This window comes from Companilactobacillus baiquanensis, from assembly GCF_003946605.1.
GTDB lineage: Bacteria > Bacillota > Bacilli > Lactobacillales > Lactobacillaceae > Companilactobacillus > Companilactobacillus baiquanensis.
Genome location: NZ_RHOQ01000003.1, coordinates 1 through 57,671 on the forward strand (window position 1 = coordinate 1; position 57,671 = coordinate 57,671).

Annotated in this window: 53 protein-coding genes (1 of these 53 running past the window's edge); 43 read left to right on the forward strand and 10 right to left on the reverse strand. The window is 35.3% G+C overall.

Translation table 11 applies throughout. The features are described 5' to 3' along the window. Nucleotides 1-147 precede the first annotated feature (147 nt). Genes tnpA through EKM77_RS05670 form a run of 3 tightly spaced genes read left to right on the forward strand, consistent with a single transcriptional unit; the run spans nt 148 to nt 2,583 of the window. Complete coding sequence (tnpA, locus tag EKM77_RS05660; RefSeq protein ID WP_125593092.1) at nt 148-615, forward strand: IS200/IS605 family transposase; 468 nt, start codon at nt 148-150, stop codon at nt 613-615. A gap of 59 nt (nt 616-674) precedes the next feature. Then, on the forward strand, nt 675-1,160 hold the full coding sequence (locus EKM77_RS05665; protein WP_125593093.1) for a PH domain-containing protein: 486 nt from the start codon (nt 675-677) through the stop codon (nt 1,158-1,160). Next, nucleotides 1,150-2,583, forward strand: coding sequence for a PH domain-containing protein (locus EKM77_RS05670; RefSeq protein ID WP_125593094.1), 1,434 nt, complete (start codon nt 1,150-1,152; stop codon nt 2,581-2,583). Before EKM77_RS05665 ends, EKM77_RS05670 begins: the two co-directional genes overlap by 11 nt. 168 nt (nt 2,584-2,751) lie before the next feature. Here EKM77_RS05670 and EKM77_RS05675 read toward each other — a convergent pair whose 3' ends face one another. Together EKM77_RS05675 and EKM77_RS05680 are read right to left on the reverse strand one after the other, a co-directional pair. Next, the gene (locus EKM77_RS05675) at nt 2,752-4,035 is read right to left on the reverse strand and encodes an O-acetylhomoserine aminocarboxypropyltransferase/cysteine synthase family protein (RefSeq protein ID WP_125593095.1); all 1,284 of its coding nucleotides are present in this window, start codon (nt 4,033-4,035) and stop codon (nt 2,752-2,754) included. A 518-nt stretch (nt 4,036-4,553) separates the two neighbouring features. Beyond that, nucleotides 4,554-5,498, reverse strand: a complete 945-nt coding sequence (locus tag EKM77_RS05680; protein WP_125593096.1) for a Dyp-type peroxidase — start codon at nt 5,496-5,498, stop codon at nt 4,554-4,556. Between the two features lie 163 nt (nt 5,499-5,661). Between EKM77_RS05680 and EKM77_RS05685 the strand changes: the two genes are divergently transcribed. The 7 genes from EKM77_RS05685 (at nt 5,662) to EKM77_RS11065 (ending at nt 12,642) form a co-directional block, all read left to right on the forward strand. Beyond that, complete coding sequence (locus EKM77_RS05685) at nt 5,662-6,648, forward strand: choloylglycine hydrolase family protein (protein WP_125593097.1); 987 nt, start codon at nt 5,662-5,664, stop codon at nt 6,646-6,648. A 107-nt stretch (nt 6,649-6,755) separates the two neighbouring features. Further along, entirely contained in the window at nt 6,756-7,484 is a 729-nt protein-coding gene (locus EKM77_RS05690) for a GntR family transcriptional regulator (RefSeq protein WP_125593098.1), read from the forward strand. Between the two features lie 101 nt (nt 7,485-7,585). Then, nucleotides 7,586-9,943 (forward strand): phosphoketolase family protein, encoded by a 2,358-nt coding sequence (locus tag EKM77_RS05695; RefSeq protein WP_125593099.1) that lies wholly within the window; start codon nt 7,586-7,588, stop codon nt 9,941-9,943. Nucleotides 9,944-10,265: 322 nt separating this feature from the next. Continuing rightward, nucleotides 10,266-10,454, forward strand: a complete 189-nt coding sequence (locus tag EKM77_RS05700) for a hypothetical protein (protein WP_125593100.1) — start codon at nt 10,266-10,268, stop codon at nt 10,452-10,454. Between the two features lie 97 nt (nt 10,455-10,551). Then, entirely contained in the window at nt 10,552-10,854 is a 303-nt protein-coding gene (locus EKM77_RS05705; protein WP_125593101.1) for a hypothetical protein, read from the forward strand. Nucleotides 10,855-10,986: 132 nt separating this feature from the next. Next, the gene (locus EKM77_RS05710) at nt 10,987-12,057 is read left to right on the forward strand and encodes a hypothetical protein (RefSeq protein WP_125593102.1); all 1,071 of its coding nucleotides are present in this window, start codon (nt 10,987-10,989) and stop codon (nt 12,055-12,057) included. 30 nt (nt 12,058-12,087) lie between these two features. After that, a complete protein-coding gene (locus EKM77_RS11065; protein ID WP_225425204.1) occupies nt 12,088-12,642 on the forward strand; it encodes an SLAP domain-containing protein in 555 nt (184 codons plus the stop codon). A 428-nt stretch (nt 12,643-13,070) separates the two neighbouring features. Here EKM77_RS11065 and EKM77_RS05720 read toward each other — a convergent pair whose 3' ends face one another. Next, a complete protein-coding gene (locus EKM77_RS05720; RefSeq protein WP_125593103.1) occupies nt 13,071-13,871 on the reverse strand; it encodes a tyrosine-protein phosphatase in 801 nt (266 codons plus the stop codon). Nucleotides 13,872-13,932: 61 nt separating this feature from the next. Between EKM77_RS05720 and EKM77_RS05725 the strand changes: the two genes are divergently transcribed. The 19 genes from EKM77_RS05725 (at nt 13,933) to EKM77_RS05815 (ending at nt 34,509) form a co-directional block, all read left to right on the forward strand. Next, nucleotides 13,933-15,054 (forward strand): glycerate kinase, encoded by a 1,122-nt coding sequence (locus EKM77_RS05725; RefSeq protein WP_125593104.1) that lies wholly within the window; start codon nt 13,933-13,935, stop codon nt 15,052-15,054. Between the two features lie 80 nt (nt 15,055-15,134). Next, a complete protein-coding gene (locus EKM77_RS05730; RefSeq protein ID WP_125593105.1) occupies nt 15,135-15,608 on the forward strand; it encodes a universal stress protein in 474 nt (157 codons plus the stop codon). A 69-nt stretch (nt 15,609-15,677) separates the two neighbouring features. Next, a complete protein-coding gene (locus EKM77_RS05735) occupies nt 15,678-16,223 on the forward strand; it encodes a DNA-3-methyladenine glycosylase I (protein WP_125593106.1) in 546 nt (181 codons plus the stop codon). Between the two features lie 46 nt (nt 16,224-16,269). After that, the gene (locus EKM77_RS05740) at nt 16,270-16,758 is read left to right on the forward strand and encodes a hypothetical protein (protein WP_125593107.1); all 489 of its coding nucleotides are present in this window, start codon (nt 16,270-16,272) and stop codon (nt 16,756-16,758) included. Nucleotides 16,759-16,761: 3 nt separating this feature from the next. Further along, the gene (locus EKM77_RS05745; RefSeq protein WP_125593108.1) at nt 16,762-17,586 is read left to right on the forward strand and encodes an ABC transporter ATP-binding protein; all 825 of its coding nucleotides are present in this window, start codon (nt 16,762-16,764) and stop codon (nt 17,584-17,586) included. Then, entirely contained in the window at nt 17,576-18,226 is a 651-nt protein-coding gene (locus EKM77_RS05750) for a hypothetical protein (protein ID WP_125593109.1), read from the forward strand. Before EKM77_RS05745 ends, EKM77_RS05750 begins: the two co-directional genes overlap by 11 nt. 65 nt (nt 18,227-18,291) lie before the next feature. Beyond that, on the forward strand, nt 18,292-18,816 hold the full coding sequence (locus tag EKM77_RS05755) for a GNAT family N-acetyltransferase (protein WP_125593110.1): 525 nt from the start codon (nt 18,292-18,294) through the stop codon (nt 18,814-18,816). A 100-nt stretch (nt 18,817-18,916) separates the two neighbouring features. Continuing rightward, the gene (locus EKM77_RS05760) at nt 18,917-20,086 is read left to right on the forward strand and encodes a metallophosphoesterase family protein (RefSeq protein WP_125593111.1); all 1,170 of its coding nucleotides are present in this window, start codon (nt 18,917-18,919) and stop codon (nt 20,084-20,086) included. An 11-nt stretch (nt 20,087-20,097) separates the two neighbouring features. Further along, nucleotides 20,098-21,993, forward strand: coding sequence for an asparagine synthase (glutamine-hydrolyzing) (gene asnB / locus EKM77_RS05765; RefSeq protein WP_125593112.1), 1,896 nt, complete (start codon nt 20,098-20,100; stop codon nt 21,991-21,993). 327 nt (nt 21,994-22,320) lie between these two features. Further along, nucleotides 22,321-23,541 (forward strand): carboxylate--amine ligase, encoded by a 1,221-nt coding sequence (locus EKM77_RS05770; RefSeq protein WP_125593379.1) that lies wholly within the window; start codon nt 22,321-22,323, stop codon nt 23,539-23,541. A gap of 20 nt (nt 23,542-23,561) precedes the next feature. After that, nucleotides 23,562-24,026 carry a universal stress protein gene (locus EKM77_RS05775; RefSeq protein ID WP_125593113.1) on the forward strand — a complete coding sequence of 155 codons (465 nt, stop codon included), beginning with the start codon at nt 23,562-23,564 and terminating at the stop codon, nt 24,024-24,026. A gap of 641 nt (nt 24,027-24,667) precedes the next feature. After that, on the forward strand, nt 24,668-26,611 hold the full coding sequence (locus EKM77_RS05780) for a M13 family metallopeptidase (protein ID WP_125593114.1): 1,944 nt from the start codon (nt 24,668-24,670) through the stop codon (nt 26,609-26,611). A gap of 628 nt (nt 26,612-27,239) precedes the next feature. Further along, the gene (locus EKM77_RS05785) at nt 27,240-28,499 is read left to right on the forward strand and encodes an MFS transporter (protein WP_125593115.1); all 1,260 of its coding nucleotides are present in this window, start codon (nt 27,240-27,242) and stop codon (nt 28,497-28,499) included. Between the two features lie 84 nt (nt 28,500-28,583). Beyond that, nucleotides 28,584-29,285: an ABC transporter ATP-binding protein gene (locus EKM77_RS05790; RefSeq protein WP_125593116.1), complete on the forward strand. Its 702-nt coding sequence runs from the start codon at nt 28,584-28,586 to the stop codon at nt 29,283-29,285. Between the two features lie 9 nt (nt 29,286-29,294). Next, nucleotides 29,295-31,856 carry an ABC transporter permease gene (locus tag EKM77_RS05795; RefSeq protein WP_125593117.1) on the forward strand — a complete coding sequence of 854 codons (2,562 nt, stop codon included), beginning with the start codon at nt 29,295-29,297 and terminating at the stop codon, nt 31,854-31,856. A gap of 12 nt (nt 31,857-31,868) precedes the next feature. Next, a complete protein-coding gene (locus tag EKM77_RS05800) occupies nt 31,869-32,570 on the forward strand; it encodes an SDR family oxidoreductase (protein WP_125593118.1) in 702 nt (233 codons plus the stop codon). Nucleotides 32,571-32,616: 46 nt separating this feature from the next. Continuing rightward, entirely contained in the window at nt 32,617-33,051 is a 435-nt protein-coding gene (locus EKM77_RS05805) for a MerR family transcriptional regulator (RefSeq protein WP_125593119.1), read from the forward strand. 288 nt (nt 33,052-33,339) lie between these two features. Then, complete coding sequence (locus tag EKM77_RS05810) at nt 33,340-33,756, forward strand: cupin domain-containing protein (protein WP_125593120.1); 417 nt, start codon at nt 33,340-33,342, stop codon at nt 33,754-33,756. 9 nt (nt 33,757-33,765) lie between these two features. Then, complete coding sequence (locus EKM77_RS05815; RefSeq protein WP_125593121.1) at nt 33,766-34,509, forward strand: SDR family oxidoreductase; 744 nt, start codon at nt 33,766-33,768, stop codon at nt 34,507-34,509. Between the two features lie 272 nt (nt 34,510-34,781). Here EKM77_RS05815 and EKM77_RS05820 read toward each other — a convergent pair whose 3' ends face one another. Continuing rightward, nucleotides 34,782-35,699 carry a DMT family transporter gene (locus EKM77_RS05820; protein WP_125593122.1) on the reverse strand — a complete coding sequence of 306 codons (918 nt, stop codon included), beginning with the start codon at nt 35,697-35,699 and terminating at the stop codon, nt 34,782-34,784. A gap of 99 nt (nt 35,700-35,798) precedes the next feature. On the opposite strand from EKM77_RS05820, the gene EKM77_RS05825 reads away from it, so the two are divergent. Beyond that, nucleotides 35,799-36,695: an ABC transporter ATP-binding protein gene (locus EKM77_RS05825; protein WP_125593123.1), complete on the forward strand. Its 897-nt coding sequence runs from the start codon at nt 35,799-35,801 to the stop codon at nt 36,693-36,695. Beyond that, entirely contained in the window at nt 36,688-37,911 is a 1,224-nt protein-coding gene (locus EKM77_RS05830; protein WP_125593124.1) for an ABC transporter permease, read from the forward strand. Before EKM77_RS05825 ends, EKM77_RS05830 begins: the two co-directional genes overlap by 8 nt. A 269-nt stretch (nt 37,912-38,180) precedes the next feature. Here the strand turns inward: EKM77_RS05830 and EKM77_RS05835 are convergent, their stop codons facing one another. Beyond that, nucleotides 38,181-38,900: an MIP/aquaporin family protein gene (locus EKM77_RS05835; RefSeq protein WP_125593125.1), complete on the reverse strand. Its 720-nt coding sequence runs from the start codon at nt 38,898-38,900 to the stop codon at nt 38,181-38,183. A gap of 312 nt (nt 38,901-39,212) precedes the next feature. On the opposite strand from EKM77_RS05835, the gene EKM77_RS05840 reads away from it, so the two are divergent. Then, nucleotides 39,213-40,157, forward strand: a complete 945-nt coding sequence (locus EKM77_RS05840) for a D-2-hydroxyacid dehydrogenase (RefSeq protein ID WP_125593126.1) — start codon at nt 39,213-39,215, stop codon at nt 40,155-40,157. Between the two features lie 474 nt (nt 40,158-40,631). Beyond that, on the forward strand, nt 40,632-41,036 hold the full coding sequence (locus EKM77_RS05845) for a hypothetical protein (RefSeq protein WP_125593127.1): 405 nt from the start codon (nt 40,632-40,634) through the stop codon (nt 41,034-41,036). Here EKM77_RS05845 and EKM77_RS05850 read toward each other — a convergent pair whose 3' ends face one another. Continuing rightward, complete coding sequence (locus EKM77_RS05850) at nt 41,037-41,294, reverse strand: hypothetical protein (RefSeq protein WP_125593128.1); 258 nt, start codon at nt 41,292-41,294, stop codon at nt 41,037-41,039. Between the two features lie 4 nt (nt 41,295-41,298). Beyond that, nucleotides 41,299-41,919, reverse strand: a complete 621-nt coding sequence (locus tag EKM77_RS05855; RefSeq protein ID WP_125593129.1) for a histidine phosphatase family protein — start codon at nt 41,917-41,919, stop codon at nt 41,299-41,301. Nucleotides 41,920-42,192: 273 nt separating this feature from the next. On the opposite strand from EKM77_RS05855, the gene serC reads away from it, so the two are divergent. The 7 genes from serC to EKM77_RS05890 all read left to right on the forward strand — a co-directional run bounded on the left by serC (nt 42,193) and on the right by EKM77_RS05890 (nt 51,119). Then, entirely contained in the window at nt 42,193-43,266 is a 1,074-nt protein-coding gene (gene serC / locus EKM77_RS05860) for a 3-phosphoserine/phosphohydroxythreonine transaminase (RefSeq protein WP_125593130.1), read from the forward strand. Next, nucleotides 43,266-44,423, forward strand: a complete 1,158-nt coding sequence (locus tag EKM77_RS05865) for a phosphoglycerate dehydrogenase (RefSeq protein ID WP_125593131.1) — start codon at nt 43,266-43,268, stop codon at nt 44,421-44,423. The genes serC and EKM77_RS05865 overlap by 1 nt, the downstream gene beginning before the upstream one ends. A 57-nt stretch (nt 44,424-44,480) precedes the next feature. Beyond that, nucleotides 44,481-44,762, forward strand: a complete 282-nt coding sequence (locus EKM77_RS05870) for a LysR family transcriptional regulator (RefSeq protein ID WP_125593132.1) — start codon at nt 44,481-44,483, stop codon at nt 44,760-44,762. Between the two features lie 199 nt (nt 44,763-44,961). Beyond that, the gene (locus tag EKM77_RS05875; protein ID WP_125593133.1) at nt 44,962-46,050 is read left to right on the forward strand and encodes a carbamoyl phosphate synthase small subunit; all 1,089 of its coding nucleotides are present in this window, start codon (nt 44,962-44,964) and stop codon (nt 46,048-46,050) included. Further along, nucleotides 46,043-49,195 carry a carbamoyl-phosphate synthase large subunit gene (carB, locus tag EKM77_RS05880; RefSeq protein WP_125593134.1) on the forward strand — a complete coding sequence of 1,051 codons (3,153 nt, stop codon included), beginning with the start codon at nt 46,043-46,045 and terminating at the stop codon, nt 49,193-49,195. Before EKM77_RS05875 ends, carB begins: the two co-directional genes overlap by 8 nt. Nucleotides 49,196-49,810: 615 nt before the next feature. Further along, complete coding sequence (locus EKM77_RS05885; RefSeq protein ID WP_125593135.1) at nt 49,811-50,065, forward strand: hypothetical protein; 255 nt, start codon at nt 49,811-49,813, stop codon at nt 50,063-50,065. A 301-nt stretch (nt 50,066-50,366) separates the two neighbouring features. Next, on the forward strand, nt 50,367-51,119 hold the full coding sequence (locus tag EKM77_RS05890; RefSeq protein WP_125593136.1) for an alpha/beta fold hydrolase: 753 nt from the start codon (nt 50,367-50,369) through the stop codon (nt 51,117-51,119). A gap of 517 nt (nt 51,120-51,636) precedes the next feature. Here the strand turns inward: EKM77_RS05890 and EKM77_RS05895 are convergent. Beyond that, nucleotides 51,637-53,091, reverse strand: coding sequence for an o-succinylbenzoate--CoA ligase (locus tag EKM77_RS05895; protein WP_125593137.1), 1,455 nt, complete (start codon nt 53,089-53,091; stop codon nt 51,637-51,639). Nucleotides 53,092-53,106: 15 nt separating this feature from the next. After that, nucleotides 53,107-53,922, reverse strand: coding sequence for a 1,4-dihydroxy-2-naphthoyl-CoA synthase (menB, locus tag EKM77_RS05900; protein ID WP_377728804.1), 816 nt, complete (start codon nt 53,920-53,922; stop codon nt 53,107-53,109). A gap of 25 nt (nt 53,923-53,947) precedes the next feature. Between menB and EKM77_RS05905 the strand changes: the two genes are divergently transcribed. After that, nucleotides 53,948-54,322, forward strand: a complete 375-nt coding sequence (locus EKM77_RS05905) for a PaaI family thioesterase (protein ID WP_125593138.1) — start codon at nt 53,948-53,950, stop codon at nt 54,320-54,322. Here EKM77_RS05905 and EKM77_RS05910 read toward each other — a convergent pair. Continuing rightward, on the reverse strand, nt 54,319-54,840 hold the full coding sequence (locus EKM77_RS05910; protein ID WP_125593139.1) for a DUF308 domain-containing protein: 522 nt from the start codon (nt 54,838-54,840) through the stop codon (nt 54,319-54,321). The two genes, EKM77_RS05905 and EKM77_RS05910, sit on opposite strands and share 4 nt — an antisense overlap. Nucleotides 54,841-55,153: 313 nt before the next feature. Between EKM77_RS05910 and EKM77_RS05915 the strand changes: the two genes are divergently transcribed. After that, nucleotides 55,154-56,611, forward strand: a complete 1,458-nt coding sequence (locus tag EKM77_RS05915; protein ID WP_125593140.1) for an APC family permease — start codon at nt 55,154-55,156, stop codon at nt 56,609-56,611. A 345-nt stretch (nt 56,612-56,956) separates the two neighbouring features. After that, nucleotides 56,957-57,671: the 5' portion of an ATP-binding protein gene (locus EKM77_RS05920; protein ID WP_164507728.1), read on the forward strand. It continues 620 nt past the right edge of the window; 715 of the gene's 1,335 nt are visible here — the first part of the coding sequence; its start codon is at nt 56,957-56,959; its stop codon lies off the right edge, out of view.

Consider the following 57,671-nt stretch of genomic DNA (forward strand, 5'->3'; position numbering starts at 1 on the left):
CTAAGTTTTACACCGTAATGATATGGAAGCTGTGACATGGTCTTACTCAATTAGTATCACCACCTTTAATGTGATAAATTATTTTATCATATAAGTCATTACAATCGGATTATAATGACTATAAGTCAATCGTTAGGGAGGTAACATATGAGTAAGAAAAATGACCACATAGATGGTGCAATTTATGAACGTAACTATGTCTATAATTTTCATTACCATTTAATCTGGGTAACAAACTATCGGAATCCAGCTTTTACAACGCCAAAATTGATCTCAGATATGAAAACAAATTTGACTAGAATCGCAAATCTAAACGAAGTTACAATTGAAAGCATGGAAGTCATGCCTGATCACATTCATATGTTGATAAGCTTCAAGCCCAAATACGCTCCTACTAATATCGTAAAAGCGTTTAAGGGTGCTTCTGCTCGAATGTTTTTCGAGCAACATCCCGAAATAAAGCAACAAGAATTCTGGGGTGGCCATTTATGGTCACATAGTTATTACATGAGTACCTTAGGAAATATGAGCAAAGAAATAGTAGAAAACTATATCCAAAGCCAGAATAAAAATGACTTACGGCGTAGGCATAAAGGCATTCATCAACCTGATTAAAATCAGGAGATTTCTGCCATAATGTTTATTAAAACACAAATTAATATAAGGGGATCTATATGGATAAGGTAGAAAAATTACCCAGTGAAATAAAAACTATTTGGAAAATAAATGCTTTTTTTGATTTCTTCATCTTTTTAATTATTTTTATCGTACTTTTGTTTTTACCGATGCTTTTTCCGACAGTAGCAGGTGGATTCTTTAAAGTAAGTCAAATTGTCGTTGGTATTTTAGCGGTACTTGTTTTGGTGTCGGAGTTAGTGTTGATTACTTATCGTTGGAATTTTTGGACATATTATATAGATGAACGACAAGTTGAGTTGCATAAGGGCTTCTTCTTTAGAAAACAAGTCATTATTCCAATTGCTAGAGTTCAAAATGTTACTTTGAAGCAGGGACCGATTCTTAGAATTAAAGATCTGCAAAAAATAATTATCGTAACGGCCGCCGGTCAAAGTGAGATTGAAGGCATTAAGTCTACACAAGCCGAAGAACTTAAAGAGATTATTATGAAGTTGGCGCAGGAGGCAAAAAATGATATCTAAACCAAGACGATTACATCCGGCCGCAATCATCTTTTATCTCTATAAGGAATTTAAATCAATAATCGTGTCTTTAGCAATTCTCTTTTTAGCAATTTTTCGTAATTCGTTAATGAAAATAGTTATAGCTATATCTGTGACGGCTGTAATAGTTATTATTTACTGTTTATTGAAATACTTTACTTTCAGCTATCAGCTTCTCGAGCATGAGATACTTGTTAAAAGTGGCGTTTTCGTTAAGAAAGTTAATCATGTTCCGTACGATAGGATTCAAAATATAACTACCAATCAATGGTTCTTCCTGAAACCATTTGGATTAGAAGAATTAGAAATAGAAACCGCGGGGCATTCTGAAGGCCCAGAAGTAAGTTTGGCAGCAGTATCTGTTAAACTAAAAAACGAACTAAATATGTATCGTAAACATGTTAATACGGAAGATATATCCAAAAATGTTTCACGGGAAACTTTTTTGGGAGAATCTTATTCAATAACTTGGAAAGAGTTGTTGAAATTTTCTTTAACCTCTCCAGCATTTTTATCAGGTTTATTAGTAGTTTTGGCGATTTATGGAAAGATCCAAAATGGTATCAGCAAACAGGTCTATAAATTGGCCGCTGACGAAATGCAGCATTTAGGTATCTTTCTTATGATTTTGGGACTAGTAATAGTTCTATTGATCTTTTACGTTATTTCGGTCTTTGTTTTAATTGCAAAGTATTATCATTTTAATTTGGTTAAAGATAATGATCAGTTTCAGATGAAATATGGACTGTTTAAAACTAAAAGAACAACTATTTCAATGAATCGTGTTCAAGCCGTGGTTATTAAACAGACATTATTACGTAGATTTTTAAAAATAGCATCGGTTAAATTGGTTATTATTTCTAATTCTAAAAAAGAAGATACAGAAAAAGATATTATCATCATGCCGGTTATTGAAATGGCTGAATTGGATAAATTCTTGCAGCAATTTTTCCCGCATATTCCGGTAGAAAAAGTGAAGACTTATTCAGCATCTAAAAAAACCTACTATTATGATTTGCGCAATGCCATTATCATTGGTGCTATTGCAGATATTATTTTTGCAATTTTTACTTTTAAAATAGTTTGGTTGTGGATAGCATTTATAGTTTTGACAATAGTCTTTGTCGTTATACCAGCATATTTAAAAGCCAAACGAACGACAATAAGTGTATTGGATGACAATTTTTTGTATTTGAAGAATAACAAATTATTTACTAAGAATATTTACTACATACCTAAAAGTAGCATTCAATTAGTAGAAAGACGCCAAAGCATTTGGCTAAAAAGGAAGCTTTTCGCACATTTGAAAATAAGCTGTCGTTCAGGAGTCGGTGAACGTATTATTATCGTAAAATATTTACCAGTGAAATTGATTGATGAAGTTGTTAGGTGGTATAAGTAGAGTGCAAAAAAGCATGGTTTTTTATGCAATATACGGAAACGTGCAAAAAAACATAACTTTTTCCGCTTAAAACAAATAAGGGACGAAATCCGATTGGATTCCGTCCCTTATTTGCCTTAATGCTCGAAAGTTGCCCATGTTTTTTTGCACTCTTTTTTGCACTATTTTCTAATCACTAACTTTATCCAATCCTTGTTTAAGATCAGCTATCAAATCGTCAGCGTTTTCGATACCGATCGAAATTCTGATCAAATCTGGAGTGATACCTGTTGCTAGTAATTCTTGTTCATTTAATTGTGCATGTGTTGTTGAAGCTGGGTGAATGATCAATGACTTGGCATCACCAACGTTTGCTAGTAATGAGAAGATGTTTAGATTAGAAATTAATTCTTTACCAGCTTTTTCGCCACCAGTTAAACCAATTGTAAAGATCGAGCCAACTCCTTTGGAGAAATCTCTTTTAGCTAAATCATAGTAAGGGCTGTCTTCTTGTTCAGGATACTTTATCCAAGCAACTTTAGGTGAATCTTGAAGGAACTTGATAACTTTACGAGTATTCGCAACGTGACGTTCGATTCTTAATGATAATGTTTCCAGACCTTCAATTAGTAAGAATGAGTTAAATGGACTAATAGCGCCACCAACATCACGTAATACTTCTGAACGGACCTTAGTTGTAAATGCTCCACCTTTCAAATCAGCGAAGACTAAGCCATTATATTGTGGGTTCGGTGTTACAAATTCAGGGTAACGGTCAGATTTTCTATAATCAAATTTACCATTTTCAGCAATGACACCACCCATGCTAGTTCCATGCCCACCGATAAATTTAGTAGCTGATTCAACAACGATATCTGCACCTAGATCAAGTGGTTTATAAAGATAAGGTGAAGCAAATGTGTTATCGACGATCAATAGCAAACCGTGTTTATGAGCAATTTCGGCAATGGCAGGTAGGTCAGCTAAATTAATATCAGGATTACCAATACTTTCAAGATAAAGTGCTTTGGTATGTTCGTTGATTTCTTTTTCAAAATTTTCCGGATCATCGGAATTAACAAAATGAGTTTTAATACCTAATTTTGGAAAAGTTACATTGAATAAATTATAAGTCCCGCCATAAAGGGTACTTGCTGAAACAATTTCATCACCAGCACCTGCAATATTCTCAATTGCGGCCGAGATTGCAGCTGCACCAGTTGCCAAGGCAACACCGGAAGTTCCACCTTCTAGTTGAGCTACTCTTTTTTCTAGAACATCAGTAGTGGGATTTGTTAAACGTGTATAAATATTACCGGGATCTTTTAAAGCAAAACGGTCGGCTGCTTGTTGTGGATCTTTGAAAACGTATGAAGTTGTTTGATAAATAGGAACAGCACGTGCTCCAGTTTCATCAACAGTTTGTCCTGCATGTACTTGTAATGTCTCAAATTTATAATCTTGTTCACTCATAATTGTAATTCCTCCGAAATTTTTATAATTTTTAATATTTTTAATTTTTAATTATCTTGGATGATTTTTCTGTCAAAGCCGCCTAGTCGCAACTGCGGCATTCGAAAACCACTCTTGAATTTATAGTTAGAAAATTTATTTCTGAAATTATTCGACATCCAAATCACCTCCGTTTATTAATAAAAGTATAAAAAAAGTCCCCATGCTGACTAATGTCAACATGGGGACGATGTGGTCGTGGTACCACCCCAATTCGTAGATAAATCTACCTCAACAACTCATTACAAAATAATAAGTTCGGGATGATATCGCATCCTTGCGTACCTTCGGCTTGCACCTAAGTAAGACTCCAAGCTCATCTTCAATCAATTTTTCGCTCCGCCTTTTCACCATCTGACGGTCACTTTTCAAAACTACTAGTTGATCTACTCTTCTCTTCAACATCTAAATTAAATTTTCTTTAATGAAATTAATGATTAGTATAGTCGTTGAATTTAAAAAGTCAAGCCCAGTTAAAATTAATATTCACCTTCGACAATTTTATCCAAGGTATCTTTTGAAGGGATGAAGAATAAGTTACCAGTTATCGGAGTACTGAAATCTAGTAGACGATCACTCTTGGTAAACATATTTGTCAGCATTCGATTAGTGATAGCGAAGTCTTTTGAATAACCAATGAAATAAGTTCCAGTTATATCTTTAGCTGGATCAGAATATGGAACATTCATTCTAACGATTTTATGCTCAACACCGCCTTCTTCGTCTTTAGAAGCGATATTGTGGGCGTTTGGAAGTTTTTCATCATCATCTAATTCTCGGTCGGAAAATTTGTGACGGCCAATAGCTTTTTCTTGATCTTCAGTTTTGAGACTATTCCAAGCTTCCATATTGTGAGTATATTTTTGAGCAAAGGCATATGAACCATTAACAAATTCGGGATCTTGTTGTTCATCGATCAAAGTATAATCCATTGATTCAATACCAGCAGGATTTTCCGTTCCATCAATAAATCCGACGATAGCACGTCCTTCGAAATAGCGGAAACCGTGAGTTTCATCTTCAACAGTTGTAATAGGACGTAAAATGCCCATGAATTGATCGATGATCTCGTAACAAACTGACATTTTGGAAGCACGTACGTGAATAAATAAATCTCCAGGTGTGGAAACGGCAGTATATTTTGGACCTTTGATTTCTTTGAAAGGTGCTAGTTCTTTAGGTTTTGGTGCATTTGGAAATAGGTAATCCCAGGCGTCTGATCCAAATCCCCAAGCTACATGGGCTTGAGCCTCGGGATCACGGATGCGCATACTATTTAAGATTGAATTAGACATATCAGAAAATTCTGCAATAGCATCTTTTTCCTCACTTTGATTCTCACGTTTCAGCATAAGTGTTGTAAAAATAACACTTTCGCCAGCATCTTTATAGACGTCTTGAGCTCTCTTAATATCGATAGTCATTTGCTTACCTCCAAGGCTTATTTAACCAAATAATAACATAAGGGCAAGTAAGATAATGGTTTAAAAATCTGAAATTTAAATTATTGATTTTGTTACTAATTTAGGATAATAATTAACCAATGAATAAATTGATTAATAATTGTCCCGAAAGGAAGCAGTAATAATGTGCACAAGTATAAGCTATGAAGCTTTAGATGGAGCTAAATTTTTATCAAGAACGATGGATTTTGCATTTGAATTGAATGGAGTACCAACATTTCTACCTAGAGAATATGAATGGATCTCATCATTTGATAAGAATGCTTACAAGACTAACTATGCCATTTTAGGTACTGGTGCTAAATATGGAAATAATTATATGGTAGCTGATGGAACTAACGAATATGGACTGGCCGCAGCTGAATTGTACTTCGCCAATAAAGCCGAATATGACCACGAACCAACTGAAGGTGCTATTAATCTAGTATCTGAAGAATTTCTTTTATGGGCTTTAGGAAATAATAAATCAGTTGCTGAACTAAGAGAGAATCTAAAGAATGTACATATTATTGAATCTAATAACGGCGTTATGGGTGAAAATCAACCGCTGCATTGGATATTTAGTGATTTGACTGGTGTCTCTTATGTGATCGAACCTGAAGGAGACGGCCTTGTTTTACAAGAAGATAAGGTGGGCGTTATGACCAATACTCCAGATTATAAGTGGCATGAAACCAATCTTTCTAATTATTTAGGCGCACAAACAACTAGTTTCGGCAGTAAAAAATTTGGTGATCTAGAAGTAACACCATTAGGTTCAAACGGAACTTTCCGTCTTCCTGGAGGATATACAGCAGTGGACCGTTTTGTTAGAACTGCCTTTAATCGCGAAGTTACTCAAACAGCAGCTGATTCAACTCAAGCGGTCAATACGATCATGCATATTTTAGATAGTGTTGTTGTACCAAAAGGCGTTAACATGAAGCCAGATGGTCCAAACTACACGCAGTATCAAGCAATATTTGATATGACAAATAGGATCATGTATTACATTCCTTATGAAAATAGAACTATTTTTAAAGTAAAAATGACAGATGAATTGATCTCCGCCCAAAAAACTCCTAAAGAATTTCCTGTGACGATGACTCAAGAATTTAAAGAATTGAACTAGGGATCAATCTTACGATATCTGGTATGTAAACCATCTTTTAATTGAGATATAATGAATATAAATGATAACTACCTTATATAAAATTGGTTCGTTCCAAAGGAGATAATATGGCAGATTTAGTTTATCAAAGAGTTATAAACTCATTAAGAGAAAAAATAGATTCCAATTCGTATCCAGATATGCGCTTGCCAGATGAACGCTCGCTGGCTGAACAATACGACGTCAGCAGAAGCTCTATAAAACGGGCTTTAAGCAACATGTCAGAGCAAGGAATAATTTTTAAAAAACGTGGTTCAGGTACTTTTATCAATCCATTATATTTAAAACAAGATTCATATTTTAACTATAGTGGTAGTAATTTAGGCATTACTGACAGTTTCAAACTTAACGGGCAAAAGCCTGGGATCAAGGTTTTGAATTTTGATGTCATTAGACCTAATAAAGATATGCAGGATAACTTATTTTTAAAATCCAGTGAATTCGTTTATTCATTTAAAAGACTGCGTTTACTAGACGATAAACCGTTTATGATCGAAACAGGTTATATTCCAATAAAGCTGGCTCCTGAATTGACCGATCAAGTTGCATCAGAATCGATTTTTAATTATGTAGAAACCGAATTAGGCAAAGAAGTTAATAAAACCTATTTAGCAATTTCCGCCGCACCTTCAGACGAAGAGGGGCAGGAGTTATTGAAATTAAAGGAAAATGAACCTTTAGGGATCATGGAAGGTATCTTTTTCTTAAATGATGGAACTCCATTTGAATTCTCAACTATGAAGCTGCATTACAAATATTTTAAATATGATTCATTTGTTGACCTAGATGACAAATAAAGTATGTTTTCATTATTGGGACGTACCAATTAGCTAAATGGTTGACTTTAATTTTAATACTAGTTATCATATACATGTAAAAACCTAAGGAGTGTGCCGTTATGACAGATTATTCATCAAAAGAATATTTAAACTTAGTCGACAAATATTGGCGTGCAGCAAACTACGTTTCTGTTGGTCAATTATATTTAAAAGATAACCCATTACTAAAACGTGCTCTTAAACCTGAAGACGTTAAAGTACATCCAATTGGACATTGGGGAACTATTGCTGGTCAAAACTTTATTTATGCTCATTTAAACCGTGTTATCAATGAATACGGCGTAAACATGTTCTATATCGAAGGACCAGGTCATGGTGGTCAAGTTATGGTTTCTAACTCATATCTTGACGGAAGCTATACAGAGACTTATCCAGAGATAACTCAAGACGAAAAGGGCATGCAAAAACTCTTTAAACAATTTTCATTCCCAGGTGGAGTTGCTTCTCATGCCGCTCCAGAAACACCAGGTTCAATGCATGAAGGTGGAGAACTTGGATATTCATTGTCACACGGTGTCGGTGCTATCTTAGATAACCCTGATCAAATTGCCGCTGTTGTAATTGGTGATGGTGAATCAGAAACTGGTCCTTTGGCTGGCTCATGGTTCTCAAATGTTTTCATTAACCCAGTAAATGATGGTGCAGTTTTACCTATCGTTAACTTAAATGGTTTCAAAATTTCTAATCCAACAATTCTTTCGCGTAAAAATGATGAAGAGTTGAGAGAATATTATAGTGGTATGGGTTGGGAACCTTTATTTGTTGAAGGTGATGATCCTGCTGAAATGCATCCAGCTATGGCAAAAACAATGGATGTTGCTATTGAAAGAATCAAAGATATTCAAAAAGAAGCTAGAAAACATCCAGCTTCAGAAGCAACAATGCCAAGATGGCCAATGATCATCTTGCGTGCACCTAAGGGCTGGACTGGTCCTAAAGAGTGGGACGGCGAACCAATTGAAGGTTCATTTAGAGCCCATCAAATTCCAATTCCTGTAGATCAAAATGATATGCAACATGCCGATGCTTTAGTAGATTGGCTAAAATCATACAAACCTGAGGAATTATTTAACGAAGATGGTAGCTTGAAGTCTGAAATTGCTGAATTGGCACCAAAGGGCAACAAGAGAATGGCAATGAACCCTATCGTTAACGGTGGTGTTGATCCTAAACCTCTTAAATTACCAGACTATAAGAACTACGCTTTGAACTTTGACAAACCAGGTGAAAAGACAGCTCAAGATATGATTGAATTAGGTAAATATCTTAAAGATGTTATTTTGAATAATCCAGATAACTTTAGATTATTTGGACCTGATGAAACAATGTCTAATCGTTTGAATCACATCTTTGAAGCTTCATCTCGTCAATGGATGGAAAAAGTTAAAGAACCAAATGATCAATATGAAGCACCAGTTGGTCGTATTATTGATTCTCAACTATCAGAACACCAAGCTGAAGGCTTCCTTGAAGGCTATGCATTAACTGGACGTCATGGTATTTTCGCCAGTTACGAGGCTTTCTTGAGAGTTGTTGACTCAATGCTTACACAACACTTCAAGTGGTTAAGAAAAGCTAACGAATTGTCATGGAGAAAGAAGTACCCATCACTAAACGTTATTGCTACATCAACTGCTTTCCAACAAGATCACAACGGTTATACTCACCAAGATCCAGGTGTCATCACTCACTTAGCTGAAAAGAAACCTGAATATATTCGTGAATATTTCCCAGCTGACACAAACTCATTGCTTGCTGTTATGCCAAAGATTCTTAATGATGAAGAAAAGATCAATTTATTGGTTACTTCAAAACATCCACGTCCACAATTCTATTCAATTGAAGAAGGACAAGAATTAGCTGATAAGGGACTTAAAGTTATTGATTGGGCATCAAATGACAATGGCGAACCTGATATTGTTATTGCTGCTGCTGGTACAGAACCTAACCTTGAAGCTCTTGCCGCAATTAGTATCTTGCGTAAGGAGATCCCAGATCTTAAGATCAGATTTGTTAATGTTGTTGATCTATTGAAGTTGAGATCACCAGAAGTTGATCCTCGTGGATTATCTGATGAAGAGTTCAATAATATCTTTACAGAAGACAAACCAGTATTGTTCGCTTTCCATGGTTTTGAAGACATCATTAAAGATATCTTCTTTGATCGTGACAATCACAATTTATTTGTTCATGGCTACCGTGAAAATGGTGACATTACTACACCATTCGATATGCGTGTTGTTAATGAATTGGATCGTTTCCACTTGGCAGAAGAAGTTGCTACCGCTGTTTATGGTGACAAAGCTGATAAATTTGCTGATGAAATGGAAGCTGAAATTGATAAACATAATAAATTTATCCGTGAATATGGTACAGACCTTCCAGAAGTAGAAAACTGGAAATGGGATGTAAAATAAATTAACAAAAAAGTCATTTGACGTAAGGTCAGTTGGCTTTTTTTGTTGGATTTAAATAATGAACCAAAAATTAATTATTTAAACCATTTCTAATAAAATATTTAGAAAATATCAAATATATTGAATGAAAACGTATGAAAGCAAAGATTGTGAATATTAGAATGTCTAATCTTGTGTATTGCCAATGAACCCTTGTAACGCTTTGATGTAACCGATTACTGTAACTTGAAAAATGTTGAATGTAAGGGGTTGAAAAAGAGTATTTCACATGTTACTCTCGACATGTAGAGAGATTGAAAAATAATAAGGTGGGTGGATAATTATGACAAATCAAGTTGTAAATAAATTAGGATTAACTGCATTAGTAGCTGTGGGAGTAGTAATATTGATGTTACTATTTATGTTACAAGTTCGATATGCCGTATTAACTGCCGCTTTTGCAGCAATTATTTTAGCAGTCTATGCTCAAAATGTATTTGGTAAAAATCATACATTTATCCTTCATGATTAAAACTTCAAAAAAAGAGACGTGAAATTTTCATTTCACGTCTCTTTTTGTATGTAAAGAACTATAATAAATTTCATGAACATAAAGAAGGCAGATTATCATGGGAAATAATCAGGGAAATAGAAAAAGATGGATACTATTTTCAACCTTATCGTTAGCTGGAGGACTGCTTTTAACAACTAATTCTGGCAACAACGTTAAAGCTGATACAGTTTCAAATCCAACAAGTGATTCTGAAACAGTAGCTGAACAAGATAGTGCGAATAAAACTGCAACGCCCACTGCAACACCATCTCAAAATGAATCCACACAAGTTAGTGATCAGACAACGGATAATCAAGTTAGCTATTCCATTAACTATGTTGATTCAACTTCCAATGAAACGTTACAAAGTAGTACCTGAACTGCTGATGGTGGGAGTACGATAACGATACCGTCAGTTGCTATACCAGGTTATAAACAAAATGCTAGTAGTCAATATCAACTAGCATCAGTCACAACTGACGCTGATAAAAATCAAAGCGTCTCTGTACCAATGGCAGAAGCACCGAATGCTATGTTAACAATGAAAGATATTGAAAGTGATGGGAACGATAATAATCGATTCCCAGAAGAAGATTTAAAAGTTAATGACAGTAATTATAAGAGTGAAGTTAAAACTTGGTTAAGTACTATGGAACAAGGTCGTAAGATTGATTTTACTAAATCTACCTATGGTAATAGTTATTTAAATAAATTGGACTATTTGAAGGGAATGGAGGATTCTTCAGCATCTGATATTGTTGTAAAAATTCTTGAGAATGAAGGATCAACTGATGTTTTAAGTGAAAACTTATCAGGAAAAGAATTAGATTTTGGCTTTCAATATTTGCCAATTGATGAAAATTATGAAATACACTACATTGGTGTTGGTGGTCCCAAAGATAGTCAAGTCATTTATATTGATAAAGGACAAAATTCTCCTGATGGAAAATTGCCAAGCACACCAACTCATGCTGGAATACCTAAGAATACTGTTCCTGGATATCGTTCGTTCTACATTGATGAAAATGATATTTCTTTTGATGAAACAACTGGCGTTTTAACTTATAAAGTTGGTGCTTTACCTGACAGTTATATAACTGTAAATGAATATGATAAAAATAAAAAATTAGTCAAAACCGTGAAATGGGATTTAGCTGCTAATGAAACCATTCCAATTCAACCAGATAGTACAACTGATCCTTTATTTCCTACTGGAAAAATAAGATATACTGACGTTGAAGGTGTATTGAGCGATAGTTTCTATCAGGATTTGATTAAGGATAAAAACTTGATACTTGATGGATCGACTTTTAGTGAGGTTCATAGCGATGGATCACCAGTTCAAAATAGTGCAGCACAGGCGATAGGTTTATATTCACAAATGTATGATTTAAAAACAGATAATCTTAATATGGGCTACATAACTAGCTTTATTATGAATACGTTGATAATTAATGGTAATGTCGGTGAAATTATGAGTTGGAATGGCAAAACAATAACATCCCACGGTACTTCATTAACTATCAATGCAGTATTAGACTATGTAGATGAAAGTGGTAACACAACTCCAACAGTTCCCTAAGCTCCATCTGTAGTAAATAAAGAAAATAATATTGCTACAACAACTAAAAAGGTCAATCTATATGATGATCAAGGTAATTTGATTACCAATAGAGGACTGGATATCAATACAACTTGGCATAGTGACCAAGAATTTACTTATAATGGTCAGAAATATTATCGGGTTGCTCCCAATGAATATGTTAAAGCCAGCGATGTCTATCTTTATAAAAATACAGATACTAGTTTAGTAAGTATTTTTAATGATGGTGACGGAAGTTTGGTCGATTACCTAGGTAATGAGGCGAGAACACTTAGTCCAGCTACTGATTGGAAAACAGATCGCATTGCTCTGATCAATGGAAATGAGTATTACAGACTTTCAACAAATGAATTTATAGAAATAAATAAAGTCCAACCATATATGGATGATTTTGAAAATTTAAATACTATAAATAAAACTAATGTATACGATGAACATGGAAATGAATTAGATGTAAAACTTCCTAAGAGTAGATCATATAAAACTGATCGTATCGTCAACATTAATGGAGCTAATTACTATCGAGTATCAACTAATGCCTTTGTCAAAGCTGACGAGATTTAAAAAAGGCAAAATAAAGAGGATGCGAAAGTCACATCCTCTTGTTGTATTATGATTATTATTTAAACGCGTGGCATAAGGCAGAGACCTCCGCTTATCTACGAATATCGAACAATTGAAAGTGCACAATTATTCGATATTCTAGGATATGCTCAGTCTCTAACCGCCTTATGTCACGCTCCGCAAAATAAAAACACCGCAAGGACTTTGCGGTGTTCATTGACTGAGAAAACTCTCAGTCTTTTTTTAACTCAATTATCAGGGGGGAAGATTGAGTTTTATCGTATATTTAAGGATTAATACTTTTTACATGAAGAATATCAGGGAGAATCATAAGTTAAGGTGCTCTTCGCTTTCCTTTAACTTACAAATATATAATAATCAATAAATGTGAAGAAAATGTGATGTAAGTTAGAAGTAATTATCAATATTTACTGTAAATAGATTTTTTGCAGGTCAGAAACCTGATTTTCACTTACGTGCAATTCATTTCTGATATAATTATTTAGACTTCCTGAAGTTTCCTTAATGACACTTTCGGCGACTGCTAAGTAGTTTTCACTAACAGTCATTAGAGCACGAATCGATTCCACTAAGGAAGCATCACGTTTCTCAACTTGTTTAAGGATATTAGCTACATATCCTTTATTAGCCTGATTAGTTAATAAATAATCTTGTTTAATGGTTGGTAAAGGTACGCCTAAAGTATATAAGAAAAATACAGCTCCCATACCCGTACGGTCTTTACCAGCACTACAATGGAATAATAAGACGTCACTGTCATTTGAATTACCTAATAATTCATCAAAAAAGTTACGATATGCCTTTTTAGATTGATCTTCGGTTACAATTTCTTTGTAAACATCTAGCATATGTTCATAACCATTTGTTGGATCAAAATCAATTTCTGGTATGACGGAATCTTCAATTTGAGAAGCTTCTGTCAAATCCTCACGAAAAACTGGTAAAGAAACATATTTAGTACCAGTAGGTATTCTATCAGGGCTTTTGTCAATTTCTGTTTGCGAACGAAAATCGACATCCGTTTTCAAACCATAATTACTTAAAAAGTTTAAATCATTATCCGTTAGTTTGTCTAAACCAGCGGAACGAATGATCTTGTGATACTTAACTTTCTTACCAGCAGCTGTTTCATAGCCGCCTAATTCACGAAAGTTAATACCTGCTTCAAGATCTAAAATACGATGTGTTTGTTTTGTAGCATTGTCCATATAAGTATGTGCCCCTCAATCGTTTAGTCTAATCTCAATTATAACAAAAGGAAGATTTGTCATGAAATTTATCATTGCCCCCGGAAAATATCGCCATGTTAGCTCTCGTAAAGTAGGTCAAGCCATTTATAGCGGTATTTCTCGTGCGTTACCTAATGCCGAAATAGTCACAATGCCAGTTACAGACAGCGAATACGGTATGCCAGCATTAGTTAAACATACGATCGGTGGCAAATGGGTCGAACTGCCATTTTTTGACGCCTTTTGGCAAAGTAAAACCGGTCGTTATTTGGTAACAAGCATTGATAGTCAGGATACCGCAATTATAGATTCAGAACAAATAGTAGGTCTGGACTTGGCGATTAACAAAAAAAGAAAAGACTTGTTTCATGCCACTAGTCACGGTTTGGGAGAATTCATACTGGACGCAGTGTCAAGTGGGCATAAAAACATTGTGATCTGCTTAGGTAAAACAGCGGTTGCTGATGGAGGATTTGGGGCGTTGCAAGCTCTAGGGGCGAAGATCTATGATGAAAATGAAGAGTTGATCCCGGAAGGTGAAAATCCTTTGATCAATGCCTATCAAATCAACTTGGAAGGTATAAATCGAGTTTTACCCAGACATACTAAGATCACAGTTTTATTAAATTACTCTGCTAATTTAGAACCAGAAGAAAATTATGAGCATTTGAATAAAACACAGATAAGTTTTTTAGAAGATAATCTTGTTTATATTACTGAAAAGATAAATCAGAAGTATAATTTAGATATACACCCGATGCCAAATTCGGATGCGATAAAAACTTTGGCAGGAGCCTTTGCGATGATCAATGCACATATTTTCCGTTCTTCATTTGAATGGGTGGCAAATATAACTGGCATGGATCAAACGATTCGCTCGACTGATGTTTTGATAACCGCTACCGATATTATTTCTTCCGATTCTATGCATGATGAGATCCTTTATCATTTGAGTAAGATAGCTGGGACCGTGAAAATTCCTACTTTTGTTTTATGTAATAATTTTGTAGACAATTTTGAAGATTACGAACAATTGTTTACAGGTATATTTTCAACCCAGATGGTCAACCAGCAAATTGATAATGAGGATGAAAAGATGATCTTTAGCAACTATGAATCGGTGGCAAATCAATTGGCTCGTGCATTGACAGCATTTTCTTAGTATTATTTATTGAATAAAACTCATTAATGCTTTAATCTTACATTAAAGAGTTTTCATTAAGAGCATTGGAGGATCAAATTATGGAACAAGATTATGAAAAAATTTTAGTACCAGTTGACGGCTCAAAGGAAGCTGAAATGGCCTTTAGAAAGGCTGTCAAGGTTGCACAAATGAATAAAGGGCATCTTGATGTTTTGACAGTCCTCGATACTAAACAATTCATCGGTTTACATGGTGGAATGTTAAATGGGGATGTTATTTATCAATTATCTGAAGATGCTCAAAAATATTTAAACGAATTAAAAGATGAAGCAGTTGCTAATGGAGCTAATGCGGATAACATTGATATCCACATTCGTTTCGGTGAACCAAAGACTGTTATTTCTCAAGAATTCGTTGAAGAATATAAAAATGACTTAATTATGATCGGCTCTACTGGTATGAACGCTGTTACTCGTTTACTAGTTGGTTCAGTATCTGAATACGTTACAAGAAATGCCAGAACTGATGTTATTATTGTTAGAACAGCAGTTGATAACGGTGAAATTAAATAATAATCTATAAGATAGGAGAAAGGGATTGAGATGAGTTATATCTCAGCCCCTTTTTTTATTGGTGAAAAAATGAGATGTTCGTGGGCAGATAGTTCAGAAGAAATGCAGGCATATCACGATAACGAATGGGGTAAAATTGATAAAGATGAACGTTATTTATTTGAGATGTTAAGTTTAGAATTATCCCAAGCTGGATTGTCTTGGGCAACCATTTTAAAAAGACGTTCAGGTTACAAGAAAGCATTTGAAAACTTTGATGTAGATAAAGTGTCAAAATATTCAGATGATAAAATAGAACAATTATTAAATGATCCAGGAATTATTCGTAATAAATTGAAAGTTAATGCTATTATCAATAATGCTAGACAAATTAAAAAGCTACATGATAATAATGAAACTTTTGCGAATTATATTTGGAAATTTGTTGATGATAAACAAATAATCAATCATTATCAAACTATGGATGAAATCCCAGCACAAGATGAGCTATCGAGAAAAATAAGCAAAAGCTTGAAAAAAGCAGGCTTTAAATTTATTGGTCCAACGATAGTTTATTCATTTTTACAGGCGATCGGTGTTATTAATGATCATTTAGATAGCTGTGATTTTAAATAATAGAGTTTATTAAGTATAATAGGGACGTAATAACGGAGGAAAATTTATGAATTCTGATACTATTAGTGAATTTGCTGACTGGATCTACAAAAATAATAAAGATGTTGAGAAGAAATCAACTAAATTAGATGTTAAAAAGGTCTATGAATTGATCGATGATTTAGAAATCTTGAGAAAACCAATTCAAGAATATTTTGACATGACTGAAGAAGACTATTATCAAAATGAGTCTGATCATCAACTCACTTTACAAAATCCAACGAGAAAATTAAAAGAACTTCATGATCGTGTACAAGTAAATCACGTTGATGGCTCACTTTCCGGACATGATATTAACTTTACATATAATCATGAAGATCCTTATGCGGACGGAGAATATAAGGTTAAGACTGATTTACACTTGATTGAATATGCCTTTACTGTAATTGGTGCCGTTTATGATAATACGATTGTATCTGATGTTAGAAATGCTCTTTCAAATGATGCTGTCTTATCGATCGGGTTGTCTGCTAGAGCAATTGAGGAATGGCAATAGACTATGAAATTGCTGACAGCAAAAGATCTGTCACTACAAAACGAAGGTTACTTTGCATTTAAGCATGTAGCCTTTTCTTTGTATCAAGATGAAATTGCTTATATTTTAGGTGATAACGGTAGTGGAAAAACGCAGTTCTTGGACACATTGGTCGGTCTTAAATCTCCCGATAGCGGAAAAATCGAGATCACTCCTAAAGCAAGATTTGGTTATTTACCTCAAATAAATCCTGAAATAATTACCAAAACGGTAAAAAAATATCTCCACGATGTTCAAGCGTTAAGTGGAAAATTAGCTGTTTCAGATACTCAGTTAAAAGAATTAGTCACATATATGGGCATGACACCTTATTTAGATAGGTCGGTACAACAATTATCATTAGGATTAAAACAACGCGTTGGCTTTTTGGCGGCAGTAGTTGGTCATCCTAATATTTTGTTGTTAGATGAGCCTTTCTCGTTTCAAAATAGTGAAATGATCACTAATATGTTGGATATCATTAAAGATCTACGCGATAATCATTCGGGAATAGTAATTGCTAGCACGGTTCAAGATGACAGTATTGTTAGTTATTTTGATAGTAACTATTTGTTAAAAGATAATAGCTTGATCAAAGTAACATCACAGAATGAATCAACTCACTATATGCTGATCTTTACGATCAAATCAAATACGATTGCTTTGCCTAGCAACTTAAGCCAATACTTAAAAGTAAATGTAGAAAATTTGATTGAATTAAAAGTTCCTAGGAAACTAAAAGATTCGATCATTAAAGAAATGCTGGAGTTGAATTATAATTTTGAGGGGGCAAGAGTCCTTGAAAATTAAATTTTTAGTAGATAATTTTTTGAAACTGATATTTAGAGATTATCTTTATTTATCTCTATTGTTTATATTATTAGTCATTAAATTTACAATTGATTCTGCTTTAGGTTTATCAAATTTACAAAAGACTGAAATTTTTATAATTTTAACTTTTATAATTGGATTAATTAGCGGATTGAACTTCTTTAGAAATGATCAGTTGTATAATCGATATGTAAAACAAAAAATCAATAATTACTGGCTGTATATTTCAGTTCAAACGGTTATATTATTGTTGATGAATATTTTAACGGCGGTTTTAACATTTATTAATACCGCTGATTGGGTATTAATTATATTATTTACGACATCAGGCTTTGTTGGTACAGAAATAGCAATGATTTTAAAATTGCGATTTGAAAAACATCCTATCATAGGACAGATCGGGATTTTAATTCTATTGTATTTATCATTATCCGACAGCTCTAGTGGTACTTTGTACTATGTAAACTGGATCCTGCCACCTATTTCTAAAATGATAGTAACCTTGCAAGATGGACATTCACTACAAGCTTTACTACCGATCGCCGGACAGCAATTTGTCTATGGGATTATTTTATTTGCTATTAGCGGTGTCTTTTATCAAAAAAAATTCGAAAAATGAGATAAAAGTATTGCTATTTACCATCGACTTCTGCTTTAATTGCCTGATGAACAAGGAGGCCTATAATGAGCAATATTTACTTACGTCGTGCAAAACAAGACGATTTGCCAAAAGTTATAGAAATTATTGAGGGCGCTAAGAAAACCTTACGCGACCGTGGTGTCGATCAGTGGCAACGTGGATATCCCAATGAAGCCATCTTAAAACAAGACCTTGAAGAAGGTATTAATTACGTTTTATTGTTGGATGGTGAAGTAGTAGGAACGGCTGCTCTCCAACAGGGCTACGATAAGAACTATCAAGAAATAACTAATGGTAAATGGGATGGAGAATCTGATGTAACTTATTCGATCATCCACAGAATCGCAGTAGAACCAGGTCATCAAGGACAACATTTATCTGCTGCTTTGATTCAGCAACTTATGACAATGTCATATAGTTTAGGTTATGAAGACGTCAGGATCGATACTCATCCTGAAAACTTGGTTATGCAACATGTCATTAAAGCTAATGGTTTTGTTGAAAAAGGCATTATTACTATGGATGAGGATAAAGGCGATAGAAAAGCCTACCAAATCTTATTGAATTAACAGTTAAATCGTATTGTATTTAAGCCATCGGTACAGATGGTTTTTTTGGTTCTTTTCACTGAAAAAATGTTAGTATTGGAAGTATTGGGAGAACAGTAAATTGAATATTAAAAATTTTGCTAAAAAGGTTTTGAATCCAAAACCATCTGAATTTATCTCAACACAAACTGATAATTTTCTAAGAAGGTTGAAACCAAGACCTTTTGCGGTTGATTATATAAATAATGTTTATAAAAATAATGTGAAATCTCATATAACCGATAATACACTGACAATGTCTGTTTTGACTGATACTCATGCCAAAGCGATCGCCAGTGCTTCTTATTATGGGATCAATGGTGTACGTCACGTGATTGAAAGCAACACGGTCAGTGATGATAATAATATTGATCTTAATGTCCACTTAGGTGATTTGATCGACGGTAGTGATAAACCAGAGATAAGCCGAGGTTTATTACGTTTTGTCGTTGAAAATTATCAAAATAGCAAGTCGCCATTTTATATTATTGAAGGTAATCATGACGAAAATGATAAATATGATGAACATCGATTTATCAGTTCGGCTTCGTTTAGACGTGATGATTACGATACTTTAGTAACAAAAGCCGATTTTGAACAATCAAAGATCTTTAGACTGAATCCTGTCTCTAAAGTTGGCTGGTTTGATAAAGGCGATATACGAGTTATTTTCTTAAACACGAGTGATATACCATATATTTTAAATAACGGTTCTAAAAAATATGATTTTAAAAAAGTACGTGGAATAAGAGAACAGCAATTAGAAGATCTAATAGCTGTTTTGGAGAATACAGTCGATAAGTACGTTGTTGTCATGGGTCATGCTAATATTATCAGCCCGAGCGGCAGAAGTGCTTTGAACTTCAATGGAGATTTGATCCAACAAATTTTTGTTGCTTTTAACAATAAGACTCTTGGCCAAGTTAAAAATCAGTTAACTGGTGATTTTGGAGTTGATTTACGATATGATTTTTCGGCTACTGGTATTTCTAAAGTTACTACATATATTTGTGGTCACATGCATTATGAGAAATATTATAAAGTTGCTGGAATTAACCATATAATCTTAAACTGTTCTGCTTTAATGGGGAAAAAGCACGGTTTAACAACTGATTATAATAAAAAATGGGATAGAAGATATAATGAAATATCCGAATTATCAGGTTATTTTATTAATATTGACCCAGATAAATTGCGACTACAAATATTTGGTTACGGAGCAGCAACTAGGTATGTAAGTTTTGAGATATAGGAGAAATAAATATGTGTGGAATTGTCGGATTCGTAGATAAAAAGATTGCTGATAAACAACCGGTAATTGAATCTATGATGGATGCAGTTAAACATCGTGGTCCAAATAGTTCAGGTGAACTGATCAACGGCAACGTTGCACTAGGTTTTCGTCGCTTGAGTATTATTGATGTGAAGAGCGGTTCGCAACCTATTTATAATGAAGATAATAGTAAAGCCATTATTTTTAATGGTGAAATTTATAATTATCAAATTATTCAAGAAGAGTTGAAGAAAAAAGGTCATCAATTCAGAACTAATACGGATACAGAAGTTTTGTTGCATGGGTTTGAAGAGTGGGGGATCGTTGATCTCCTTAAAAAAATCCGGGGGATGTTCGCCTTTGTCATTTATAATCTAGAAACAGGCGACATTACAGGTGCTAGAGATTTCTTTGGCATTAAACCTTTGTATTATTACAACCGTCAAGGCACATTTATTTTTGGATCTGAGATCAAATCCTTTTTGAAACAGCCTAATTTTGAAAAAGAATTGAATAAGTCAGCTTTGAAACCATATTTAACTTTTCAGTATTCGGCTTTAAATGAAACCTTCTTCAAAAATGTTTTTCGTATTCCTGAAGGTCACTATTTTACATATAAGAGTGGCAAACTCAGTATCAAAAAATATTGGGATATTCATTTTAAAGAAAATCAGTTGAGTTTTGAGGATACAGTTAAAAAAATTGATCAGTCGATCCATGAATCAGTTAAAGCTCATTCGATAAGTGATGTTCCTGTTGGATCGTTATTGTCTAGTGGTGTTGATTCAAGTTATATAACAGCTATTTTGAAACCAGAGCATACTTATTCAATTGACTTTGATACAAATACTTACGAAGAAGGCAGCGCCGCTAAAGAATTAGCCGATAATTTAGGTTTAAAAAATACTCGTGGGATCGTGACGAAAAACGAAGCTATAAAGGCAATGCCGTTAATTCAATATTATATGGATGAACCGGATGCCAATCCTTCATGTGTACCGTTGTACTTTTTAACCAAGTTAGCCAGCAAAGATGTTACAGTCATTCTTTCTGGTGAAGGAGCAGATGAATTATTCGCCGGATATGCTAACTACGGCGACCACTCTAAATCTAAAGTTATTCGAGCTTTTGCGGCAGGTTTGAAGAAATTACCTCAAAATACTCGTTACAAACTTGCACATGGTTTACAGAAAATGCCTAATTTCCCCGGCCGATTGCATCTATATGAATCAACAGCTAAAGCTGAAGAGTTCTTTATTGGTGAAGCTAAGGTTTTTAGTGAGCAAGAGGCTTCTGATATAGTTAAACCAGATTATGAGAAGTCTAGATCGGTTAAAGATATAGTTATGCGCAGTTATCGTAAAGTGGCTGATTTTGATGATGAAGTTAAAAAAATGCAGTATTTAGATGTACATCAGTTTATGTCAAACGATATCCTATTAAAAGCTGATAAAATGAGCATGGCTAATTCGATGGAACTTAGAGTACCTTTCTTAGATAAAGAAGTTGCCCAAGTTGCAGAAGAAATTCCGACAAAATATTTGTTGAATCGTAAAGATAGTAAGTACGCTTTAAGAGTGGCAGCACAAAAAGCGTTGCCAAGTGAATGGGCTAAACGTAAAAAGTTAGGTTTCCCAGTCCCTATCAGAGATTGGATTCACTCAAAAAAAGTTTATCAACAACTTAGAGATTTATTCAGTGAAGAATTTGTTGGTGAATTCTTTGATCAAGAGCAAATTTTAAAGATGTTAGATGGATTTTATAATAATAAAAATGATGATCGCCGTAAAATTTGGACGATTTATACTTTTTTGATTTGGTATAAAGTATTTTTCATTAATGATGGAAATAAACCAAACGTTGACCCTAAAGTTAAAAGAGCGTGATATAAGGCGGTTAGAGACTGAGCATAGCCTAAAACATCGAATAATTGTGTACTTTCAATTGTTCGATGTTTGTAGCTAAGCGGAGGTCTCTGCCTTATATCACGCGTTTCAATAAATATGTAAGAGGATGTGGTGAAAGCTACATCCTCTTATATGTTTCACAAAATGATAATTAATTAGCGTTTTATCGAAGTGCTGGTTGAATATGTTATAATTTTGTTTGAAATGTGTGTAAAATTTTAAATATGAATTAATAAAAGTAAGAGGTTGATCCTTATCGAAACTAAGTCAGGAAAGAAATTCACGCCGATATTATTAGGTAGTGATATGAACGTTTATGGTATGGCACGTGCTTTCCATGAAGTTTATGGCGGTGGTGCTGTACAAGCATATGCAAGCGCTCAACTTGCACCTACTCGTTTTACTAAGATTGTTAATGTAACTATTAATCCCGGATTTTCTGAAGATCCAGTATTTATTGAAAAGATGCGTGAAATTGCGAAAGTTTATGAAAACCATGAGGAACCTGTTATTTTGATCTCATGTGGCGACGGTTATGCTGAACTTATTAGTAAGCATAAAGAGGAACTGTCTAAAACTTTTGTATGTCCTTATGTTGATTATGATCTATTAAAGTCGTTAAACGATAAAGAAAACTTTTATAAAATCGCTGACGAACATAACCTGCCACATCCAAAGACAAAGATAATTACTAAAAAGATGTATCAAGATAAAGTTGATATGGAAGTTCCATTTTCATATCCAGCAGCTTTAAAGCCGGCAAACAGTGTGGAATGGCTTGACATCCATTTTGAAGGACGTAAAAAAGCATTTACAGTTCATTCAGATGAAGAATTTAATAATACTGTTGCTAAAATATATGATAACGGTTATACTTCTGACCTAATCTTACAGGATTTTATTCCTGGGGATGACTCCAACATGCGAGTTTTAAATGCGTATGTTGATAGTAATCATCATGTTAAGATGATGTGTTTAGGCCACCCGATCTTGGAAGATCCAACTCCACAGTCGATTGGTAATTATGTAGCCATTGTTCCTGAATTCAATCAAGATGTTTATGATCAAGTTCAAAAATTTCTTGAAGATATGGAATTTACCGGCTTCGCCAACTTCGATATGAAGTATGATTCAAGAGATCAAACTTTTAAATTCTTTGAGATCAACTTGCGTCAAGGTCGAAGCAGTTTCTTTGTTACCTTGAATGGCTATAATTTAGCACAATACTTAGTTGAAGATTATGTTGAAGGCGACTTGGATAATAAGCCAACCGTCTATGCTAATAAAAATAAAGCTCAACACAAACTTTGGTTAGGCGTACCTATTAAGGTTTTGAGAAAATATGCTGCTGACAATGAGGCAAGTCGTTACGCCGAAGAATTGATCAAGCAAGAACGTACAGGTACAACGGTCTTTTATGACAAAGATAAGTCATTTAAGCGCTGGATGTTACTAACATATATGTTCCATAATTATGTAAAGCGCTTTGATAAATACTTTGAAGCTAATAAAGGCCGAGATTTTTAAAAATAGGAGGCTCACTTAAGATGGATGAAGTACGTGATTATAAAGTAAAGAAAATTGAATATGAAAAGATTTTGATTTGTGTGGATTCTGATGATTTTGCATCATCAAAGAATGCTTTTAATTATGCTTGTTCATTAGCCAAACATTATAATTCCGAATTAGGGATCGTATCAGTATTGGAAATTGGTGATTTAAACATTTTTCAATCGCTAGATCCAGATGTATTATCTGAGCGTCGTAATCAGATTAAAGAATTGCTTGAAATGTATGGTAAAAAGGCTGAAACATTTGGTGTAAAGAATGTTCACTTGATGGTAACAGAAGGCAGTCCTGGTCAATCGATAGTTGAAAAGGTGATTCCTAAGTTTACTCCAGATTTGGTTATTGTTGGGGTTGAGGAAAAGAACCGTTATCGTAATACTATCGGTTCACAAGCCGCTAAAATTGTTAATAATGCTCGTGTTTCGGTTAGTGTTATTAGATAGGGCGTAAAAATCAACGGTTAGGGTTTGAGCATTACCTAGCCTAGTGCTTGTACCAGCGAAGATGGTGCAAGCACTAGGCGTAGTAAGCACAGAACCCTGTTGATTTTTACGCGTTTAAGAATCGATTGTTGTATCTTGTACCAGCGAAGATGGTGCAAGCACTAGGCGTAGTAAGCGCAGAGCCCTGTTGATTTTTACGCGTTTACTGCCGCTTCCGGTTTTGAGTAATTCCACCTGTTGTGTGGACCGTTTTCAGCCTAGGTCTGAAAACTCGCTTTTAAGCTTTGCTAACGCAAATCTTAAAAGTCGTCCGTGGAGTAAGAACGGAAAATCGCCGTTCAACTCCACACTCACAACTGGTTCCATTACTCAAAACCTCCAGCTTATTTTGTTTTTTAAGTCTGAAAACTATTTGATTAGATTTTTTGGTAATTTTGATAGTTTGAAAGATTTAGTTGTGCAGAAAAAGCTATTCCTGTTACATATTTAAAAACTATTCAATTAAATATTTTAAAAAATTCTAAGTACATCATGAGATGTACTTTTTTAATTCCTTTTTTGGCGTGCTTTGTGGCTCATAATTTTTTTAATGAAAAACAAAGAGTGATATAGTAGTTATAAAATCGCATGGTGGTGTATATATGTTTACTAGTAAGATTATTGGTGGTTCTGGCGATATGGTTGATGCTAAACCTACTGATTATAAAGAGAATCTGTACTTGGCTGTTAATGGTGCTTGGCAAGAAAAGGCTGAAATACCATCAGATAAACCAAGAACTGGTGGATTCATGGATCTTGATGAGGGTGTTGAAAAGGCATTGATGAAGGATTTTCATGAATTTGCTAATGATGAGGAAAAAACAAATAATGACTTGTTATTACAAGCTGTTAAATTGTATCGTTTGGCAAATAATGTTGAACATTTGAATAAGTTTCATCATCAACCAATCTTGAAAGATATTCAAAGAATTACAGATTTAAATAATGTTAAGGAACTAAGTGAGGGCTTAGCTGACTTTTCTAGGGATGGTTTTCCATTGCCGATCGACGTTGATGTTGATGCTGACATGAAAGATACTTCTAAAAATGTTGTTTACATTGGCGGAGCTGGATTGATCCTTCCAGATAAAACTTATTATGATGAGAAAAATGAATCCGGTAAGCAATTGTTAGCTAAATTTGCAGAGGTTTCCAGACGTCTTCTTTCAATGATCGGCTATGATTTGGATGAGGCTAAAGAGATCGTTGAAAAAGCATTGATCTTTGATAAGTCATTGGTCCCAATTGTTAAGAGTTCAGAGGAATGGGCTGATTATACAAAGATTTATAATCCAATCGACTTTTCAGAATATATTGAAAAATCAGAAAATCTTGATTTGAAGCAACAAGTAGAAGATTTGATCAACGCTACTCCTGAAAAAGTTATTATCACTGAACCACGTTATTTGGATAATTTAAATAAGTTAGTTAATGATGATACTTTTGAAAATTTAAAAGCTTGGATGCTAGTTAACTATCTAACAGGCAATGCTTCTAATTTGGACGAAGAATTCCGTCAGACTATTGGCGAATACAATTTAGCTTTGAGCGGTGCTAAGGAATTACAGAATAGAACTAAGTATGCTTATCACAGGGCTGCTGGTATTTTTAGCCAAGTTGTTGGTGTTTACTATGGTGAAAAATACTTTGGTGAAGCTGCTAAAAAAGACGTTGCCAATATGATCAAAAAGATGATTGCTATTTATGAACAACGTATTAGTGACAATACTTGGTTAAGTGAGGCCACTAAGCAAAAGGCTATCGTTAAATTGGATAAGATCGAAGTCAAGGTTGGATATCCTAACAAAATTGACGATGTTTACAAGAAGATCAGCATTAATGAAAACGAATCATTGTATGAAAATATTATCGCAATTAGAAAGATTTTCAGACAAAATTCATTGGATCAATACAGCAAACCGGTTGATCGTAAGAAATGGTTGATGCCAGGACATATGGTTAATGCTTGTTATGATCCTTCAAGAAATGACATCACTTTCCCAGCTGCTATTTTGCAAGCGCCATTTTATAGCTTGGATCAATTAAGTAGTGAGAATTACGGTGGTATCGGAGCTGTTATTGCGCACGAAATTTCTCATGCGTTTGATAATAACGGAGCTCAATTTGATGAATACGGAAATATGAATAACTGGTGGACTGATGAAGATTACAAGAAATTCCAAGAACTTACTCAAAAAGTGATCGATCAGTTTGACGGTATTCCTTATGCCGGTAGTAAAGTTAATGGTAAATTAGTTGTCAGTGAAAATGTTGCTGATGATGGTGGACTTCGTTGTGCTTTAGAAGCCGCAAAATCAGAAGATGATTATGATGTACAAAAGTTCTTTATTAACTGGGCAAGAGTCTGGAGATTAAAGGCTACAAAACAGTTTAATGAATTATTACTTTCGACTGATGTTCATGCACCAGGTCCATTACGTGCTAATGTTCAAGCACAAAATATGGACGAATTTTATGCCGCATTTGATATTACTTCAAAAGACGGTATGTGGTTGGAACCGGATAAGAGAGTAAATATTTGGTAGATTTTTTAGGAGAAGTTGTGATCCGATTTTGGATCGTGACTTCTTTTTTTGATTTTGGATGTCGGTCACAGATAAATTTTCCTGCCATGGGACCGGTTCAAGCCTCGGTCTTGAACCTCATATTTGAGCTTTACAAAGTTCGTAAATCTCAAATATGTCTGTTATCTAAGGGTGGAAATTCGCCACCCTAAGATAACTTTCACGGCTGGAAAATTTATCTGTGACCTTTTTTTCTACCTCTTTTTTTATTTTTGTGTAATTAGTTTAGATGCTGAATTAGTTTTCTATACAGTTTAGTATCTGATTATTTCCAGAATTAAACAGTGGATATTAAAAATACAGATCCAACTAAGCCGGAGATTTTTGGTAATGGAACCAGTTGTGAGTGTGGAGTTGAACGGTGGTTTTCCGTTCTTACTCCACGGACGACTTTTAAGATTTGCGTTAGCAAAGCTTAAAAGCGAGTTTTCAGACCTCGGCTGAAAACGGTCCACACAACAGGTGGAATTACCAAAAATCGGAGGCGGCACCCTCCCACCAACTCAAACAAAATTTGTTCTTGACAGAAAATACCTAATCATGAGAAAATCAAACTCCTGTGTTTAGAAAGGGATAAGGAGGGGATTTTTTGACAGAGGAAGTATTTGCGATTCCTAATTGGCGTCGTAATATTAATATCTTTTTATTAGGTCAGTTTTTCTCAGGTATTACTAGCATGGTGGTGCAATATGCAATTATCTGGTATTTGACCAAACAAACTGGATCAGCTACTATTTTGAGCTTTGCTACTCTTCTAGGAATGCTGCCAATGGTTTTGTTGAGTCCATTAATTGGACCATTTGTTGATCGAACTAACAAAAAAGTTTTACTGATCGTGCCTGATATTGTTGCCGCAGTGATCGCAATTATTTTAGCGGTCGTAGGAATGGTTAATAAAGATTTTCCACTATGGTTGATTTTTGTTTCACTATTGATGCGCTCGATTGCTCAAACTTTTCAAATGCCGACGATCCAGTCGATAGTACCTACCATGGTACCTGCAAAAGAAGTAACTAGAATGAATGGACAATTAGGGATGATCCAGTCGGCTAATATGATCATTGCGCCGGCTTTAGGAGCATTCTTATTTTCAATAGTTCCAATCACAATGTTGATTTTATTAGATGTCGTTGGAGCAATTATTGGAGTAACAATTATTTTGTTTGTCAAAATTCCTGAACATCCTGTTTTTGATGAAAAGATAAATATTTTATCTGATGTTAAATTTGGTCTGAATCAATTAAGGAATAATAAGGGACTTTGGTATATCACTTTAATGGGAATGGTATTTACTCTATTGTTCATGCCAGCGGCTAGTTTGTATCCATTGATGACTATGTCGTACTTTAAAGGTACAGTTGCTCAAGCTGGTATTATTGAGGTTGTTTATTCAGGTGGTATGTTTGCTGGAGGGGCTGTTATCGGGTTTTTAGGGAATTGGTCTGATCGTATGAAACCAATTTTGTTATCAATGCTGATTATGGGGATCGCTTTTGGTGCTAGCGGCTTTTTACCGGGAAATCAAAAGGGCTTTATCTGGTTCATCGTTTTAAATACGATTGCTGGAATGGCAACTCCATTTTTTAATACTTTACTGATGGCTATGATTCAACAAAGTTATCCACCTGAAAATTTGGGCCGAGTGTTAGGGATATTGAATTCTTTAATGAGTATTGCTGGACCGGTGGGACTTATTTTTGCCGGACCTTTAGCAGATAAAATTGGAGTTAATATGTTATTTGTTATTGGAGGCGTTGGTACATTATTATGCGGGTTATTCACGTTCTTAGTACCGGCAACTCGTAATGTTGATAAATTGCTTCAAGAAAGCATTAAAGCTGAAGATTAAAAAATGCTATAATAATTATGATATTTTAAAATTAAAGGTTGTGACGACTAGTCCAGCCTTTTTTTGTTAAGTTAGGTGGATAACATGGCATATATTGAAGTGAAAAATGAGTTTAAAAGATACCAAATGGGAGAAACCGAGATTGTCGCCAATAATGATTTATCTTTTGAAGTGGAAAAAGGTAAGTTAACTGTAATTTTGGGACCTAGTGGTGCAGGAAAATCAACGGTTTTAAATATATTAGGGGGAATGGATTCTCCTAGTGATGGGGAAATTATCATTGATGGAACTGATATTGGAAAATTTTCTGAACGTCAATTGACGGAATATCGCCGTAATGATGTCGGCTTTGTTTTTCAATTTTATAATTTGATCCCTAATTTAACTACTAAGGAAAATGTGGAGCTGGCTTCAGCAATTGTTGATGACGCACTAGATCCAGTTACGGTTTTAAACCAAGTAGGATTGAGTGATCGAATCGATAACTTTCCGTCACAATTATCTGGTGGTGAACAACAACGTGTTGCTATTGCGCGTGCTTTGGCTAAAAATCCTAAATTGTTATTGTGCGATGAACCAACAGGTGCGCTTGATTATGAAACTGGTAAGCAAGTTTTAACTTTATTACAAGATGCTAGTCATAAAGATAATAAGACGGTCATTATTATTACTCATAATTCAGCTTTAGCAAGTATGGCTGATAGAATTATCCGGATCAACGATGCGAAGGTTCGTTCAGTTGAAGATAATAAAAATCCTAAACCTGTCCAAGACATAGAATGGTAGGTGTCGAAAATGAAACCTTTAACTAAAAATATGTGGCGTGATATTGGTAAATCTAAGGGACGCTTTATCGCTATTATCTTGATCATCATGCTTGGTGTCTTGATTTTTGTCGGTGTTAAAGCTGCCGGACCTAGTTTAAATGATTCTTTAAATAAGACAGTCGTTGAAAATAAATTGTCTGATATTCAAATGAATTCAACGACAGGTTTTACCAAGAAGGATCTTAAAATAGCTTCTATTAAAGATGCTAAAGTAGAAGCTGCGAAATACAAACAAGTTGTTGGTGGTAAAGGATTAGCGGTTTCTTTATATGGGTATGATAAAAAAAACGATCAAAATAATTTGATCGTTCGCAGTGGTCGTTTACCTAGAAAAGATAACGAAATCATTTTGGATCAGCAGGCGCAGACTAAATATAATTATAAAATAGGTCAGAAATTTACTTTTAATAAATCTGCTGATTTGAAAAAGCGTTCTTATAAAATTGTTGGTTTTGCTAGTTCACCACAATATATTGAAAATGAGTCTCGTGGATCAAGCAATGTAGGCGATGGCACTGTCCGTTTATTTGCTTATGTTCCTAATAATCAAATGAATTTAAAAGTGGCAACACAGCTCAATATTCGTTTTAAAAATCTTCAAAATAAGAATACCTTTAGTGATAGTTATAAAGATGCTGTTAATTCTAAAAAGACTATTTTAGAAGATAAATTTAAGAAACGTGCTAAAGATAGAAGCGCCGATCTTTATAATGATTCTAAATCAGTTTTAGAACAGCAACAGGAAAAATTAAATACGGCCAAAAGTCAGCTTACTTTAGCTCAAGCTTCAGGGATGGACGTTAGTTCACAATTGAATAAATTGAATCTTCAAGAACAAAAATTAAATTCAGCTCTACAAAATTTAAAGAAGCAGACTAAAACAAGTTATATTTTCCAAACTAGAGAAGATCTGCCAGGATTTTCGGCATATGGTGAAAGTTCTGATCGAATTGCAGCTATTGCCAACGTTTTCCCAGTCTTTTTCTTCCTAATTGCGGCGTTGATCACTTTCACGACTGTAACTAGAATGATCGAAGAAGCTAGAAGTCAAATTGGAACTTTTAAAGCCTTGGGATATACAAAGTGGGAAATATCTAAAAATTATTTTTACTATGCTTTGACCGCTGGATTGATTGGAACGATACTTGGTGCGGTTATTGGTAACGTTAGCCTGCCGAGAATCGTCTTAGCATTGTATAAGCAGTACATTCCTTTGACATGGGATGTTAAATTTCAGTGGATCACTGCCTCATTAGCATTGTTATTCTCTTTATTAGCAACAGTCGGTGCGGCAATGATCGTTGTTCGACAAGAGTTATCAGAAGGACCTTCAGCGTTGATGCGTCCCAAAGCTCCAAAGTCGGCTAAAAAGATTTTACTAGAAAGAATCAAACCTTTTTGGAATCGTCTAAGTTTCAATCGGAAAGTCAGTTATCGAAATCTTTTTAGATTTAAATCAAGAATGTTTATGACCATTATCGGTATAGCTGGGGGAACGGCTTTGATTTTGACTGGTTTTGGTATTCAGAATTCTATTGGAGCTAGTGGCACTCGCCAATATGGAGAAATTTTTGATTATCAAGCGGTTGTTAAAACTAATAATCTGAATAAAACTTTAAAAGTCCTGCAGGATAATAAACAATATCAAAGCAGTGCTGCGATTCATGCGACAACCGGGAAAGTCTATCATTCAGGAAAACAAGTAAACGATGTAAATTTTTATACACCTGAAAATAAGGATTTTTCTAAATATATTCATTTAAAAGATGGAACTAATAAGACTTTGAAATTGAAAAATGATCAGGTTATTTTAACTAAAAAAATGGCGACTGTTTTAGATGTTAAAGCAGGTGACAGTATTAAAGTTAAAACAACTGGAAAAACTCATTCCATCAAAGTTTCAGCTATAACAGAAAACTTTGTTGGCCACTTTTTATACCTTAATAAGTCAACGTATCAAAGTATGTTTGGCAAACAGCCGAAGTCAAATACTCTCTTACTTCATTTGGACAAACAGACATCTGATCAGAGAAATAGTTTGGCCAATGCTTTATTAAAAAAAGGTAAAGCCCTAGGAACTAGTTATACTTATGACCAACAATCGACAATTTCAAAAATGACTTCATCACTAAATCCCATTATTCTGATTTTCATTTTGTTGTCAGGAATTTTATCTTTTGTTGTTTTATATAATTTAACTAATATTAATGTTTCTGAACGTATCAGAGAATTATCGACTATCAAAGTTTTAGGATTTTATGATAAAGAAGTAACGATGTATATTGTGCGTGAGAATATTGTTTTGACAATTTTAGGAATCATTGTGGGCTACGGGGTAGGTAATTTATTGACCGCCTATATTCTCAATCAGGCTTCTACTGAACTAGTCATCTTTCCTCTGACTATTCATTTAACAGGATATGTAGTTGCCACGGTATTAATGATTATTTTTACGGTCATTGTTATGTTGATAACTCACAAAAAATTACAACATATCGATATGATCGGAGCACTCAAGTCGTCAGAATAGGAAGTTATTAAAATGAAATTAACTAATAAAAAAATTCTTATAGTTGGTGGCACTTCAGGATTTGGCAAACAAGTGGCACTGGATGCTAAAAAATTAGATGCTAAAGTTACGGTTATTGGACATGATTTTGATAGGACTAAAAAATTTGCAGAAGAAACGGATATTGCGGGCATTGCGTTGAATGCTCAAAATAAATCTGACTTAGAAAACTTTTTTGATGATAAAAATTTTGACCATATCGTTTCTACTCTTGGAGGTGCCATGGGAGGCGGATTTTTGGATAGTTCTATGGAATTGATCAGAAAGACGATCGAAGATAAGTTCTTCGCCAATTTACAATTGGTAAAAATTGCTGCCAAACACTTAAATAAGTCAGGTTCAATGATTTTAACTTCAGGATCTGGTGGTCATCCTTACGACGCATCGGGTGCAATTATTGGCAATCAGGCAATTAATACGTTAGTGGCCGGATTAGGTGTCGAATTAGCTCCTGATAAAAGGATCAACGCCGTTTCACCAACCTGGACCCCAACTGGATTGTGGCGTGATATGTCTAGTGAAGCTGTGCAAAAACAAGTCAGTGACTTTTCTAGTGGTGTGCCTTTGAAACGTGTTGCTACGATCGAAGAAGTCGCTAGTGCTTATCTTTACTTGATGCAAAATGATTTTGTTACGGGACAAGTTTTACGGGTCGATGGTGGTGTTGATTTGTAATTAGTGTTAAACTTAAAGCCAACTTTAATTAAGAAGAGGCACTTTTATGGATACAAAAATAGAAAAGAAATATCGGATCGGTGATTTTGCTGAATTAACTGGTTTGAGTAGTCCAACTTTGAGATATTACGAAAAAGAAGGTTTGATCAGTCCGCATCGTACTGAAAATGGATTACGCTACTATACTGACCAAGATGCTAGCTGGATAAAATTTTTACTTCATTTGAAGAGTACGGGGATGACGATCGAGCAATTAAAACAATACGTTGTTTGGCGTGCTGAAGGTGATTCGACGATCGACAAACGTGTTGCCTTGTTGGAAGATGTTAGAAATAATTTTGAAAAAGAATTTGAGAACTTACAAAATAGTTGGACGATTTTGAACGATAAATTGGATTGGTACAAAGGCAAGGTTAACGGACATATCGAGGATAGCGAGAGCTTTGCCGCGTATTTGAAAAGATTGAATCATCATGAATAGAGATGCCATCTACAATTAAAAAAGGAAACAGCCTGCTGTGGGACCGAGTTGATCCTAGGTATCAACTCTCGATTTTAAGCTTCGCAAAGTGCGCGAATCTTAAAATACGTCCTGTGGAGTAAGCGATGAATCGCTAACTCCACTATCACTGCTGGCTGTTTCCTTTTTTAATTTCCGATTAGTTTGGGTATTTCAAAAAAATTTCAAAAAACTCCTTGCCTTAAAGTTAACTTTAAGGTGTTTAATGAATCTCGTAATCAATTAGACGAGAAAAAGGAAGTATATATAATGGCAAAATTTGAAGAATTAAAAAATGAAGGTGTATTTCCAGTTGGAGATAAAAATGAAGCCTATGCCAAGTATTTTATTGGTCAAAGTTATTTAAAGAATCTTGTACCATCAGACGATAACATCGATGTTAATGTCGGTAATGTCACTTTTGAACCGGGATGCCGCAATGATTGGCATATTCATCATGATGGATTCCAAATTCTTTTGGTAACAGGTGGCGAAGGTTGGTACCAGGAGGAAGGTAAGCCGGCACAATTATTGAAACAAGGCGATGTAGTCGCAATTCATGATGGTGTTAAACATTGGCATGGTGCAACTAAGGATAGCTGGTTTAGTCATGTTGCTATTACAAAAGGTACATCAGAATGGTTAGAAAAAGTTACAGATGAAGAATACGATAAATTAGGTAAATAGGAGAAATATATGACAGTCGAAAATAAGGTAGTAGTAATTACAGGTGCATCATCAGGTATTGGTGAAGCAACCGCAAAACTTTTAGCAAGTAATGGTGCTAAGGTGGTTCTTGGTGCTAGACGTGAAGAAAAATTAAGTAAAATAGTAAAAGATATTGAAGCAGATGGCGGAGAGGCTGCCTATCAAGTAACTGATGTTCGTGATCCAGAAGAAGTTAAGTCTTTAGTTCAATTGGCAAAAGACAAATTCGGTACGTTAGATGTAATCTTTAATAATGCTGGAATTATGCCAACTTCACCGATCAGTGCTTTACATACGGATGAATGGAATGACATGATCGATATTAATTTAAAAGGTGTCTTGAATGGTGTTGCTGCTGTAATGCCAGACTTTGTTGCACAAAAACATGGTCATATTATTACAACTTCATCAGTTGCTGGTATTAAGAGTTTTCCAGGAGCAGGTGTTTATGGAGCAACTAAGTTTGCTGTAAGAAATTTGATGGAAGTCATTAGAACGGAAAGTGCTCAAGAAGGTACAAATATTAGAACTTCAACACTTTATCCAGCTGCTATCAATACGGAATTACTTCATACGATCACTGATAAAGATGCCAAAAAAGGTATGGATGCTTTGTATGATCAAGTTGGTATTGCTCCAATTTCAATTGCTAGGGTTGTAAACTTTGCAATCGATCAACCAGAAGAAGTTAATGTTAACGAATTTACTATCTATCCAACAAAACAAGCTTAAAGGTTCCGCCACTGAACATGAAGAAATTCTGTCTGCTGTGGGACCGAGTTGATCCAAGGTATCAACTCTCGATTTTGAAATTCACAGCTGACAGATTTATTCATACTCAGTGGCTAAATAGCATGATATAAGACGAATATGGACTACTTACTAGGGATATGAATAATTGCCTACTTTAAATGGTTCATCATATCTTTTACACAAAAAAATGGATTCAACTAAATCTTTCAGATTTATGTTGGATCCATTTTGTTTTTTTTGTTATATGTCAACTACGGGTGAACCTTATCATGCCGACGAACGAATAATTGTTTAGGCAATGCCTGTAAGAAGGTAATGGCTAATATTAAAAGGGCGCCAACAATTTCTGCAGGTCCTACATGAGTGTTCAAAATCGTAACTGCCAAAATAGTTGCAGTTAATGGTTCAAATGCACTCAACATACCAGTTGTTGTGGCGGTTAAGTAATTTAGGCTTTGTAGATAGAATAAATAAGAGAACATTGTTCCGCCGGTAATTATGAAAATAATGGCGATCCAAGATGTCAGATTTAAACTAGGTACTTGATTAAGATGTGCGACTGGGGCGAAGACTATTCCGCCAAGTAACATTGACCAGCCAGTAACTATTCGAGCGTCGAATTTTTTTAACAGTTCTCTGGGCAAAAGTGTATAGGAAGCTTGACTAAGTCCAGACCCAACTCCCCACAAAACTGCTAAAGGTGAAAGTGCTAATTGGTTCATATGACCATGTGTTACTAATAAATATGTTCCCAGCAGTGCTAAAAAGATTGAAACGATATCGATCCTTCTGGGCATATGCATTTGTCGGATCGATAAATATATGATTATGAATAGTGGTCCTAAGAACTGTAGAACAGTTGCGGTTGGAGCATTTCCATATTTTATCGCCATGAAGTATGTGTATTGTGCTGGCAACATTCCCAAAAGTCCAAAACATAATAGCTGGAAAATATATCGTGGGCGTTTTAATATTTTGAAGATTTCTGATTTCATGCTGACACCACACCAGACGATCAGTAAAAATCCAGCGACGATCAATCTTAATCCAACTAGCCAGTGTGTTGATATTCGTTGCGTGTTAAATAAGTATTGCGCTACACTGCCCGAGATCCCCCATAAGAATGGACCAGCAATAGCGTAAAAGAATCCCTTTTGTTTATTAGACATTTTTATATCCCCCGAACAACAAAATAAATATTACCACATTATTAGGTGAAAAAAAGGATATACGATACACTTAAAAAAGATTATAAAGAGGGGGTTCTTATGCTTGAGGTAAAACATGTTAGTAAAGAGTTTAAAACTGTTAAAGCATTGAATGACATAAATTTTACGGTAAAAAATGGACAGATACTCGGTCTGATCGGTCAAAATGGTGCTGGTAAATCGACGACTTTTCATAGTATCTTAGATTTTTTACAATACGATGGTGAGATTACTTGGGAAAATGAGCCAATAACTAATAATGTTTTTGATCAAATTGGTTATTTGCCTGAGGAAAGAAGTTTGATGCCCAAATTGACTGTTGAGCAACAAATCGTCTATTTGGCAAGATTGAAAAATCGTCCAGCTAAAGAAATCAGACCCAAAATTGACGAATGGCTAAAAAAATTTGCTGTTAAAGGTTCTAAGAAAGATAAAATCAAATCGTTATCTAAAGGTAATCAGCAGAAGGTCCAATTGATATGTACGATGATCCATGATCCTAAGCTGATCATTTTAGATGAACCTTTTAGCGGACTTGATCCTGTTAATGCTGATTTATTGAAGCAAGCTATTTTTGAAGCTAAGAAAAAGGGTGCAGCAATTATTTTTTCCAGTCATGATATGGAAAATGTTGAAGAACTTTGCGATAAATTAGTAATGCTAAAAAATGGAGAAATTGTTTTAGATGGAACCGTCAGTGATGTTAGAAATTCCTTTGGTAAGACACATTTATTCGTTACAACTGATTGGACTAAAGAACAATTAGAACAATTGCCCCAAGTTTCCTCGGTAGTTGTGCGTGATCCTAATAAATATTTATTAGAATTGGCTGATGAAAAGGCTGGAAATGAAATTTTTGAAAAATTAACTGATGGAAAATATATCGAAGAATTCAGTCAGCAACCGCCGTCATTAAATGAAATATTCAGAATGAAGGCAGGTGTCATCAATGAATAAATTATGGATCGTAACCTTTGAAACTTTTTTAAGACAGATTAAATCTTGGAGTTTTGTGGCGTTGATCTTAGGACCATTTATTATTTTCGGTATCAGTATGGGTGCAGGATATGTCAGCTATAATGGTGCTGAGAGTGGTTCAGATATCGCCGTTATTAGTAAAGAAACTGCCATGCGAGAGCAATTTATCAAAGCTAATAAGGATGACGTGAATCAAAAGATCACAACTGTTTCCGCAGCCAAAAAGGCCGTCAATAAAAATAAGTTAGCTGGATATTTAGTTTTAAAGACTAATAAAAATCAGGCGACGGCAACTTATCATGGAACAAGTTCAATTGATAGTTCACTGAAGACAAAGGTTCTGACTTTTACTAGTCAGATTCAGCAACAATTAAATTATGCTAAAGCAGGTATGACTTTAGAACAAGTTCAGCAATTACAACAGCAGCCGGCTTTTAAAGAAAAAATCTCTAAAAAAACTGGTACTGCTAAGACTGCCAAATTGATTTCATTTTGGGTCACAGTCATTATGGTATACACGATCCTTGTAACATATACCGGAATAACTGCCCAAGAAATTGCTTCTGAAAAAGGTACTAAGATAATGGAAATCATCTTTTCTAGTACAACTGCTAGTAAATATTTCATTGGTAAAATATTAGGAGTTTTATTAGTTATCTTAACGCAGATCCTTATTTATTTAATTGGTGGCTGGGGCGGTTATTTAATCGCTCAAAAAGCATCAATGACAAAAGATATTATGGAGCAGTATCATACATTGATTAATTCAGTTTTACATAATTTATTAAGCGTTAACTTAGTGTTCTTATTGTTGGGAGTAGTTATTTATACCATTTTAGCTGCCTTTAGTGGAGCTTTAGTTACGAAAGCAGAAGATGCTTCTAAAGCTGCTCAACCAGTTACGATGTTAAGTATGCTGGCATTTTTTGTAACTTTCCCATTTCAAAATAATTTAGACGCCGTTGCGGTTAAAATACTGTCATATGTGCCATTTTTCTCGTCATATTTTATGCCGATGCGAGTGATCAATTCCGAAGCCGGACCAGTAGAAATCTCGATTTCATTATTGATCTTAGTTTTGAGTATTGTTTTACTTACGTTCTACATCAGCAAGATCTATCAAGGATTGATGTTACAGACGGATGATTCTAGTTTTTGGAAGAGGTTTAAACGAGGATTGTCTTATAATAAATAATTATTTTGGTTAGTTTTGCCGGTCAAACAGGATAAAATCTGCTGTGGGACCGTTTGGAGCCGCGGTCTCCAAACTTGATTTTGAACTTCGCAAAGTGCGCGAATTTCAAAATACATCCAGTGGTGTAAGAACGAGAAGTTCACTCGTCCTAACACCACTTGCACTGCAGGATTTTATCCTGTTTGACCTCTGAATTATTAGTAAAATAAAAAAGAGTATCTGTTAGGAAATAAAAAATTCTAACGGATACTCTTTTTTAAGGCTGCTCTTTAGAAGAACCAGCTGCATACTTTAACGGCTAAAATTGCGCCAAGGATTGGAGCTACTACTGGAACCCAGCTATATTTCCATTGTGATGATCCCTTATGTTTCAATGGCAATAAGGCGTGCAATAGACGAGGTCCAAGGTCACGGGCAGGGTTCAAGGCTGGTCCGGTTGGTCCACCAAATGAAACAACAAGACACATAACTAGAAAACCTAGTCCGATAAAGTCGGCTCGTGGATCGATTTTATCAGATGTTAACATAACGGCACCGAAAACTAATAGGAATGTTCCGATAAATTCGTTGATGAAACCATTAAGACGACTATTTGCGGCATCTATTGTTGAAAATGTTCCTAAAACTGATTCAAGATTATCTGTTTTGTCGTAATAAGGTTTGTAGGCAGCTACGATCACTGCTTGACCAAAGATAGCACCTAGAAATTGAACAATGATATAAGGAGCTACTTCTGCCCATGGAAATTCATTGTTGAAAGCTAATGCCAATGTCATGGCTGGATTTATTTGTCCGCCAGAGATTGGTCCAAACATCATGGCTGGAATCATAACACCAATACCATAACCAAAACCGATAAGGATCCAGCCGCCGTGGAAACCTTTTGTTCCCTTTAATTCCACGTTTGCGACTGAACCATTACCCAATGCGACCATAATTGCAGTACCTATAAATTCTGCAATTAGGCGTGTTAATAATGAATAATGCATATTTGATATACCCCATAAAATTATTTCTCAAAACGACTTTAATTATTCATTAGTTAAAAAATATACCAAAAATGGGATTAGATAGAATAAATTCGTTAAAACATCTTGTCTTTAGTGATATAACATTACTTATACAATAAAAAATTGCCCCGTAAAGAGCAATTGGTTTAATAACATAATGAATGAAATAAAGCAAATATTTGAGTTACGCATTTCATTGTATCATATACCACCAAATGTTATAGACTAGTTATAGAAATAATCAATAACTATTATTGTATTAAAAATATTCCTAAGAAGTGGGGAAACATAATGAAAGTTTTAAGTTTAGTAGATCTGACTGATAAGCAAAAACAAGAATTAGAGGAGATCAAAGGCGTAGATCTTAGTGTTGTTTCCGCCAAGAGTGTAACTGCTGATGATTTAAAGGGAGTCGAAGTTTTATTCGATTGGTCCAAAAAACTCCAAGATGAAATCATAAGCAGCGACTCATTAAATTGGATTCAAACTATTCGTGCCGGTGTTGATGCCTTGCCTTTAAGAGCTTTAGATGAAAAAGGGATCATGCTGTCAACCGGTTCAGGTGCTAATTCGATCAACATAGCAGAACAAGCTTTAGCTTATATGTTGATGTTTGAACGTAGTATGAATTTGTCCACTTGGGATCAAACTAAAAAAGTTTGGCATCGTGAAAAGAAATATGATGAAGTTTATAACAAGACGGTAATGTTGGTTGGTGTAGGACATATCGGTAGCCAATTAGCCCAATATGCCAAAGCTTTAGGGATGCGTACAATTGGTGTCAGACATTCAAATAATTCACTACCAAATATCGATAAGATGGTGGCAATGAAAGATATCGATAAACATTTGAAAGAAGCGGATTTTGTCGTAAATTCATTACCAGATACAGAAGATACTAAAAAGATGTTTAATAAAGAATTTTTCAAAAAGATGGCTAAAACAGCTTACTTTATCAGTATTGGCCGTGGTAAATCAACAGATACTAATGATTTAGTAGAAGCATTGCAAACTAAAGAAATTGCCGGAGCTGGATTAGATGTAGTTGATCCTGAACCTTTGAATGAAGATAGCCCACTTTGGGATATGAAGAATGTTATTTTAACTCCACATAATGCTGGTAGAAGTGTGCATTATGAGGAAAGAGCTTTTAAGATTTTTAAGAAGAATCTGAAGTCTTATATCGAAAATGGTGAAGTTGTCGAGAATTTGGTAAATTATAGTAAGGGTTATTAAGAGAGAGCAAAAATGGACGCTCAGACCTTGAGCATTACCTAGAACAGCGGATAGAGCACGAAGTGTACTATCCGCTGTTCGTAGTAAGCGCAGAGGTTTGTCCATTTTTGCTCGTTTAGGGAGCGCTAAATAAGCAACCAGACAAGTAAGAGTCAGTAATGAGTTCATATTATTTGTTAGTAGTTAGAATCTGCTAAAAATTTCGTCTCCGGTCAAAAGCGAGAAGAGGCCTGCTGTGGGAACGTCTTGAGCCACTGTCTCAAGACTCGATTTTAAGCTTCGCCTAGTACGCGAATCTTAAAATGCGTCCTGTGCTGTAAGCGACTAGTCGCTAACACCACTTGCACTGCTGGCTCTTCTCGCTTTTGACCTCCGAATGGTTTCGGTTGCTTGTGATATTTATTAGTTAATAACTTTTTTCAAAAAAATAAACGAGACTGTGTAATCAGTCCCGTTTTTAATTGAGGGGTAATAATGGATCAGATTTTGGTGATTTTAACGTTTGTTTGGATGTTGGTTACGGCGATTTTTTTAGGGTTGAGCTTAATTCGCAGTTTATTGGAATTGAAGTATGTTCGTGCTGCTAAAAAAGATGACCGGCTGGAGATGGATGAGGATTTACAAGAAAAGTTTGTTAATGTACATCAATTTGCCGGGATTTTAGTGTCGATTTTAATTATGATCGTTTTTTCGGTTCAAATTGGACAAACGTTCAATGCTTCGGTCGATCAGTCGTTGAAGAATTTATTGTCGGCTAGTTATATTCAAAAGACTACTTGGTTGATTGTATTTATTTTCTATAATCTATATGCGATCGTTGGGTCGTACTATTTGGTTTTCCAAAATCGTTACATAAGAAAAATATTTAAAAAACAATAACTACACTTCCACAAAAATTGCTCGTTCTTCGTAATTATTAATATCGTTATCTAAAAAGATATTAGGAGAAATATCTTTTGCTTTTTGATTACCTAGAACGGTGATCCTATTCAATCTAAATATGTGATAAATAGTTGGTAAATACTCGATGGCAATGTTTGCATCGAGTATTATTTTTTCTAATTTGGGTTTTAAAATGAGTTCTTTTGCTTCTTCTAAATTGATATCTTTACTGATATGAAGGGTAGTTTCAGACATATTTTTACGCTTTCTGACGATTGTAATATTTTAAATAATATCTGTGGCTTTTACCTAGAATAACTAATTTGGTGACGCTGGCATTGTCGGGTTCAGGGATCATCATTGGATCTTTTGGTTCAAATAATCCTAACATAGCGGCTTTTATAGCGAATCCGTGTGTTACGATCAATATTTTTTCGTTAGGATATTTTTCAGCTGTCTCCACTAGAAATTCTTTTACACGATTGGAGACTTCTTCAAAAGTTTCACCGTTAGTGGCTCTTTTGACGTAGGCTGGTAAAACGTCTTTTACGTAGGGATCGAATAATTCGGGATAGGCGGCTTTTAAATCATCATTTTTAAGGCCATCCCACTGACCATAAGAAATTTCAATCAATCTTTTATCGGTTGAAACTGGCAAATTATAACCTTCGTTTAGGATGTCAGTTGTTTCTAAGGTTCTAAATAGGGGACTGCTGATGATTTGATCAAAATTAGAAATATCAAAAGTTTTGTGCAGATTTCCTACTTGAGCTTTTCCGGCATCATTTAGGTGAGTCATCTCAGTATTGATGCTTCCTTGCTTGATACCAGTGGCGTTGGCATTAGTTTGACCATGCCGTACTAAATAAAATTCCGTCATTTAAATTCCTCTTTTTTCTATTGCTTGTTATTGACACTTTAATAATTCATTGTTAAACTTCTTTTAAGTTAATTGGAGGTTTATTAATTATGTTAGAACAATATCATTTTATCTTAATAAGCTCCTCCTTGTCTACATGGTTATCCGTGTAGGCCTATTTAACATTAGCCGCATGGATTTCAAGCGATTGAAAACTGTGGGGCAATAAGTGTACTGACGTAGTCCCCACAGTTATCTGTGGGGACTTTTTTATTTTCGAAAGGGATGAAGGATATGTCAGTATATAATTTTGCAGCAGGCCCAGCTATGTTGCCAACTAGTGTTATTCAACAAATAAAGGGTGATTTACCATCATTTAATGGTTCTGGAATGAGTGTGATGGAAATCTCCCATCGTTCTGATCTTTTTGAAAAAATAATTGCTGAAGCTAAAACTAATTTATTGAATTTATTAAATCTGTCTGATGATTATGAAGTTTTATTTCTTCAAGGTGGAGCTACTACTCAATTTGCGGCTATCCCGATGAATATTGCTAAAACAAAACACATTGGATTAGTTGATACCGGTCATTGGGCAGTTCGAGCACAAGAAGAAGCACAAAAGGCTGGAATAAAAGTAGATACGATTGCTTCTTCTAAAATCGATCACTATCACGATATCCCTAAAGTGATAAAGCCGCAAGAAACTTTGGATTATGTGCATTTGACAACAAATAATACGATCGAAGGAACGTCTTATAAAACACTGCCAGAATTGAATGAGCCGTTAGTGCTTGACGTCTCTTCTAATTTTTTGGCACAAAATTATCTATTTAAAAATGTTGATGTTATTTATGGAGGCGCTCAAAAAAATCTCGGTATCGCAGGTCTTACCATAGTGGTCATTCGTAAGGACCTGATCACCAAAAATGATCTGCCAAGCATGTGGAATTACCAAATTTTAGCTAAGAAAAATTCAATGCTGAATACTCCACCGGTATTTGCCATTTATACAGCCAATTTAGTTTTGAGATGGCTCAAAGATCTGGGTGGAGTTTTGGAAATAGAAAAACGTAATCTTCAAAAATCGAATCTTGTATATGACTTTTTGAATAATTCAAAACTGTTTACTAATCCAGTCAAAAAAGATTCACGCTCGCTAACTAATATTATTTTTAGCACGGGAAATGACGAACTGGATAAAAAATTTATCGTTGAAGCAGAAGAAAATGATTTGCTAAATCTTAAAGGACATCGACTAGTTGGCGGTATGAGAGCTAGTTTGTACAATGCCATGCCATATGAAGGCGCAAAAGCTTTAGTCGAATTTCTTGAAAAATTTGAAAAAGAAAACAGGGGGATCAACTAATGTATCAAGTAAAAACATTCAATGCCATCGCTAATAAAGGGTTAAAAACATTCACCACCGATTATACGATCAATCAAGAAGATGCACCTGATGCTTATTTGATCCGTTCAGTAAACTTGTTAAAAGCTCAATTTCCAACAACTTTAAAAGTTATCGCAAGAGCTGGTGCCGGGGTCAATAATATTCCCTTAAAAGAAGCTACTGATAACGGAATAGCAGTGTTCAATACTCCAGGAAGCAATGCCAATGCCGTTAAAGAATTAGTTATTTCGATGATGATCGCTACTTCTAGAAAAGTTTTTGCGGCCTATGATTATTCTCATAAAAATATCCATGCTGATATTTCTAAGCAAGTTGAGTATGACAAAGCTAAATTTAACGGGACAGAATTATTTGGAAAGAATCTTCTAGTAGTTGGACTTGGCAATGTCGGCTCATTAGTCGCCAATGAGGCAGTTAATTTAGGAATGAATGTCAGAGGATACGATCCGTTTTTATCGGCTGATTCGGCTTGGAAAATCAATAATAGAGTGCAACGTTTAACTAGCCTTTATCAAGCTTTAAAAGATGCCGACTATGTAACGATCCATGTGCCTAAAAATAAAGACACGATCGGACTTATTTCAACTAAAGAAATTCAAGCTATGAAAAAAGGTGTGATCCTCTTCAACTACGCTCGCGGCGGGATCGTCGATAATCAAGCTGTCGTTGAAAATTTGGGAAAAATTCAATTTTACTGTACTGATTTTGGAGATGATATTATTGCTGACAACGAAAAAGTTATCACAACACCTCACATTGGCGGATCAACTTTAGAAGCTGAAGATAATGGGGCAATCAAAGCGGCGAATACAATTATGAACTTCTTGGAAAATGGCGACACGGTCAATTCAGTTAATCTACCGGGAATGAAATTGCCATTTAACGCTCCGTACAGATTTACTATCATGCATAAAAACGTACCTAACATGGTGGGCCAGATCACGACCTTTTTGGCACAGGCACATGTCAATATTAATAACATGGCCAATGCTGCTAAAGGTGAAACTGCTTATACGATTATAGATGCTGATAATTTAAATTATAAAGAACAGTTAATAAATCAAATTCAAGCAATACCTGAAGTTAGACGGGTACGTTTAATTGATCACAGGTAAAATATTATTGTTTCCTTTTGAACTATGTTAAAACAAATACAAAGGAGCAAACAAATTATGTATAAAGTTTTGATTGTACTTCATGAAGGCGACGATTACATTCGCATGAATAAAGTTTACGTGGAAAATATGCCGGTAGTTGGTCAGTATATTATTCATTCTGATGGATTACCATATTACGTCGAAGAAGTGACTTCTTTTGTCGGCTATGTAAGCAGTAAAGGAGCCATAGCCATCATAGTTGTTCATCCCGCTCCAAAGGATTCGGCTGTTAATGATTTGTATGGATTAGATATTGAGAAAGACTTAGATGATCCTGAGTATAATAAACATAATTAAATTTTTGTTGTTTAATTAAAAAGACTTTATTGCCTGTCAATAAAGTCTTTTTTTATTATAATAAAATTATAAAATTTAATTTTATTATAAAAAAACTGTTTGAATTCTAAGCAACTAGTTGTACAATCTTAACAATCACGGTTTAAATTAAAGAGTGATAAATCATTTTAGGTCAATTTATTCAAGAAAGGGTGAAACAATGAAACGTTACTTGGTATTAGAAGATGGAAATATTTATTCCGGCCAAGCATTTGGTGCCGATACTAACGCGTTCGGCGAATTAGTATTCAGCACGGGGATGTCTGGATATCAAGAATCAATTACAGATCAATCATATAATGGGGAGATTTTGATGTTTACCTTCCCACTAATCGGAAATTACGGTATCAACCGTGATGACTATGAATCAATAACCCCAACTTGCAAAGGTGTAGTAGTACATGAATTGGCCCGACGATCCAGTAACTGGAGAATGGATCTGTCATTAGATGATTACTTGAAGCAAGAAAATATTCCTGGTATCAGCGGTATCGATACTCGGGCAATAACAAGACACATTCGTTCAAAAGGAGCTTTGAAGGCTGTTTTAGTAGATGAAGTTACTGATACAACTGTTAGTGATTTACAAAAGGCCAGTTTGCCTAAGGATGAGGTTGCAACAAGCACCACAAGCAAACCTTATTCTGTACCAGCGATCGGTAAAAAGATCGTGTTGGTAGATTTTGGATTGAAGCTTTCTATATTAAGAGAACTATCAGCTAGAAATTGTAATATTGTCGTTTTGCCGGCAGATTCTAGTGCTGAAGACGTTCTTAGCCATGATCCAGACGGGGTCATGTTGTCAAATGGACCTGGTGATCCTAAAGATGTAACGACCGCCTTAGAAATGATTCGCGGCGTGGAAAAAGAAGTGCCATTATTTGGGATTTGTTTAGGACATCAGTTATTTGCCTTAGCTAATGGAGCTAATACATTCAAAATGAAATTTGGACATCGTGGATTTAACCATCCTGTCCGTGAACTTAAAACTGGTCGTATAGATTTTACTTCCCAAAATCATGGTTATGCAGTTGATCGTAACTCATTAAAAGGTACTGAACTTGAAGTAACTCATGAGGAGATCAATGACCAAACTATTGAAGGAATCAAGCATAAAATCTACCCGGCCTTTTCTGTGCAATATCATCCTGATGCTGCTCCTGGTCCACATGATGCAGATTATTTATTTGATAGATTTATGCAAATGATCGATGAAAATGAGGAAAAGGGGAAAGTTTCACATGACTAAAAGAACTGATATACATAAAATCATGGTAATTGGCTCCGGCCCGATTATTATTGGTCAGGCAGCTGAATTTGATTATTCAGGAACTCAAGCTTGTATGGCTTTAAAAGAACTCGGTTTTGAAGTTGTTTTGGTCAATTCAAATCCAGCCACGATCATGACTGATAAAGAAATCGCCGATCAGGTTTATATTGAGCCGATCACTTATCAATTTGTTTCGCAGATTTTAAGAAAAGAACTTCCTGATGCAATTTTACCGACTTTAGGTGGCCAACAAGGACTAAATATGGCGATGGAACTTGCTAAATCAGGTATTTTAAAAGAATTAGATATTGAATTATTAGGTACAAAACTCGATGCGATCGATCAAGCAGAAGACCGTGAAAAATTCCGTAGTTTGATGAACACTTTGGGCGAACCAGTCCCTGAATCAGCTATTGTCAATGAATTGGAAGAAGCTGTTAAAGCAGGTAACAAGATCGGTTATCCTTTGATCGTTAGACCAGCCTTCACTATGGGAGGAACTGGTGGTGGAATTGCTGATAATGAACAAGAACTTCGCCAAATCGTTGATCGTGGATTGACTCTTTCACCAGTGACCCAAGTTATGCTGGAACAAAGTATCGCTGGCTTTAAAGAAATTGAGTTTGAAGTTATGCGTGATGCTAATGATAACGCCATGGTCGTCTGTGGTATGGAAAATTTTGATCCTGTCGGAATTCATACTGGTGACTCGATCGTGTACGCTCCGATCCAAACTTTAAGTGATCGTGAATTTCAAATGCTTAGAGATGTTGCCTTAAAGATTATTCGTGCTTTGAAAATCGAAGGTGGCTGTAACGTTCAATTGGCACTCGATCCTAAGAGTTTCCAATATTACGTTATCGAAGTAAACCCTCGAGTTAGCCGTTCTAGTGCTTTGGCTTCTAAAGCAACTGGTTATCCGATTGCTAAAGTCGCTGCCAAAATTGCCGTTGGATTAACTTTAGATGAAATTATTAATCCAGTTACAGGAACAACTTACGCTGAATTTGAACCAGCTTTAGATTATGTTGTCTGCAAGATCCCTAGATGGCCATTTGATAAATTCACTAAAGCTGATCGTTTATTAGGCACACAAATGAAGGCAACTGGTGAAGTTATGGCAATTGGTCGTAACATTGAAGAGGCAACTTTAAAAGCTGTCAGATCACTAGAGATCGGTTTGAACTATATTGATGAACCCAAACTACATAGTATTTCTGATGAAGACTTAGATGAAGGTCTAGTCGAAGCAAAAGATGACCGTCTGTTTTACTTAGCAGAAGCAATCCGTCGTGGTATTACGATCGATGAATTGGCTGATAAAACTAAGATAAGCTTATTCTTCTTGGATAAACTGCTTCATATAATTGAAATTGAAGATGATTTAAAAAAGAATATTGATGATAAAGAGATACTCTTAGAAGCTAAGAAAAATGGTTTTTCTGATGCTACCGTTGCCAAATTATGGAATCGATCAGAAGATCAAGTTCGCAAATTTAGAACTGATAACAAGTTATTGCCAGTCTATAAAATGGTCGATACTTGTGCTGGTGAGTTTGATTCTGAAACACCATATTTTTATGGAACATATGAAACAGAAAATGAGAGTATCGTCAGTGCTAAACCATCGATCTTAGTTATTGGATCTGGTCCGATCAGAATTGGACAAGGGGTCGAATTTGATTACGCTACCGTCCACTCTGTTAAGGCTATCCAAAAAGCTGGCTATGAAGCTATTATTATGAATAGTAATCCAGAAACAGTTTCGACCGATTTCTCAGTTTCTGACAAATTGTATTTCGAACCACTAACTTTAGAAGATGTTTTAAACGTTATCGAGTTAGAAAAACCAGAAGGTGTTATTTTGCAATTCGGTGGTCAGACGGCGATCAATTTAGCAGAACCACTATTAGCACACGGTGTTAAAGTTCTAGGAACTAGTGTTGAAGACATCAACCGTGCAGAAGATCGTGATGAATTTGAAAAAGTCATCAATAAAGCTAATATCGCCCATCCTAAAGGCGATACAGCCGATAATGCGGAAGATGCTTTAGTGATTGCTAAAAAGGTTGGATATCCAGTCTTAGTACGTCCAAGTTATGTTTTAGGCGGTCGTGCTATGGAGATTATCCATCATCAAGAAGATCTCGATTATTACATGCATAATGCCGTTAAAGCCTCACATGATCATCCAGTTTTAGTTGATCATTACTTGATCGGTAAAGAGTGTGAAGTCGATGCCATTTGTGATGGTAAAGATGTTTTGATCCCAGGTATCATGGAACATATTGAACGTGCCGGAGTCCATTCTGGTGATTCCATGTCAGTCTATCCAACCCAACATTTTTCAAAAGATGTTTGTGACCAAATCGTTAACTATACAAAATTATTGGCAAAAGACCTTAACTGTATTGGGATGATGAATATTCAATTTGTCGTTCATGAAGAAAAAGTCTACGTTATCGAAGTTAACCCTCGTGCCAGTCGGACAGTTCCGTTCTTGAGCAAGGTAACCGATATTCCAATGGCCCAAGTAGCAACCAATGTCATTTTGGGAAGATCACTTCATGAACAAGGCTATCAAGATGGATTAAAGCCTGTTGGTGAATTAGTTCACGTGAAAGCACCGGTCTTTTCATTCTCGAAATTGAATGGTGTAGACCCATTATTAGGACCTGAAATGAAGTCAACCGGTGAAGTAATGGGAACAGATAAAACATTTGAAAAGGCACTTTATAAAGCCTTTGAAGGTGCCAAATTACACGTCCCAGATCATGGTAAAGTTTTGATAACTACTAAGAATTCAGACGTTGAAGAAGGTTATCAAGTTGCAAAGAGATTCCGTGACTTAGGATTTTTAATATTATCAACCGGTAATACAGCCGACTACTTAGCTTCTAAAGGTTTAAAAGTTAAAAAGCTTGAACCTAAAGAATTGCACCAGATGATGCTAGACAAAGAAATCGACGTAGTTATCAATACAGTGATCGATGATAAGGATCATGGAGAATATGTCAGAACCTTGGCAATTGCCCATGGAGTAACGTTATTTACAGCTATTGATACAGTTTATGGAATGCTTGATGTCTTAGAATCACAGTCATTCTATACAAAAGCACTGTAAAATAAAATAAAAGAGTCCAAAATCAGTTTAGATTTTGGACTCTTTTTGTTGAGTATTTTTAGTACGTAAAAATATGGGAAATATGAATTTGTTTAATTTTTTTAGGATACGATATAAAGTCGTATTTTAGTGTAAAAGCAGTTATATATTTTAAAATAAAAAAAATAAAGGCCTACCACTAGCCTTTATTGCGAGAGATCCAGAGCCTACCACAAACTCTGTTTACAAGCAGTTGAGAAGGAGTACTACATGTAACAATAACAAGAAGTTAGGTTCATATTTCCCGCCCATATAAACCACCTTTATTATAAAGCTTTACTTATATTATTTCCACACTTTGTGAAAAAACATTTTAATTAAAATCAATAACAGAATATTATAACTATTAGTAGTTTAAGCGCTATCAATATATAAAATCATGGTAAGAACGATAAGTTTTTTCTGAAGTAAAATTGCTATAAATGGCTACATCATTGGTATATGTCAATTCCCAATAATCCAAGTTTATAATTGTGGTTATAAATATCATTAATAATGTTGGATAATCTATGTTGATAAGAATTTTGTTTAAATTATGAATTGAAGGTGGGATGAGTCTTGGAGGAATTTAAAGGAATGTCCATAAAGAGCGATGAAGTAGTTCGCGAATTAGAAGAATCTGTTGGGACTTTTAACATCAATTCAGAAGAAGTGTTAATTGAGTTAGTAATGAGTTATATATTTAAAATGAATAAACAAGTTGATTGGCAAATGCCATTGGCTAACTTACGTAGTGATCTTGTTTATTATTCTTTGCAAAATGGTGATATTAATAAACGCGATGTTGAAGAATTGTTATTTAAAATCAATTATCTTTTGAATTGTCGATAGGGTTTGAAATGTTTTTTTGTCGTCTCCGATCAAAAATGAGAAACTCCTGCAGTGGGACCGCCTTGAGCCTTGGTCTCAAGGCTCGATTCCAAGCTTCGCAAAGTACGCGAATCTTGGAATTCGTCCTGTTATCTAAGCGATAAATCGCTAAGATAACTTTCACTGCTGGTGTTTCTCATTTTTGTTCTCCGACTGAATAACAAGGAAAAATGAATTTGGGTGAACTTTTTTTGGTTCGCCTGTTTTTTTGTTTTACCCTTATTTCTTTTTGCAATGATATTATATTTATGAGGTGAAATTGATGGTTAAAATTTATCAGAGAAGTTTTCAAGATATTCCGGTACTTGAAGTGGTTGAAGAAGAGTATCGCTATGAAAAAGTGCCATTGGTTGTTTTTTATCATGGTTGGCGTTCTGAAAAGGAACTTGTTTTGACGCAGGCTAGAAAATTGGCTGCTAAACATATTAGAGTTGTTTTGCCGGATGCTATGAACCATGGAAAAAGATTAGAGGATGTTTCGTCGATTCCTTCATTTACTTTTTGGAATAGTATTCAAGGTAATTTAGCTGAATTTGAATTGATCCTGAGCTTTTATCAGAAGAGAGATCTGATTAAAGATAATAAAATTGGTGTTGGTGGTTATTCGATGGGTGGTATGACTACTGGTGCTTTATTTGCGCAACATCCAGAGATTACTGCTGGAACGATTATTATGGGAACGCCTAATTTGAATGCCTATGCAAAATTGGTTAGATATCATGCTAAAAATCATGGTATTTATGTGCCCAAGGATTTAAATATGTTGACTAGTTGGATCGACAACTACGATTTAAATCTACATCCAGAAAAAATTAACAAGCGTCCGTTGTTATTTTGGCATGGAACTGAAGATGAGCGTATTCCTTATGAAGAGTCAAAGGACTTCTTTGACAAGATCCAGGGGCATGAATACGGTGAGCAGGTTGCTTTTATTACTGGCTACAAGGCTGGGCATTTAGTAGAGCCTCCGTTGATGGATAAAATTGCTAATTTCTTTGAGTATTATTTGAGTTAGGGTCCGTCTGCCGTCTCCGGTCAAAAATGAGAAACGTCTGCGGTGGGACCGCCTTGAGCCTTGGTCTCAAGGCTCGATTCCAAGCTTCGCAAAGTGCGCGAATCTTGGAATTCGTCCTGTTATCTAAGCGATTAATCGCTAAGATAACTTTCACCGCTGACATTTCTCATTTTTGACCTCCGACTAGTTTTGTGTTTTTTAGTTTGTTTTGAGTAGATAACTTCTTTTTGGGTTATCTATTTTTTTTGTATAAAATTTGTGTAAAAAAATAGTATCCAGTTTCTCTAATTTAATAGAGTTAAACTGAATACTATTAAAATACAAGTCGGAGGAAAAAAGCGGGCAGTTCCAGCTGTGCAAATGCTGTTAGCAATTTATTGCTTACAGCATGGACGCATTTTAAGATTCGCGAACCTTGCGAAGCTTAAAATCGAGTTTTGAGACCAAGGCTCAAAACGTTCCCACAGCAGGGACTGCCCGCTTTTTACCGGAGACGACAAAACAATCTAAAACAATCTTAAAGCAAATTATAAGGAATCCCGCTAATTTTGCGACGTAAAAGCTTGCCACTTGATGTTTGTGGAAAATGGTCAACTTGGCGAAATTCTTTTGGAACTTTGTAATGTGCCATATGATCTCGTCCATAATCGATCAAATCTTTACCAGTTAGATAAGCGTTTTTGTTCAAGATAACATAGGCAATGGGTATCTGACCCCAGTTTTCATTGCGTTTGCCAATGATAAGAATTCCTAAAATACCTTCGATCTTACTGTAAATATTTTCTATTTCTTCGGGGTAAATATTTTCGCCGCCAGAAATTATCATGTCGTCTTTTCTGCCTTTAACAAAGAGAAATCCCTCATCATCTAAATAACCAATATCACCGGTTTTGAAGAATCTGTCTTTAGTCAGCCGTTGTTTAAATAATTCCGGCATGTTGAGATAACTTTTTGCTAAAGTAGGTGACTTAACTTCGATCTCACCGATACCCTCGTCGTTTTTTTGAGCGATCCGCAATTGAACTGGGAAGAGTGCCTGCCCAGATGAACCGACTTTTCTTTCTGCATCGCGATTGTTCAACGCAACGACGTTTGAGGCTGTTTCGGTCATGCCATAACTTTGAATTACTGGTATTGCCAGCATATTGCATCTTAATAAAGTCCAGTTGTCGATCGGACCTCCGCCTAATAAAACACAACGAAAATTGCTGTTGTATTTTTGCTTAGGGGCTAAATTGTTTAAGAGTCGTTTTAGCATAGTCGGAACTAATGAAATAATCGAAGCTCGTTCATTGATCAGAATCTTGTTGATGTAAGTTTCGTCAAATTTTGGTATTAAATAGATGCCAATTCCATAAATCAATGATCGCATCATAATTGAAAAGCCTGAAATGTGGAACAAGGGGACCGATAAGACCCACGAATCACGATAATTTATTCCTAGATTTAAAGATGTCGCAATTGCCGAATAAAAATGATTGCCAAAGGTCTGTAAAACGCCTTTAGGTCGGCCGGATGTTCCCGAGGTATACATGATCGAAGTGATGTCGTCGTTATTAAATTCTTCCACAGGTTGATAACTTTTGTCAGGGACTAGTGAAAGTGTGTCAGAGATATGCACTTGTGGAAAATTAACTTGTGCTATTTCTGATATGTCAGTACCGTCATCGATCAGGCAAAATTTGGAGTTTGAATCTCTAAGCTGAAAAGCTAATTCGTCTTTTGATAGGCGAGTGTTTAAAAAAACAATTTCAGCTCCGAGCTGCTGCAATGCTAGGACTGCAATATACCCGTTGAAGCTGTTAGTGATGAAAACAGCGATACGATCGTGTTTTTTTGCACGAGTCGATAATTTACTGGCATATAATTGAACACTTTCATCTAATTCTTTAAAGGTGAAGTCAGAATGTTCTAGGATCAATGCTGTTTTATTTGGATTTAGCTGAGCTTGTTTTTTTAACCAATTTTCCAAAGTTCATTTTCCTTTCTAAGGGAATTTAGGGAACTTGTCGAAATCCGGGTCACGTTTCTCTAAAAAGGCGTCGCGACCTTCTTTTCCTTCGTCTGTTGTATAGAATAACATTGTTGAATCTCCGGCCATCTGTTGAAGTCCGGCAATTCCATCAGTGTCGGCGTTCATGGCTGCTTTGATGAAACGAATGGCGGTAGGGGATTTCTTCAAGATTTCGTTGCACCATTCTATTGTAACTTTTTCAACATCAGCTAACGGAACTACTTTATTGATCCATCCCATTTGGAAGGCTTCTTCGGCAGAATAATCTTTACATAAGAACCAAACTTCTTTGGCACGTTTATGTCCGATAACACGTGCTAGATAAGCTGAACCATAACCGGCATCAAAACTTCCTACTTTAGGACCAGTTTGCATAAATTTAGCATTGTCAGCAGCAATCGTTAAGTCACAAACTAGTTGCAAGATATTGCCACCACCGACTGACCAGCCGCGAACCATGGCGATAACAGGCTTAGGGATAATACGGATCAAGTGCTGCAAGTCTAAAACATTCAGTCTGGCGATATGGTCAGGGCCGACGTAACCACCATTTCCACGAACACTTTGATCTCCACCAGAACAAAAGGCTAGATCTCCTTGTCCAGTTAAAATGATAGCGCCAATTGAAGCGTCGTCACGACAGTAATTGAAAGCCTCAATCATTTCCTGTACAGTGACAGGTGTAAATGCATTACGTTTTTCAGGACGATTGATAGTGATCTTTGCGATTTTATCCATTCGTTCAAAAAGGATTTCTTTATATTCTTTAATTGTTTCCCATTTACTCATTAAAATAACCTCCGAGGTGTTAAGTATGAATCTGTTAGAAAATTTAGGGATAAAAGTAGTCGAACAATCTAAAAAAAGGGTCATTCTTGAAATGGCAATCGAAGATAAACATCTGCAACCGTATAAAATCATGCATGGCGGTCTCAATGCTGTTTTAGCTGAAACTGCTGGCAGTATTGGTGCTAATCTCAACATTCAAGATGCAGGCTTTGCGGCTGTTGGTGTTGATATTATGACACATCAGCTCAACAAGATTAAGGATGGAATTGTCATCGCTGAAGCCACACCGGTCAGGATCGGTCGTAATATTCAAACTTGGCAAGCATTTACTCATCCAAAAGGTAGTGCGATCAATGCTAGTTTGAGTACCATGACTTTAAAAAAGGTTAAAGTGGATTAATTTCGATAGATCCTAGAGTTGACGATTTCAAAGAAGGCCAAAACGATCAATCCGATTCCAAAAAGCTGATAGAAAAATATCATTGTTTTGGAAGGGTTGAGAATAAAAATTATGCCGACACCGATCAATAAGGCAGAGTAAAAGTAATCGAGCCACGGTGTGACATTAACTTGTCTTTTAGTCTCATTTGAATCTCTAAATTGATTGATACCGTTAACTAATAAAATTATTCCTAAAACTGGCGGCACAAGCTGAATCAAAATCTTTGCGACCAATAAAACTAAAACGGCGACTAATAACGCTCCGGCACCAAGTCCGATGGCAATGTTATTTTCGCCGGTTTTTTTTCTAATGCTGATACCGTCGATGATCGAAAGTACACCATAAATAGCTATATAGGTAGAAACAAGATAGATAATGGCGTTCACACTTTTAACCGGTTGTGCTGTGATCAAGATCCCGACAACTAATAAAAAAATAAAACGCAGCCAACGATAAAGCTGGAACTGTCTGACCATTTTTTCACTTCCCCCAAACTTGTATAAAACTATGATAACAGAATAATCCTATTTGGTTGATCTTTGGGAAAACGTAATCAAATTTATTATTAAAAACATTTTAATTTATAAGAAAGCGCCAACAGTTATTTTAAAACTGTTTATAGGCACTTAACCCTTTACTATCCGACTATATCCTTAAGAAAAAACTTGCAACTAAATTAGAAAACAATTAAAATATCAATATTTCCATTATTCAATTTTAAAGGATGAGATCTTGTACCCGAACTGACAATGTCAGACAAGATCGTAGCAAGTTATTAGGAGGATTTATATGAGTAGGATATTTAAACGATTGACCTTGAAGGAAGATCCGAGTATTTATGAAGACAAGGATGCCAATCTGGTAAGAGTATTAACGGTTAAGGATTTCTTAGCCTTAGGTGTAGGGACGATTGTTTCAACGTCGATTTTTACTTTACCAGGTGTCGTTGCGGCTGATCATGCTGGCCCAGCGGTGGTCTTTTCGTTTTTAATTGCTGCGATCGTTGCGGGTTTAGTGGCTTTTGCCTATGCTGAAATGGCGGCAGCGATGCCGTTTGCTGGATCAGCTTATTCTTGGATCAACGTTATGTTTGGAGAATTCTTTGGCTGGATCGCTGGTTGGGCGTTGTTAGCTGAATACTTTATTGCTTTGGCCTTCGTGGGTTCTGGATTGTCTGCGAATTTTCGAGGGTTGTTAGTTCCACTGGGAATTAATTTTCCAAAAGCATTGTCGAACACTTTAGGAAATGACGGCGGAATCATCGACATTACTGCTGTGATCGTGTTAGTTGCTGTTGCTTGGTTGCTTTCTAAAGGTGTTAACGGTGCTGCTAGAGTTGAAAATGTTTTGGTTGTTTTAAAAGTTCTAGCAATTTTGACATTCATTATTGTTGGTTTAACTGCCATTCATATTGAAAATTACGTACCATTTATTCCTAAATACCACGTTAATCCAGATGGAACTGCTTTTGGTGGTTGGAAAGGGATCTATGCTGGTGTTTCGATGATCTTCTTATCATATATTGGATTTGATTCGATCGCCGCTAATTCTGCTGAAGCTAAAGACCCTGAAAAGACTATGCCACGTGGGATCCTTGGTTCATTAGTTATCGCGGTTACATTGTTTGTGGCTGTTGCTTTAGTTTTAGTTGGAATGTTCAAATATACTAAATACGCTAACAATGCTGAACCTGTTGGCTGGGCTTTACGTCAAGCGGGTCATTCTGGAATTGCTAGTGTCATTCAAGCGGTTGCGGTTATTGGTATGTTCACGGCATTGATTGGAATGATGCTGGCTGGATCACGTTTGCTTTATTCATTTGGTCGTGACGGAATGTTGCCAGCATGGCTTGGTAAGCTGAACAAACGTAATTTACCTAATCATGCGTTGTTTGCTTTATCAGCTATTGCTGTTGTGGTTGGAGCACTATGTCCATTTGCTTTCTTGGCTCAATTGATTTCTGCTGGGACTTTGATTGCTTTTATGTTTGTTTCCTTGGGGATCTATCCCTTGAGAAGACGAGAGGGTAAGGATCTACCTGAACCATCATTTAAAATGCCACTTTATCCTGTTTTACCTGCTGTTGCCTTTCTTGGCGCTTTGTTTGTATTTTGGGGTCTTGATGTTCAAGCTAAGACCTATGCTGGGGTTTGGTTTGCTATTGGGCTTGTTATTTATTTTGCTTATGGCATGCACCATTCTTATCTTGGAAAAGGTAACAAGCGGGTTAAGAGTTCTGATGATTAATTATTTTTTGAGACCTTTTATAGTGGGTCTCTTTTTTTGTTTGGTGTGGCGTCTACGAGTGGTAAGTGATTCCGTCTGCCGTGGGACCGATCCCAGCCTTGGTCTGGGATCTCGATTTTTAGCTACACTTCGTGTATCTAGAAATCGTCTGTGGTGTAAGAACGAGAAGATCGCTCGTTCTAACGCCACTTTCACGGCTGACTCCATCACTTACCACTCGTAGACTTTTTGTTTTATAGTAATATTCTGTTTATTAATATAAACATTTAAATATTATTACGTGCGTTACTTCCTGTATTATTTTTATTAACAAATGCAATTAATTGAAATATGAGGGGATTAGATATGGTTTTTAAATTTGAAGATGATCAACCTTTTCCAAATGAAAATAATCAAATCGAGTATAAAGAAGAGTTTAGTGAAAAAGTAAAAAGAGAAATTGCAGCTTTTTTAAATGGTAATAAAGTAGGCTATATTTATTTTGGTGTTAATGATATTAGTCGAAGCATAGTTAAAATATTTTCTGATGAGGAAAAACACTCAATCGAAGAAGAAATTAGTCATTGGCTATCTAGTTCAAAATTCTATCCAAGTCCCATAGGTTTGATTAATATACATGTTGAATCAAAACTATTTTATATAGAGATTTTACCAGGGAAATCTAAGCCATATTTTTTAGATGAGAAAGTATATATTAGGAATAATTCTGAATCGGTAAAGGCTTCACCAGATTTAGTAAATAAAATGTTAATCAATCAAAATTTAAATTCTTTTGATTTAGCGGAATCATTGAATCAGGAGCTTTCCTTTGACAGGTTACGTGCCATTTTTAGAAGACAAAAAATAGAATTTAAACCTAAATCATTAGGCTTTTATAATGAGAGTCAAAAATTTACTAACACAGCGTTATTAATGAGTGACCAAAATTTATTTTCTATAAAAATAGCAGTTTTTGATGGTATAAATGTTAATCAATTTAAGAACCGTAAAGAATTTATAGGACCTTTACCAGAACAGATCGATAGTGCATTGGAATTTATTGACTTAAATAATAGATTGT

Bases quoted from the DNA above. Each gene is read 5' to 3' on its own strand.
- EKM77_RS05855 (WP_125593129.1), bottom strand. From the start codon at position 41,919: ATGACGGAATTTTATTTAGTACGGCATGGTCAAACTAATGCCAACGCC.
- EKM77_RS05780 (WP_125593114.1), top strand. From the start codon at position 24,668: ATGTTTACTAGTAAGATTATTGGTGGTTCTGGCGATATGGTTGATGCT.
- EKM77_RS05700 (WP_125593100.1), top strand. From the start codon at position 10,266: ATGACAAATCAAGTTGTAAATAAATTAGGATTAACTGCATTAGTAGCT.
- carB (WP_125593134.1), top strand. From the start codon at position 46,043: ATGACTAAAAGAACTGATATACATAAAATCATGGTAATTGGCTCCGGC.
- EKM77_RS05865 (WP_125593131.1), top strand. From the start codon at position 43,266: ATGTATCAAGTAAAAACATTCAATGCCATCGCTAATAAAGGGTTAAAA.
- EKM77_RS05680 (WP_125593096.1), bottom strand. From the start codon at position 5,498: ATGACTATCGATATTAAGAGAGCTCAAGACGTCTATAAAGATGCTGGC.
- serC (WP_125593130.1), top strand. From the start codon at position 42,193: ATGTCAGTATATAATTTTGCAGCAGGCCCAGCTATGTTGCCAACTAGT.
- asnB (WP_125593112.1), top strand. From the start codon at position 20,098: ATGTGTGGAATTGTCGGATTCGTAGATAAAAAGATTGCTGATAAACAA.
- EKM77_RS05870 (WP_125593132.1), top strand. From the start codon at position 44,481: ATGTATAAAGTTTTGATTGTACTTCATGAAGGCGACGATTACATTCGC.
- EKM77_RS05705 (WP_125593101.1), top strand. From the start codon at position 10,552: ATGGGAAATAATCAGGGAAATAGAAAAAGATGGATACTATTTTCAACC.
- EKM77_RS05685 (WP_125593097.1), top strand. From the start codon at position 5,662: ATGTGCACAAGTATAAGCTATGAAGCTTTAGATGGAGCTAAATTTTTA.
- EKM77_RS05825 (WP_125593123.1), top strand. From the start codon at position 35,799: ATGCTTGAGGTAAAACATGTTAGTAAAGAGTTTAAAACTGTTAAAGCA.
- EKM77_RS05675 (WP_125593095.1), bottom strand. From the start codon at position 4,035: ATGAGTGAACAAGATTATAAATTTGAGACATTACAAGTACATGCAGGA.
- EKM77_RS05800 (WP_125593118.1), top strand. From the start codon at position 31,869: ATGAAATTAACTAATAAAAAAATTCTTATAGTTGGTGGCACTTCAGGA.
- EKM77_RS05885 (WP_125593135.1), top strand. From the start codon at position 49,811: ATGTCCATAAAGAGCGATGAAGTAGTTCGCGAATTAGAAGAATCTGTT.
- EKM77_RS05775 (WP_125593113.1), top strand. From the start codon at position 23,562: ATGGATGAAGTACGTGATTATAAAGTAAAGAAAATTGAATATGAAAAG.
- tnpA (WP_125593092.1), top strand. From the start codon at position 148: ATGAGTAAGAAAAATGACCACATAGATGGTGCAATTTATGAACGTAAC.
- EKM77_RS05910 (WP_125593139.1), bottom strand. From the start codon at position 54,840: ATGGTCAGACAGTTCCAGCTTTATCGTTGGCTGCGTTTTATTTTTTTA.
- EKM77_RS05735 (WP_125593106.1), top strand. From the start codon at position 15,678: ATGAGATGTTCGTGGGCAGATAGTTCAGAAGAAATGCAGGCATATCAC.
- EKM77_RS05875 (WP_125593133.1), top strand. From the start codon at position 44,962: ATGAAACGTTACTTGGTATTAGAAGATGGAAATATTTATTCCGGCCAA.
- EKM77_RS05840 (WP_125593126.1), top strand. From the start codon at position 39,213: ATGAAAGTTTTAAGTTTAGTAGATCTGACTGATAAGCAAAAACAAGAA.
- EKM77_RS05790 (WP_125593116.1), top strand. From the start codon at position 28,584: ATGGCATATATTGAAGTGAAAAATGAGTTTAAAAGATACCAAATGGGA.
- EKM77_RS05815 (WP_125593121.1), top strand. From the start codon at position 33,766: ATGACAGTCGAAAATAAGGTAGTAGTAATTACAGGTGCATCATCAGGT.
- EKM77_RS05845 (WP_125593127.1), top strand. From the start codon at position 40,632: ATGGATCAGATTTTGGTGATTTTAACGTTTGTTTGGATGTTGGTTACG.
- EKM77_RS05915 (WP_125593140.1), top strand. From the start codon at position 55,154: ATGAGTAGGATATTTAAACGATTGACCTTGAAGGAAGATCCGAGTATT.
- EKM77_RS05690 (WP_125593098.1), top strand. From the start codon at position 6,756: ATGGCAGATTTAGTTTATCAAAGAGTTATAAACTCATTAAGAGAAAAA.
- EKM77_RS05670 (WP_125593094.1), top strand. From the start codon at position 1,150: ATGATATCTAAACCAAGACGATTACATCCGGCCGCAATCATCTTTTAT.
- EKM77_RS05795 (WP_125593117.1), top strand. From the start codon at position 29,295: ATGAAACCTTTAACTAAAAATATGTGGCGTGATATTGGTAAATCTAAG.
- EKM77_RS05740 (WP_125593107.1), top strand. From the start codon at position 16,270: ATGAATTCTGATACTATTAGTGAATTTGCTGACTGGATCTACAAAAAT.
- EKM77_RS05835 (WP_125593125.1), bottom strand. From the start codon at position 38,900: ATGCATTATTCATTATTAACACGCCTAATTGCAGAATTTATAGGTACT.
- EKM77_RS05695 (WP_125593099.1), top strand. From the start codon at position 7,586: ATGACAGATTATTCATCAAAAGAATATTTAAACTTAGTCGACAAATAT.
- EKM77_RS05725 (WP_125593104.1), top strand. From the start codon at position 13,933: ATGAAATTTATCATTGCCCCCGGAAAATATCGCCATGTTAGCTCTCGT.
- EKM77_RS05745 (WP_125593108.1), top strand. From the start codon at position 16,762: ATGAAATTGCTGACAGCAAAAGATCTGTCACTACAAAACGAAGGTTAC.
- EKM77_RS05665 (WP_125593093.1), top strand. From the start codon at position 675: ATGGATAAGGTAGAAAAATTACCCAGTGAAATAAAAACTATTTGGAAA.
- EKM77_RS05710 (WP_125593102.1), top strand. From the start codon at position 10,987: ATGGCAGAAGCACCGAATGCTATGTTAACAATGAAAGATATTGAAAGT.
- EKM77_RS05820 (WP_125593122.1), bottom strand. From the start codon at position 35,699: ATGTCTAATAAACAAAAGGGATTCTTTTACGCTATTGCTGGTCCATTC.
- EKM77_RS05890 (WP_125593136.1), top strand. From the start codon at position 50,367: ATGGTTAAAATTTATCAGAGAAGTTTTCAAGATATTCCGGTACTTGAA.
- EKM77_RS05730 (WP_125593105.1), top strand. From the start codon at position 15,135: ATGGAACAAGATTATGAAAAAATTTTAGTACCAGTTGACGGCTCAAAG.
- EKM77_RS05850 (WP_125593128.1), bottom strand. From the start codon at position 41,294: ATGTCTGAAACTACCCTTCATATCAGTAAAGATATCAATTTAGAAGAA.
- EKM77_RS05905 (WP_125593138.1), top strand. From the start codon at position 53,948: ATGAATCTGTTAGAAAATTTAGGGATAAAAGTAGTCGAACAATCTAAA.
- EKM77_RS05770 (WP_125593379.1), top strand. From the start codon at position 22,321: ATGAACGTTTATGGTATGGCACGTGCTTTCCATGAAGTTTATGGCGGT.
- EKM77_RS05805 (WP_125593119.1), top strand. From the start codon at position 32,617: ATGGATACAAAAATAGAAAAGAAATATCGGATCGGTGATTTTGCTGAA.
- EKM77_RS05810 (WP_125593120.1), top strand. From the start codon at position 33,340: ATGGCAAAATTTGAAGAATTAAAAAATGAAGGTGTATTTCCAGTTGGA.
- EKM77_RS05830 (WP_125593124.1), top strand. From the start codon at position 36,688: ATGAATAAATTATGGATCGTAACCTTTGAAACTTTTTTAAGACAGATT.
- EKM77_RS05720 (WP_125593103.1), bottom strand. From the start codon at position 13,871: ATGGACAATGCTACAAAACAAACACATCGTATTTTAGATCTTGAAGCA.
- EKM77_RS05755 (WP_125593110.1), top strand. From the start codon at position 18,292: ATGAGCAATATTTACTTACGTCGTGCAAAACAAGACGATTTGCCAAAA.
- menB (WP_377728804.1), bottom strand. From the start codon at position 53,922: ATGAGTAAATGGGAAACAATTAAAGAATATAAAGAAATCCTTTTTGAA.